We start from the raw sequence: 55,289 nt of genomic DNA on the forward strand, positions 1-55,289 counted from the left end.
TATCGTCAACAAGCGCTCGATGGCCGCCGGCTATGCCGGTCTGGACAACGAGCTGTTCTATATGGACAAGACCATGATGGTGTTCGGCGACGCCAAGAAGGTGGTCGAGGACATGTTCAAGGCGGTCGACTAAGGTCGCACAGCCGCTCCGGCCCGCGCCCCCCGGGGCGCGGGCTGTCGTGGTTCCGGCGCGGTTCACCGCTCTGGCCCGCCGGCCCTGCTGGAACAAGGGCCGGCCCCGTCCCTGCCCCGCCGCAGCCGGCCCCGGCCGCAAGGCGTGCCTTGCAAGGCAGCCACGGCGCGCTATACTGGCCTGCGAATACGCACGCTGGCTTGCCACTTGCGCCACGCCTGTGCCAACCCCTGCCCGCCGCTCCATGACCTTCAATCCGCACGACAGGAATCTGTCGGTCTTCCATCACCCGGTCCTGACTGTCCTTGTGGATGACAGCAAGTCCTTCATCGACAGCCTGGCGTTCCAGATGGATGCCGCGCGCGGGGTGATCACCTTCACCGATCCGCGCGAAGCGCTGCAGTGGATCCGCGAAGCCTACGCCACCCGCTTCCCGGGTTTCCTGCCGGTGCGCGTGACCCACGACGACCTGACCTTCCTGACCGAGCGCCGTACGGTCCAGCTCGACATCGACCGCATCTACCGCCAGATTCACGACGTCAACCGCTTCCTGCAGCCCGGGGTGGTCGTGGTCGACTATTCGATGCCGCAGATGGACGGCCTGGAATTCTGCCAGGCGCTGCAGGACCTGCCGTGCAAGACCATCCTGCTGACCGGCACCGCCGATGAAAGCATCGCGGTGCAGGGCTTCAACCACGGGCTGATCGACCGCTATGTGAAAAAGCACGACAGCAATATGGTGGAGCGCCTCGACCAGGAAATCGAAGCGATGCAGCAGGCGTACTTCGCCACGCTGTCGCGCACGCTGCGCGAGCTGCTGACGCGGCATTCGTTCTCGTTCTTGTCCGATCCGGCCATGACCGAGCGCGTGCGCCAGCTGACCGCGCGCTACGGCTTTGTCGAGTACTACCTGTATCCCAACCCCGCCGGCATCCTGTTGCTGACCGCCCAGGGCCACGCCACCCTGATGGTGATCGAGACCCGCGCCGGGCTGATGACGCAGGTGGAATCGGCCGAGGCCTACGATGCCCCCGCCGCGCTGATCGAAGGCCTGCGCGAAGGCCGGCTGGTGCCCTTCTTCTGGCCCGGCAACGGCATGTACACGCCGGCCTGCGTCGACTGGGAACAATACTGCCTGCCGGCCGAACGCTGCGAAGGCAGGGAAGAATTCTTCTACGCGCTGTTCGACCTGCCGCGCCACCTGCTGCAGGAGCCGGTGGTCAGCCTGCAGAGCTTCCTGGCGGACTTCAGCCGCAACCCGGACGCGCTGACGGGGCGCAAGCGCCCCTGACGCCACGGCACCGGTGCGCAGCCGGTCTCAGTCCGCCTGCGGCGCCCGGTTGGCGCCGCGCACCATGTCGAAACGGAACAGCCGGCACTCGATATTGCCGTTGTAGAGCGGCGTGCGGCGCGATTCCTTCAGCCGCAGCCGGCGCGGGAAGCCCAGGTCGCCGGTGAACATCCACGCCTGCCAGCCCGCGAAATGCTGCTTCAGGGTGGTGGCAAAGGCGCTGGCGAACTGGTTGGCGGCGGCCTCTTCAACCTCGTCGCGCGGCATTTCGTCTTCCGGCGCGCGGCGCTGCCCGCGCACCGCAATGCGCTCGCCGTACGGCGGATTCATCAGCAGCAGGCCCGGCTCGTCATAAGGCGGCTGCACGAAGCGTGCGTCGACCTGCTTGGTGCGCGCCTCGCCCGGCAGGCCGGCGCGTTCCCAGTTGGCGCGCGTGATCGCCAGCATGTCGGTGGAGATGTCCGAACCGACCACCTGCAGTTCATCGGCCGAGGCCAGCATGCGCGCGCGCTGCGCGTCCGCCTTCAGCTTCTGCCACGCCTTGGTATCCATGCCCTTGAGCCATTCGAAGGCAAAGCTGCGGCTGCCGCCGGGCGCGATGCCCAGCGCCACCTGCGCGGCCTCGACCAGGAAGGTGCCACTGCCGCACATCGGGTCGTAGAAGGGCCGGAAAGTCTGGCCCGGCACCCAGCCCGCCAGGCGCAGGATGCCGGCCGCCAGGTTTTCCTTCAGCGGGGCCTCGCCCTTCTCGGTGCGCCAGCCGCGCTTGAACAGCGGCTCGCCGCTGGTGTCGAGATACAGCGTACAGTCGCGCTCGGTCAGGTGGGCGTAGATGCGCACATCCGGGCTCACGGTGTCGACGCTCGGCCGGGCGCCCAGCCGCTCGCGCATGGCATCGCATACGCCATCCTTGACCCGCAGCGCGGTGAAATTGAGGCTGCGCAGCGGCGACTTGTGCGACGTAATATCCACGCGCAGCGACTCGTCGGGCGAGAACCACTGCTCCCAGCGCACCCCCCGCGCCAGCGTGTAGATGTCGTCCTCGTGCCGGTAGCCGCGCGCCGCGACACGCATCAGCACCCGGCTGGCAATGCGCGAATGCAGGTTGACCGCATAGGCGGCAGCCATCTCGCCCGAGAAGTTGACGCCGCCCGGCACTTCCTGGTGCACCGCGAACGGCGCCAGCGCGGCCATGCCCGGCATCGCGGCAATCTCGCGCAGCTCTTCGGCGAGCGCGCTCTCCAGGCCGCGCGGGCAAGGGGCAAAGAAGGCTTGGGTCATGAGAGGGATTCCTGCAAACAAAAACGTCCGCCGTGGCGGACGGGGAAGTAACGGTAGCTTAGGTCAGGCCGCGGCCAGCGCGCGGTCGAGAAAGTCGAGGCGGTCCTGGCCCCAGAACGGCTCGCCGTCGTACACGTACCACGGCGCGCCGAACACGCCGGCCGAGATCGCCTCCTGCGTGTTCTGCGCATAGGCGGCCTGCACCGACTGGGCCTCGCTGGCCTTGAGCAGGCCGGCGCCATCCAGGCCGGCCGCGTCGGCGATCTGCGCCAGCGTGGCGGCATCGGCGATATTGCGCTGCTGCGCCCAAACCGCCGCGCCGATCGCGCCGGTCAGTGCCATCGCGCGCGCGGTGCCGTGCGCCAGTTGGGCGGCAATGATCAGCTTGCTGGCAGCGTCGCCGGACACCGGGAAGAACGTCGGCTCGAGGTTCAGCGGGATGTTCAGGAACGCGCTCCAGCGCCTGAGCTCGACCAGCCGGTAAGCCTGCCGCTGCGGCGGGCGCTGCGCCAGCGGCAGCCCGCCGGAGACCGAGAACACTTTGCCGAGGTCGCACGGTTTCAGGTTCACTTGCGCGCCGTGGCGCGCGGCGATATCGCTGAAACGGGCATGGCCCATGTAGACATACGGCGATTGCGGCGTCAGGTAGTAGTCGACCAGCTTGCTCATGTTGGTATCCGCGACGGAATCAGGCTGCAATATAAAGGCGAAACAAAGGCGAAATGTGGCCAGCCTCAGAACGGCTTGACCACGACCAGGATCACCACCGCCAGCAGCACCAGCACCGGCAGCTCATTGAACCAGCGATAGAACTTGTGCGAGCGCGCGTTGCGCCCCGCCTCGAACTTGCGCAGCAGCACGCCGCAGCCGTGGTGGTAACCGATCAGCACCAGCACCAGCGCCAGCTTGGCATGCATCCAGCCCTGCCCGGGGCCGCGGCCGATGCCGTAGCCCAGGTACAGCCACAGCCCGAATACCAGCGCCGGCACTGCCAGCATGGTCATGAAGCGGAACAGCTTGCGCGCCATCAGCAGCAGGCGCTGCGTGCTGGCGGCGTCGGTTTCCATCGCCAGGTTGACGAAGATGCGCGGCAGGTAGAACAGGCCGGCGAACCACGAAACGACGAAGACGATATGCAGCGCTTTGACCCAGAGCATCGGCGGACAGACGTTGGCTTGCGGTGGTTATTGTTGTTGGCGGGCCAGCATCAGGTCCGGATCTCGCCGTGCCCGAACACCACGTACTTGAGCGAGGTCAGCCCTTCCAGCCCGACCGGCCCGCGCGCATGCAGCTTGTCGTTGGAGATGCCGATCTCCGCGCCCAGCCCGTACTCGAAGCCATCGGCAAAACGGGTCGAGGCATTGATCATCACGCTGGCCGAATCGACCTCGCGGATAAAGCGCATGCCCGCCGAGTAGTTCTCGGTGATGATCGAGTCGGTATGGTGCGAGCCGTACTCGTTGATATGCGCGATGGCTTCATCCAGGCCAGAGACGGTCTTGATCGCCAGGATCGGCGCCAGGTATTCCAGGCGCCAGTCTTCCTCGGTGGCATCGACCAGGCCGCCGAAGCCCGCCGCTTCCAGCGTGGCGCGGGTCGCCGGGCACACGCGCAGTTCGACGCCCTTCTGCTGGTAGATGCGGCACAGCGGCGGCAGCGCGGCGGCGGCGATGTCCCGCGACACCAGCAGCGTCTCCATGGTGTTGCAGGGCGCGTAGCGCTGGGTCTTGGCGTTGTCGCAGACGTGCACCGCCTTGTCCAGGTCGGCCTCGGCATCGATATAGACGTGGCAGATGCCGTCCAGGTGCTTGATCATCGGCACGCGCGCTTCTTCCATCAGCCGCGCGATCAGGCTCTTGCCGCCGCGCGGCACGATCACGTCGACGTACTCGGTCATGGTGATCAGCCGGCCGACCGCGGCGCGATCGGTGGTCTCGATCACCTGTACCGCCTCGGACGGCAGGCCGGTCGCGGACAGGCCCTCGGCCACCAGCGCGGCCAGCGCGGTGTTGGATTCGATCGCCTCGGACCCGCCGCGCAGGATGGTGGCGTTGCCCGACTTCAGGCACAGCGCGGCGGCGTCGATGGTGACGTTGGGGCGCGACTCGTAGATGATGCCGATCACGCCCAGCGGCACGCGCATCTGGCCCACCTGGATGCCGGTCGGGCGGAACTTCATGTTCGAGATCTCGCCGATCGGGTCTGCCAGCGCGGCGATCTGCTCCAGGCCCGCGGCCATGGTGTCGATGGCCTTGTCCGACAGCGTCAGGCGGTCGACGAAGGCGGCGTCCTGGCCGTTGGCGCGGGCGCGCTCGAGGTCGCGTGCGTTGACGGCCTTGAGCTTGTCGGCATCGCGGCGGATCGCCGCGGCGATGGTCAGCAGCGCACGGTTCTTGTCGGCGGTGGAGGCACGCGCCATCGCGCGCGACGCCGCGCGGGCCTGGCGGCCGACGCGGTCCATGTATTGGTTGAGGTCGAGCTCGGTCATGTCAGTGGCCGGGGGTGATGGCCGTCAATGTATGTTTTCTCCCTCTCCCGCTTGCGGGAGAGGGTTGGGGTGAGGGCGGGAGTCGCTACGAAGTACGGCTGTCGGTATGCCACCGCCTGCCCTCACCCCCTGCCCCTCTCCCGCAAGCGGGAGAGGGGAGCAAACCGCCAGGGGAGCAAACCTTCCAGGCTGTCCCCTCAGCGCGCAATCATCAGCGCCAGCTGCTGCAGGCCGTCCCACGGCTCGGCCGGCAGCGGCGCGCTGCCTGGCGGCGGCAGGTCCTGCAGGCCCTTGACCTGGCGGTCCAGCCGCGCGGCCAGCGCCAGCGCCGCTTCCAGCCGGGGCTGCGCCAGGCGCTGCGCGGCCTGCGGCACCAGCCGCTCGCGCGGGCCCCAGACACGCAGCTCGCGCATCAGCACACCCGCCGGCTTGCCGTCCGCCAGCCCTTGCCGGACCTTGGATAATACGCGAATTTCCTCGGTCAGCGCCCACAGCACCAGCACCGTGGCCTCGCCCTCGCCGCGCAGCCCTTCCAGCATCCGCACCAGCCGCGGCACGTCGCCCGAGAGCATCGATTCCGACAGCTTGAACACGTCGTAGCGGGCCACGTTCAGCACCGCATCGTGGACCTGGTCGAAGCTCAGTTCGCCGGGCGGGTACAGCAGGCCCAGCTTCTGGATTTCCTGGTGCGCCGCCAGCAGGTTGCCTTCGACCTTGTCGGCAATGAACTGCAAGGCGCGCCGTCCGGGCTCCCCACCCTGCACGCGCTGCTGCTGCAGCGCCAGCCGCTCGCCGACCCACGCCGGCAAGCGGGTACGGTCCACGGTGTCGACCTTGATCGACACGCCGGCGCCTTCCAGCGCCTGGAACCAGGCCGACTTGGACGCGGCAAAGTCCAGCCGCGGCAGCGTCACCAGCATCACCACGTCGGGCGAAGGCTGCGCGGCCACGGCGCGCAGCGCCTCGCCGCCGTCCTTGCCGGGCTTGCCCGACGGAATGCGCAGCTCGACGATCTTGCGGTCGCCGAACAGCGACATCGACTGCTGCGCCTCCACCAGCCGGCCCCAGTGGAAGCCGCGCTCGGCCACCAGCACCTCGCGTTCGGAAAAGCCGGCTTCGCGCGCCGCCGCGCGCAGGCGGTCGACCGCTTCCAGCACCAGCAGGTGCTCGTCGCCGTGCACCACGTACAGCGGCGCCAGCCCCTTGGCCTTGGCCTGCCGCAGGTGCGCGTCGAGCCCGTCGAGCTTGAGCTGCATGCCGTCAGCCGTGCCCGCTCAGATCGCCTTGACGGCGGCCAGCCGGCGCATCAGCTGCTGCACGATATCGCGCTGCATGTCGCGGTACAGCTGCTGCTCTTCGTAGTCCTTGGCCAGCGTATTGGCTTCGTTGTAGGTCAGGTCGCGCGTCAGCACCAGTTGCGAAGGCGCGATCAGTTCCTTGCCGGCCGGATCGCGCAGGCGGAAGGTAAAGCGCTGGGTCAGGCGGTATTCACGCACCACGCCTTCGGTCGTGATCGACAGGATGGTCTTGGTGCGGGTGTCCTGCAGCACGTCCAGCAACGCGTCGGCCTCTTTCTGGTCGGCCACCACCTGGGTGTCCGAGCCGCCGCGGATGGCGCGGCGCAGGTCCGCGCCCATCAGCGAGTTGGGCGGGATGCCGATATACAGCCGCTTGAAGGCGAAGTCCGAGTTGCCGCGCAGATGGAAGCCGCAGCCGGCCAGCAGGCCGGTGGCCGGCACTGCCAGCAGTGCCGCGAGCAGCTTGCGGCGTCCCAGGTTCAGTCGCTTCATGGTTGGCGATTCCTTTGTCAGATTCCGGCCGGCGGACGGCGCTGTCAAAGCACCACGTTGACCAGGCGGCCAGGCACCACCACGATCTTCTTGGGCGCCTTGCCTTCGGCGAACTTGGCCACGGTGTCGCTGGCGGCGGCAGTGGCCTCGATCGCGGCACGGTCGGCGTCGGCGGGCACGGTGATGCTGCCGCGCACCTTGCCGTTGACCTGCAGCACCAGTTCGATCTCGCTGCGCACCAGCGCGGCTTCATCGACCTGCGGCCACGGGGCGTCGAGCAGGTCGCCGGCCTCGGCGGCATAGCCCAGCTGCTCCCACAGGCCGTGGGTGATGTGCGGCACCACCGGGTACAGCACGCGCAGCAGGATGCCGAAGCACTCGCGGCGCGCCGCCGGCGACGCGGTCTTGGCGTCGTCCAGCGCGTTCAGCATCTTCATGGTGGCGGACACCACGGTGTTGTACTGGATGCGCTGGTAGTCGTAGTTGGCCTGCTTGAGCACGCCGTGGATCTCGCGGCGCAGCTCGGCATCGTCCGCGCCCGGCGCGCCGGCGGCACCGTCGCGGATGGCGGCGGCGTTGGCAAAGCCATAATTCCACACGCGGCGCAGGAAGCGCGACGCGCCCTCCACGCCCGAACCGCTCCACTCCAGCTGCTGCTCGGGCGGCGCGGCAAACATCACGAACAGGCGCGCGGTGTCGGCGCCGTACTGGTCGATCAGCGCCTGCGGGTCGATGCCGTTGTTCTTGGACTTCGACATCTTCTCGATGCCGCCGATCACCACCGGCTGGCCGTCGGCCTTCAGCGTGGCGCCCACCGGGCGGCCGCGCTCGTCGGTCTGCACGTCGACGTCGGCCGGGTTGTACCAGTGCTTCTTGCCCGAGGCGTCTTCGCGGTAGAAGGTCTCGTTCAGCACCATGCCCTGCGTCAGCAGGTTGGTGAACGGCTCGTCGAACTTGACCAGGCCCAGGTCACGCATCACCTTGGTCCAGAAGCGCGCGTACAGCAGGTGCAGGATCGCGTGCTCGATGCCGCCGATGTACTGGTCCATCGGCATCCAGTAGTCGTTGCGGGCATCGACCATGGTGGCCGCGTCCGGGCAGGTATAGCGCATGTAGTACCAGCACGAATCGATGAAGGTATCCATCGTGTCGGTCTCGCGGCGCGCCGGCTTGCCGCACGACGGGCAGGTGCACTGCAGGAAGCGCGGATCCTTGGCCAGCGGGTTGCCGGTGCCGTCCGGCACCAGGTCTTCGGGCAGCACCACCGGCAGGTCCTGCTCGGGCACCGGCACCACGCCGCAGCTGTCGCAGTGGATCAGCGGGATCGGCGTGCCCCAGTAGCGCTGGCGCGAGATGCCCCAGTCGCGCAGGCGCCAGGTGGTCTTCTTCTCGCCGAGGCCCATCGCGCCCAGGTCGGCGGCAATGGCTTCCACCGCGGCCTGGTAGCCGAGGCCGTCGTACTTGCCGCTGTGGATGCAGGTGCCGTTTTCCTTGTCGCCGTACCATTCCTGCCAGGCTTCGGTCGAATACGGCTGGCCCTTCACGTCGATCACTTGCTTGATCGGCAGGCCGTACTTGTTGGCAAAGGCAAAGTCGCGCTCGTCGTGCGCCGGCACGCCCATCACGGCGCCGTCGCCGTAGCTCATCAGCACGTAGTTGCCGACCCACACGTCGACCTTGTCGCCGGTGAGCGGGTGCACCACCTGCAGGCCGGTCGGCATGCCCTTCTTCTCCATGGTCGCCATGTCGGCTTCCATGACCGAGCCGTGCTTGCATTCGTCGATGAAGGCGGCCAGTTCGGGGTTGTTCAGCGCGGCGTGCGTGGCCAGCGGGTGCTCGGCGGCGACCGCGCAGAAGGTCACGCCCATGATGGTATCGGCGCGCGTGGTGAAGACGTACATCTTGCCGTCGTGGATCGGCTTGCCGTCCTCGCCCGGGATATCGTGGGTGAAGGCGAAGCGCACGCCCACGCTCTTGCCGATCCAGTTCTGCTGCATCACCTTGACACGCTCGGGCCAGCCCAGCTGGTCCAGGTCGCCCAGCAGCTCCTGCGCATAGTCGGTGATGCGCAGGTAGTACATCGGGATCTCGCGCTTTTCGACCACCGCGCCCGAGCGCCAGCCACGGCCGTCGATGACCTGCTCGTTGGCCAGCACGGTCTGGTCGACCGGGTCCCAGTTGACGGTGCCGGTCTTGCGGTAGGCGATGCCCTTCTCCAGCATCTTCAGGAACAGCCACTGGTTCCAGCGGTAGTAGTCCGGGCTGCAGGTGGCAACCTCGCGCGACCAGTCGATCGCCAGGCCCATCGACTGCATCTGCTTCTTCATGTAAGCGATGTTGTCGTAGGTCCAGGCGGCCGGCGCGACGCCGTTGTTCAGCGCCGCGTTCTCCGCCGGCATGCCGAACGCGTCCCAGCCCATCGGCATCAGCACGTTGTTGCCGTTCATGCGCAGGTAGCGCGCCATCACGTCGTTGATGGTGTAGTTGCGCACGTGGCCCATGTGCAGCTTGCCCGACGGGTACGGCAGCATCGAGCAGGCGTAGAACTTGGGCTTTTCCTTGCCGTCGGGCCCGGCCGCATGCTCCGACACGCGATAGGCGTCGATGGCTTGCCAGTGCTGCTGGGCGGCTTGTTCAACGGCGGAAGGAAGATATTTGTCTTGCATGGTCGGGACAGCAGTCAGGACAGCGTCTGCACGGCAACTGGCCTGCCGGCATCCGGGAAGATTCGTTCGAAGGTAAGCGGCGGGCGCCAGTCTCGGCGCCCGCCCGGCGTGCAATGCTAAAGCAATCGATTATAACCGTGGCGGCAGCGCTGGCCGCCCCGGGCGCCCTTACTTCAGGCCCAGCACGTCCTGCATGTCGAACAGCCCATTGGGCTTGTCGGCCAGGAAACGGGCCGAGCGCACCGCGCCGTCGGCATACGACTGGCGGCTCGACGACTTGTGGCTGATCTCGATGCGCTCGCCGATGCCGGCGAACATCACGGTGTGGTCGCCGACGATATCGCCCCCGCGGATGGTGGCAAAGCCGATCGAACCGGGATCGCGCTCGCCGGTATGGCCTTCGCGGGCAAAGACGCCGCAGGTCTTCAGGTCGCGGCCCAGCGCATCGGCGATCACTTCGCCCATCTTCAGCGCGGTGCCCGACGGGGCGTCGACCTTGAAGCGGTGGTGGGCCTCGATCACCTCGATGTCATAGCCGGTCGACAGCAGTTTGGCCGCGACTTCCAGCAGCTTGAAGGTGGCATTGACGCCAACGCTGAAGTTGGCGGCAAAGACGATGCCGATCGACTTGGCGGCCTCGGCCAGCGCGGCCTTGCCGGCGTCGTCGAAGCCGGTGGTGCCGACCACCATCTTGACGCCGCGCTTCTTCGCCGCCTCCAGGTGCGCCAGCGTGCCTTCCGGACGGGTGAAGTCGATCAGGCAGTCCGCACCGGCCAGCCCGGCTTCCAGGTCCGCGGTGATTGCCACGCCGGTGTTGCGGCCCAGGAACAGGCCCGCATCCTGGCCCAGCGCCGGCGAGCCCGGAACGTCGAGCGCACCCGACAGCTTCACGCCCTCGGTGTTCAGCACTTGTTCGATCAGCATGCGGCCCATGCGGCCCGATGCGCCTGTGATGGCGATGTTCATGGTGTCTGGCTCTGCGGAATATGCGCGGTGCGCGAAAAGGAAACGAGCCGGCCATGCCTGGCCGGCCCGGAAAACCGGCAGCGCGCCGCGGCCGGCGCGCGTGATGGATCAGTTGGCGGCGGGCTTGGGCGCGTCGGCCGCTGCCGACGCTTCGGCCGCGGGCTGCGCCGGCTGTGCGGGAGCGCCGGACGCTTCCGGCTGCTGCTGCGCCTGCCGCGGCACGAAGTTCTCGACCGTGGTCTGCGGTTCGGCCGGGGCCGGGGCCGCGGCTGCGCTGGTGGAGATCTTGCCCGGCGTCTGCTCCTTGAGCGCCTTCTTCATGCCGTCGATCTCGGCGATCAGCTCATACTCGGACGGCAGTTCGTCGCCGCCAAACTTGACCAGGCGGTCGCCGTCGAAGAACACCGTGTAGCGGCGCTGCTGCACCACCGAGGTATTGCCGCGGCGGAACGAAAACACATAATCCCAGCGGTTGGCGTGGAACACGTCGGTCAGCAGCGGCGTGCCGAGCAGGAACTTGACCTGGTCGCGGGTCATGCCCTCGCGCAGCTGCGAAGCGGCTTCGCGCGAGACGAAATTGCCCTGCACGATGTTGATCCGGTACGGCGTGATGGCGTTGGCTACCTTGCGCGAAGTGGAATCGTAGGCCGAGCAGGCGCCAGCCAGCAGGGCCGCGGCCAGCAGGGAGACAACCAGCGTCGGACGCATGGCGGACGAACGGATAGAACGCATGGATCTCGTTTCCGGAGGGAAAGAAAAGTAATGCGGCAGAGAACGGGCTGCGCGGGCATGAAAACGGCGCAAGATGCGCCGATTGCACCACACGAGCGGATGGCATCTGCCGCCGCAACCACATGGGTCGGCAAGCTTGCCGGGCACACGACGCCGACCTCTGGACATCGTCGGCACGAGCGACTTTTGCTGCCAAAACCCTTATGATTCAACTATCCAGACATTGTACTCTAGGGAGTCACCCACATGCCGAGTCCGGCGGACCTCAAGAATATCGGCCTGAAGGCGACCGTGCCCAGGCTGAAGATTCTTGAAATTTTTCAGACCAGCGAACAGCGTCACCTGAGCGCGGAAGACGTCTACCGCATCCTGCTCAATGAGCATATGGATATCGGCCTGGCCACCGTCTACCGCGTGCTGACCCAGTTCGAGCAGGCCGGCCTGCTGTCGCGCAACAACTTCGAGTCCGGCAAGGCGATCTTCGAGCTCAACGAAGGCAAGCACCACGACCACCTGGTGTGCCTGGATTGCGGCCGGGTCGAGGAATTCTTCGATTCCGAGATCGAGCAGCGCCAGCAAAGCATTGCGCGCGAGCGCGGCTTTACCCTGCAGGAACACGCGTTGTCGCTGTACGGCAACTGCACCAAAACAAACTGTCCCCACAGACCCAAACGATAAGCAACCGCTCGCTCCCTTGCCGGAGCGCAGACGGGCAACAAAAAACCGGCGCCTGGCGCCGGTTTTTTGTTGGTGGCTTGCTGCCGCGGGTCAGCGCGCCTGCAGGTCCTGCAGGTCCTGCTCGCTCACCACCCGGGCCGGGCGCGCCTGCGGCAGGCCGACGAACTCGCCCACCACCTGGCGGAACAGGCCACGCGCCCACACCAGCATCGGGTGGGTGTTGCGGCTGCGGTGCCAGAACATGTTCAGGCCGAGCGTGGTGTTCAGCTCCGCCGGCAGCGGGAAGGCCTTCAGGCCATAGGTTTCGCAGGCCATGTCCTTGGTCAGCGCATTGACGGTGAAGATCATGTCCGTCTGCGAAGCCAGTTCGGCCTGGGCGCGCCACGAATGGACCGTCAGCGAGGCGTTGCGCTTCAGGCCGCGCTGCTGCAGTGCGTAGTCGAGCGGGATCAGCGACGGCGCCGGGCGCCCCGAGCCGCCGGAGTGCGCCATGAAGATATGGCCGCAGTCCAGGTATTGCTCGAGCGTGCAGTGTCCCTTCAGCACCGGATGGTCCTTGCGCGCGCAGACCCACAGGTTCAGCGACGTCACCATTTCCTCGACGATCTCCGGATGGCGGGTCGGGAACGGCGAGAATCCCAGGTCGAGTTCATTGGCGCGCATCGACGCCACATCGGTCTCCCACGAATGGGACTCGACCAGCTTTATATGCAGGTCCGGCGCCAGCGCCTTGATGCGCAGCACGAAACGGTTGAACACCGTATCGCCCAGTTCCGCGGCAAAGCCGATGCTCAGCGTGCCGGTGGCGGTGGCGGGATCGAAGTTGTCCGCGTCGCCCTCGTTGATGGACGACCACAGGTCCAGCATGTCCCGGATCTTGGGCCCCAGCTCGAGCGCGCGCGGCGTCGGCGTCAGCCCGTGCGGGACGCGGATAAAGAGTGGATCGTCAAAGATTTCGCGCAGCCTGCCCAGCGAATGCGAGACCGCCGGCGCGGTCATGTGCATCTTCTCAGCCACGTAGGTGGCATTACGCTTGCTCAGCAGCTCGGTGAAGATCACTAGAAGCTTTGTGTCTACGTTCACCATGATCAGGCCCCCGGTCAGATTTTTCACAGCTAAGATGGCCCCACCACTTGCACTGGCTGCACATCAGATTTCAACAGCGTCTTAATAGTGTAAGAGGAAAAATCAAGCTCGGAAAGCAAATTCGGCATTTCTGAAACGGTCGCCCATCACATAAATCCTAAAAATTGCGCGATTTTGCTGCAATTGATCGCAGATGCGTACATTGGTGGCGACTCAACCGGCACTTCGTCCTACGCATTCCCGTAGCTTTGGCTCCCACTTTTATCATTCTTTTCTGACGCAACTATTTCAGTGGCGCCAGCAGACCAGCATCCTGCCTGAGAAAAGAAAAACGCGCCCGAAGGCGCGTTTTCCTGACTGCGGAAGCCCGGATTACTTGGCCACCACGCGTGCCATTTCCAGGCACTTGTTCGAATAGCCCCACTCGTTGTCGTACCAGCTCACGACCTTGATGAAGGTGCCGTCCAGCGCGATGCCGGCTTCGGCGTCGAAGATCGAGGTGCGGGCATCGCCGCGGAAGTCCGTGGCAACGACCTTGTCTTCGGTATAGCCCAGCACGCCCTTCAGCGCGCCCTGGCTCTGGGCCTTCATTTCGGCGCAGATCTCTTCGTACGACGCCGACTTTTCCAGTTCGACGGTCAGGTCGACCACGGACACGTCCGAGGTCGGCACGCGGAACGACATGCCGGTCAGCTTCTTGTTCAGCTGCGGGATCACCACGCCCACGGCCTTGGCAGCGCCGGTCGACGACGGGATGATGTTTTCCAGGATGCCGCGGCCGCCGCGCCAGTCCTTGTTGGACGGGCCGTCAACGGTCTTCTGGGTGGCGGTGGCAGCGTGCACGGTGGTCATCAGGCCGCGCTTGATGCCCCACTTGTCGTTCAGCACCTTGGCCACCGGGGCCAGGCAGTTGGTGGTGCAGCTGGCGTTCGAGATGATCGCTTCGCCCTTGTACGTTTCGTGGTTCACGCCGTACACGAACATCGGGGTGTCGTCCTTCGACGGGGCCGACATGATCACCTTCTTGGCGCCCGCGTCGATGTGCTTCTGCGCGCCTTCCTTGGTCAGGAAGATGCCGGTCGACTCGATCACCACGTCGGCGCCGACTTCGCCCCACTTCAGCTCGGCCGGATCCTTCACCGCGGTCAGGCGGATCTTCTTGCCGTTGACGACCAGGGTGTTGCCGTCGACCGACACTTCACCGTCAAAGCGGCCATGCACCGAGTCGTACTTCAGCATGTAGGCCAGGTAGTCGGGCTCGAGCAGGTCGTTGATGGCAACGACTTCGATGTCCTTGAAGTTGGCGGCGGCGGCGCGGAACACCATGCGCCCGATGCGGCCGAAGCCGTTGATGCCGATCTTGATGGTCATGACTGTCTCTCCTGAGGATCGATGAAAACCGGTGGGCGCCGCTGCTGCCGCGCGGCGCACCGCGCGGTTACAGCGCCCGGATGCTTAGATAAGGGTGTCTTTCACCGTACGCACGACGTTGTCGACGGTGAAGCCGAAGTGCTTGAACAGCACGCCGGCCGGGGCCGATTCGCCGAAGGTGTCGATGCCCACTACCGCCTGGACCTGGTACTTCCACCAGAAGTCCGTCACGCCCGCCTCGACCGCCACGCGCGGCACGCCGGCCGGCAGCACGCTGGCCTTGTAGGCGGTGTCCTGCTTGTCGAACACGGTGGTCGCCGGGACCGAGACCACGCGCACATGCACGCCTTCCGCGGCCAGTGCGTCTGCGGCGCCAACGGCCAGGCCGACTTCCGAGCCGGTTGCCATGATCACCGCGTCCGGACGGCCGGTCCGGGCGTTGACGCTGTCGCGCAGCACGTAGCCGCCGCGCGCGATATTGGCGCGGGTGGCATCATCGCGCTGCTGGAACGGCAGGTTCTGGCGGCTGAAGATCAGGCAGCTCGGGCCGTTCTCGCGGCGGATCGCCTCGGCCCAGGCCACGGCGGTCTCGGTGGTGTCGGCGGTACGCCAGACGTCCATGTTGGGGATCAGGCGCAGGCTGGCGACGTGCTCGATCGACTGGTGCGTCGGGCCGTCTTCGCCCAGGCCGATCGAGTCATGGGTGAACACGAACAGCGAGCGGATCTTCATCAGCGCCGCCATGCGCAGCGCGTTGCGGCTGTAGTCCGAGAAGGTCAGGAAGGTCGCGCCGTAGGGAATGTAGCCCCCGTGCAGCGTGATGCCGTTCAGGATCGCGCTCATGCCGAACTCGCGCACGCCGTAGTTGATGTGGTTGCCCCAGGCATCGACGCGCACGGCCTTGCTGCCCGACCAGTTGGTCAGGTTCGAGCCGGTCAGGTCGGCCGAGCCGCCGAGGAACTCGGGCAGCACCGGGCCGAAGGCCTCGATGGTGTTCTGGCTGGCCTTGCGGGTGGCGATGGTCTCGGCCTTTTCCTCGCACTTGGCGATGAAGGCTTCGACAGCGGCGTCGAACGCGCCCGGCAGTTCGCCCTTCATGCGGCGGGTGAATTCGCCGGCTTCGTACGGGTGGCGCTCGGCATACGATTCGAACAGCGCATTCCAGGCGCGCTCCAGCGCCTGGCCGTTGGCCTTGGCGTCCCAGGCGTCATAGACCTCGGCCGGCACTTCGAACGGGGCGTGGGCCCAGCCCAGCGCCTCGCGCGTGGCCAGCACTTCGGCGCCGCCCAGCGGCGCGCCGTGCACGTCGTGGCCGCCTTCCTTGTTGGGCGCGCCCTTTCCGATCTTGGTGCGGCAGCAGATCAGGGTGGGCTTGTCGCTGGCCTTGGCCTGCGCGATGGCGTTGTCGACCGCGACCACGTCGTGGCCGTCGATGCCGCGGATCACGTTCCAGCCATAGGCTTCGAAGCGCTTCGGGGTGTCGTCGTTGAACCAGTGCACCACGTCGCCGTCGATCGAGATGCCGTTGTCATCCCACAGCGCAATCAGCTTGTTCAGCTTCAGCGTGCCGGCCAGCGAACAGGCTTCGTGCGAGATGCCTTCCATCAGGCAGCCGTCGCCCAGGAACACATAGGTGTAGTGGTCGACGATGTCGAAGCCCGGGCGATTGAATTCTTCACCCAGCAGACGCTCGGCCAGCGCCATGCCGACCGCGTTGGTGATGCCCTGGCCGAGCGGGCCGGTGGTGGTTTCCACGCCCGGAGTAATGCCGTATTCCGGATGGCCGGCGGTCTTGCTGTGCAGCTGGCGGAAGTTCTTCAGTTCTTCGACCGGCAGGTCATAGCCGGTCAGGTGCAGCAGCGCATAGATCAGCATCGAGCCGTGGCCGTTGGACAGCACGAAGCGGTCGCGGTCTGCCCACTGAGGGTTGCTCGGGTTGTGCTTCAGGTGCCGGCCCCACAGCGCCACGGCGATGTCTGCCATGCCCATCGGCGCACCGGGGTGGCCGGAATTGGCCTGCTGGACGGCGTCCATGGCAAGCACGCGGATGGCGTCGGCCATCAGCTTGGCGGGCTGGGAAGCAAAAGGACTTGTGGCGGGATGGGCAAGGGCGGACATGCGGGCGGATTCGGCGTGAGCCTTGGCGGCAGGAAAACCGCAATTTTAGCAGAAGCTAAGGGCGTTTCCGGACTCCCGGACGCCCCGTGGGCCGAGTCCGGGCGATCGTCGCTGGCCGCCCGCGCCACCGCATGCCGGCAACGGGAACCCATCCGCGCCGCGGCATGCCTGATGCTTCACCCTGCCGCCATGCCGCGCACGGTTGCGCGGCACTTCGACAGCGTAGCGCGGCACGCGTAAGATGCACTCTCGCACCGCGCGGCAGGCGCCGCGCCGGGTTTCCCGCAATCAGGAGACGATCATGACCAGACCGGCCAACACCCCCTGGCTCACCCCCTACCTGACCGTCGCCAACGGCCGCGCCGCCCTGGATTTCTACGGCCGCGCTTTCGGCTTCGCCCCCGGCAACGTGGTCGACGAGAACGGCGTTCCCACCCACGCCGAGATGCACTACCAGGGCCAGCTGGTGGTGATGTTCGCGCCCGAGGGCGCGTGGGGCAGCACTGCGCGCACGCCGCGCTCGCTCGGCGTGGAGTGCCCGCAGACCTTCTACGTCTATTGCGACGATGTCGACGCCATGCACCAGCGCGCGGTCGATGCCGGCGCGGTCAGCCTGATGGCGCCGGCCGACCAGTTCTGGGGCGACCGCTATTGCATGGTCGAGGACCCCGACGGCTACCGCTGGGGCTTCGGCAAGCCGCTGGCCCAGGCCAGCCAGGCAGGCCAGGCAGGCCAGGCAAGCTGATGGCGCCACGATTTTTTGTCGGCGGCGCGGACGCCGTGCTGGCCGCCGAGTCGGATTTCCCGTTGCCCGAACCGGTGGTGCGCCACGCGCAGGTGCTGCGCCTGGCGCCCGGCGACGCCATCACCCTGTTCGACGGCCGCGGCGGCAGCCACGCCGCCACGCTGGTCGAACTGGGCAAGCGCCACGCCCTGGCGCGTATCGGCGCGCATGACGCGGCCGAGGCCGAACCGCCCTTCCGCGTCACGCTGGCGCAGGGCCTGGCTGGCGGCGACAAGATGGACTGGCTGATCGAGAAAGCCGTCGAACTTGGCGTCGCGGCGATCCAGCCGCTGCAGGCCAGCCGCTCGGTGGTACGGCTGTCCGGCGAGCGCGCGCAAAAGCGCCAGGCGCACTGGCAGGCGCTGGTCCAGGCCGCCTGCGAGCAATGCGGCCGAAATCGTTTGCCGGCGGTGGCGGAGGTCACTAACTTGGATACGTGGCTGGCGCGCGTGGTGCAGGCCGGCAACGGCGGCACCAGGCTGCTGGTGTCGCCGCGTGCCGCGCAAGCGCTGCCGGCACTGGTGGCAGAACGGCGCGAGGCCTCGCTGGCCGATGGCGTCACCTTGCTGATCGGCCCGGAAGGCGGGCTGGCCCCCGAAGAAGAACAGGCCGCGCTGCAGGCGGGTTTCACCGGCGTGTCGCTCGGCCCGCGCATCCTGCGCACGGAAACTGCCGGGCTCGCCTGCCTGGCAACCCTGAACGCCTTGCTGGGCGGATTCTGACGACAGGGCCGCTCCGGCCCGGTGTCACCTTGCAACCCTGACTGAAAGGAGTCGACCATGGGACTACTCGATAGCGTGCTGGGCGGTGTGCTCGGACAGCTCGGCGGCGCGCGCGGAGAGAGCGGCCAGGCCGGCGGGCTCGACCCCAAGCTGATGATTGCGCTTGGCCTGCTGGCCACGCTGGCCATGCGCAGCCGCGCGCAAGGCGGCGATGCCGCCGGAGAGGCGCCCGCTTCCGATGATGGCCTGGGCGGGCTGGGCAGCCTCGGCGGGCTGCTGGGCGGCATGCTCGGCGGCGGCGCAGGGACCGCGCCGGGCGGCGCCACCGGCGGACTCGACCTGGGCTCGCTGCTGGGCGGCCTGCTGGGCGGCCAGGGCGGCGCACCGGCCAACAGCCAGGCGCTGGGTGCGGCCGCGGGCGGCATTGGCGCGCTGCAGCAGATCCTGGCGCAGGCCGGGCTCGGCGAACAGGTCGATTCATGGATCGGCAGCGGCGCCAACCAGCCGGTCACGCCATCGGCCCTGAGCGATGCGCTGAACGACACCGGCGCGCTGCAGTCGCTGGCGCAGAGCACCGGCATGTCGCAGGACGACGTCGCGGCACAGTTGAGCGAAGGCCTGCCGGAGTTGATCGACCGGCTCACGCCGCATGGGCACCTGCCGGCGCAGGAATAAGCGCCGCATCTGCCCCAACAAGCAAAAAGCCCGCATCAGCGGGCTTCTTGCTTGTTATGCCGTGGAACGTCAGCCGGCGCGCTCAGGCGAACGAATAGAACACGCGGAACTGCACCTTGCGCTCGCCCCAGAACTCGGCCGCGTCGCGGAACACGTCGAGCAGCACTTCGCGCGCTTCCTTGTCGAACTTCTGTGCGATCGGCAGGCCCTCCAGCACGATCACGAAACCTGGCTGCGGGCCGGCCTTGTAGATCATGTCGGTCAGGCAGTCGGCCAGCGCGTCGAAATTCTTGCCGAAATGCTTGGGGAAGGTGAACGAGGTCGCGATGGTTTCCAGGATCTCCGCCTTGCTCGCGCAATGCGCGCAATTGGCATAGAGGAAATGCTGGCCGAGATCGGCCGCGGCCTGGGCCAGTTCCGGCACGCGGAAGGCGCGGATCGACTGGACGATGTTCGGGCGCACCGTCTTAAACAGGTTCATGGCCCCCTCGCTGGTGCCGTCGTTCCAACCGGGACCGGCGGGCATGGCCACGGGCGCGGTCGCGGGGGGAAGTTTTTGCATGAGCTCCGGGCTCGGCATCATCAGCACGTTGTCGTATAGGTTCTGGGCCTGCTGCTGAGCCCGCTGCCAGCCATCTCCGGCGCCGCGCTCTTCGCGGGCGGCAAGGGCGTCGCCCAGTCCGAAAATGTCAGTCATCATTTGAGTATCCGTTTGAAGCTGTTGTAGTGGTCTTCCGTGTAGTAACAATCGTTGGCAGCGCGCTGTTCCCCGCCGCAGACGATCCGCTTGGCTCCCCGGTTCCGGCTCCTGGCGCTCTTGACCGTGTATTCGCGGTAATAACCGCGTTCTCTTTGCGGCAGGATGCGTTCGTAGTTGCCGAATCGCGAGCCGTCCTTGTCATACAGGAACGGGCCGCCGGCTTCGATGCGCTCCAGGGTCTGCCGCGCTTCGTTGGGCAACTGCTGCACTGCAATGGTTCCCAGCCCTTCGGTCTGCGCCTGGCGTGCCAGTGTCGGCTGCACCAGGGCCAGCACCAGCGCCGCGCCAGTCAGGGACCGGGCCAGCATGCGCGTTGCGTGCCGCATCGGAGAAACTTGGAAACCCACGTTGCTTGTCTTGGTTGAACCGGAAATCGAGCCTGCCGCTGGTTGGGTAGACGATCTGTCCGGGCCACCCTGGCCTGCCCCTCTGCGCTGCGTGAAGCGTCGCGCAAGGAATGCCGGCCGCACCGGGGCGCTCATGGCGAGCGCCTGTATCAAAGGCGTAAGGTTACGCGCATGCACGCAATTAATCAATCCCGGCGCTGTTGCAGCGCAATTTCTTCAATTGTTTCAATATGTTAAGCGTATGTGTGCGCATACTAACTGCGATCGCGAGCGATAAAAAAAGCCGGGCGAACCCGGCTTTTCGTCACCTTGGCCCGCGCCGGGCAAGGAACAAGCGGCTTAGCGCTTGGCGGCGGCGTCGACCACCACCAGCGACGTCATGTTGACGATGCGGCGCACCGTGGCAGACGGAGTCAGGATGTGGACCGGCGCCTTCACGCCCAGCAGGATCGGCCCGATCGCGACGTTGTTGCCCGCGGCAACCTTGAGCAGGTTGTACGAGATGTTGGCCGCGTCGATATTCGGGCACACCAGCAGATTGGCCTCGCCCTTGAGCGTGCCGTCCGGCACCAGCTGGTCACGCAGTTTCTGGTCGAGCGCGCAGTCGCCGTGCATTTCGCCGTCGATCTCCAGCTCCGGTGCCTGCTCGCGCAGAATCGCCAGGGTCTCCCGCATCTTGCGCGCCGACGGCGCCTCGGACGAGCCGAAGTTCGAATGCGACAGCAGGCCGACCTTGGGTTCGATGCCAAAGCGCTTCAGCTCCTCGGCGGCCATCAGCGTGATCGCGGCCAGTTCCTCGGCGCTCGGGTCGACGTTGACGTGGGTGTCGACCAGGAAGATCTGGCGGCCCGGCAGCACCAGGCCGTTCATTGCCGCATACACCTTGTTGGTGCCGCCCAGCACCTGGTCGATATAGCGCAGATGCGCCGCGGTGTTGCTGACAGTGCCGCAGATCATGCCGTCGGCCTCGCCCTTGTGCACCAGCATCGCGCCGATCAGCGTGGTGCGGCGGCGCATTTCCAGCTTGGCGTACTGCGGCGTGATGCCCTGGCGGGCCATCATGCGGTAGTAGGCGTCGGAATAATCGCGGAAGCGCTCGTCGTGTTCCGGGTTGACCACGGTGAAGTCCACGCCGGCGCGCAGGCGCAGGCCGAAGCGCTCGATGCGGTGCTGCAGCACGGCGGGGCGGCCGATCAGGATCGGGTTGGCCAGCTTTTCGTCGACGATCACCTGCACCGCGCGCAGCACGCGTTCTTCCTCGCCCTCGGCGAAGACGATGCGCTTCTTCTCCATCTCGACCTTGCGCGCGGCGGCGTAGATCGGCTTCATCACCGTGCCGGAGTGGTACACGAACTGCTGCAGTTGCAGGCGGTACGCGTCCATGTCCTCGATCGGGCGGGCGGCCACGCCGGACTTCATCGCGGCTTCGGCCACGGCCGGCGCCACCTTGACGATCAGGCGCGGGTCGAACGGCTTGGGGATCAGGTATTCAGGGCCGAACGACAGGTCCTGGATGCCATAGGCGGTGGCGACGATGTCGCTCTGCTCCTGGCGCGCCAGCTCGGCCAGCGCATTGGCCGCGGCAATCTCCATCTCGCGCGTGATGGTGGTGGCGCCGCAGTCCAGCGCACCGCGGAAGATGAACGGGAAGCACAGGACGTTGTTGACCTGGTTCGGGTAGTCGGTACGGCCCGTGGCCATCACCGCGTCCGGGCGCACTTCCTTGACCAGTTCGGGCGCGATTTCCGGATTCGGGTTGGCCAGCGCCAGCACCAGCGGCTTGTCGGCCATGCGCTGGACCATGTCCTGTTTGAGCACGCCCGCGGCGGAAAGACCCAGGAAGATGTCGGCGCCGTCGATGACCTCGCCCAGCTTGCGCTTGTCGGTTTTCTGCGAGAAACGGGCCTTTTCGGGGTCCATCAGCTCGGTACGGCCTTCATAGACCACGCCGGCCAGGTCGGTCACCCAGATGTTCTCGATGGGCAGGCCGATATCGACCAGCAGATCCAGGCAGGCCAGCGCGGCGGCGCCGGCGCCCGAGGCCACCAGCTTGACCTTGCTGATGTCCTTGCCGACCACCTTCAGGCCGTTGATGACGGCCGCGGCCACCACGATGGCGGTGCCGTGCTGGTCGTCATGGAACACGGGAATCTTCATCTTCTCGCGCAGCTTGCGCTCGACGTAGAAGCACTCCGGTGCCTTGATATCTTCCAGGTTGATGCCACCGAAGGTGGGCTCGAGCGCTGCGATGATCTGGACCAGCTTTTCCGGGTCCTTCTCGTCGATTTCGATATCGAACACGTCGATACCGGCAAACTTCTTGAACAGCCCGCCCTTGCCTTCCATCACCGGCTTGGACGCCGCGGCGCCAATGTCGCCGAGGCCCAGCACGGCGGTGCCGTTGGTGATCACCGCGACCAGGTTGCCGCGCGCGGTATAGCGGAACGAGTTGGCCGGATCGGAAACGATTTCTTCACAGGCCGCTGCCACGCCGGGCGAATACGCCAGGGCCAGGTCGCGCTGGTTCGACAGCGGCTTGGTCGGCGTGACCGAGATCTTGCCGGGGGTAGGAAACTCGTGATACTCGAGCGCCGCTTTGCGCAGCGCCTCGCGCTGCTGCTGTTTCAGATCGTCTTGGGACGGGGACTGTGGGCTGGTCATCGGCGCATCTTCCAATCGGTGGAGCCGTCATTGACAAGGCGGGGACGATCGGCGGACCGGCTCCACGCGTCCGCCCTTCTCTTCCTTTGGAACCCCACATTTTATATAGTGAAAAACTATTTCACAATAAGCGTTTTGCTTGGGGCACCTTTGCGATTCGGTACAATATGCCCCATCCTCCCGGGCAACACCAGCAAGCGTAGCGCCCAGCCGGCAAAGCGGCGCAGCGCATGGCGGTCATGGCTGTGATGCGCAGCAGTATCTTGCTGAAACACGCGACGCGCCCCATGCTGTTGCCGCGCGCCGCTGCGGCATTTGCCGGCAAACCCCGCTGATCTCCTGCCCAACCGCGCCGTCACTCCACCGCCCATCCCGGCACGCCGTCGATCCATGCCCAACGCCCAGCCCGCCCAGATTTCCGAATTCGACCTGATCCGCCGCTATTTCACCCGGCCGGTGCGCAAGGCTGCGCTCGGCGTGGGCGATGACTGCGCGCTGGTCGAGGGCCGTCCCGGCCACCATCTCGCCATCAGCACCGACATGCTGGTCAGCGGGCGCCATTTCTTCGCGGACGTGGCCCCGCGCGCGCTCGGCCACAAGGCGCTGGCCGTGAACCTGTCAGACCTGGCGGCCATGGGCGCCGAGCCCCGCGCCTTCACGCTGGCGCTGGCGCTCCCCGCGGCCGAGCCCGACTGGCTCGCCGAACTTGCAGCGGGCATGCTGGCGCTGGCCGACGAGCACGGTTGCGAACTGGTGGGCGGCGACACCACGCGGGGCCCGCTGACGCTGTCGCTGACGGTATTCGGCGACGTGCCGCTGCGCGCGGCGCTACGCCGCGACGCCGCGCGCCCCGGCGACGATATCTGGATCTCCGGCACCCTGGGCGATGCGCGGCTGGCGCTGGGCGACTGCCGCGGCGAATGGCTGCTGCCCGAACCCGAATTCAGCCAGGTCCGGCCGCGCATGGACGCGCCGACGCCGCGGGTGGCGCTGGGCATGGCCTTGCGCGGCGTGGCGCATGCCGCACTGGATATCTCCGACGGCCTGGTGGGCGACCTGGGTCATATCCTGACGCGTTCGCAGGTGGGCGCGCTGGTCGATGTCGATGCCCTGCCCCGCTCGGCAGTGCTGGCTGGCCAGCCCGATGCCATCCAGCGCGAGTGCGTGCTGGCCGGCGGCGACGACTATGAACTGTGCTTCACCGCGCCGGCCGGCCACCGCGACGCCATTGCGGCCATCAGCGATCGGCTGGCGCTGCCGCTGACGCGCGTCGGCGCGATCACGCCCGAGCCGGGCCTGCGGCTGGTCGACCGCGCCGGCAACCCGACCCGCTACGAAGGCGCCAGCTTCGACCACTTCGCTGCCCCCTGACACCGGGTCACAGGCATGTCATGATGCCGGCATCGGCGGCTGCGCGGGCACGGGAGTCCGCACGCATCGCAGCGCAAGCCGGCCATAACCATAAGCCGTATCCGCATCACACGAGCCAACTTTGATGTCCACCTTCCCTCCCGGGGCCGCGCCGCGCGACCCCGCCCTGACTCTGGAAGCCGGCCAGACCGTCAAGGTCACGCGCCCGAGCGCACGCTTCATGCTGGCGCATCCGGCGCACCTGATCGCCTTCGGCTTCGGTTCGGGCCTGTCGCCGGTCGGCCCCGGCACCGTCGGCACGCTCTACGCCTGGCTCTCGTTCGTGGTGATTTCGCTGTGGATCGAGCCTGCTACCTGGCTGTGGATCATCAGCGGCGGCTTCGTGCTGGGCCTGTGGGCATGCGCCCGCACCGCGCGCGACATGGGCGTGCACGACCACGGCAGCATGGTCTGGGATGAGATCGTGGCGTTCTGGCTGGTGCTGGCCTTTGTCATGCCGACCGGCTTCTGGGGCCAGTTCGCCGCCTTCCTGTGGTTCCGGCTGTTCGATATCGCCAAGCCGGCGCCGATCGGCCACTATGACCGTAGCCTGAAAGGCCCGGGCCTGCGCGGCGGCTTCGGCGTGATGTTCGACGACATCTTCGCGGCGTTCTACACGCTGCTGGTGTTTGCCCTGTGGCGCTCGTTCTGAGCGGCCAACGCCAAACTGATTCCTCCAAAACAACCCCTGCACCCATCATGTCCGTCAGCCGCCTGCTCGACCAGCTCGCCATCCAGGCCGGCGTCGCCCTAGCCGACAAATCCCTGATGCTGGCCACCGCCGAATCCTGCACCGGCGGCCTGGTCGCCGCCGCCATTACCGACGTGTCGGGCTCGTCGGGCTGGTTCGAGCGGGGCTTCGTCACGTATTCCAACGAGGCCAAGTCGACCATGCTGGGCGTGCCGGCCAAGCTGATCCGCGATCACGGCGCGGTCAGCGAAGAAGTCGCGCGCGCGATGGCTGAAGGGGCGCTGCTTAACAGCCGCGCGCAGGTTTCCCTGTCGATCACTGGGGTAGCAGGGCCCAACGGCGGCACCCCGGAAAAGCCCGTGGGCATGGTGTGCTTTGGCTGGAGCAACCGCATCACCACCATCGTCGAGACCCAGCGCTTTCCTGGGGACCGCGCACAGATCCGTCGCCAGGCGGCCGAGCACGCGATGCGGGGCCTGGTGGAGTTGCTGCGCAACGAGGCCTGAAGACCTGCCGGCGCAAGCCGCTCAAACGAAAAACCGCGCCAGCAGGCGCGGTTTTTTTTCGTGCCGCGTGCGGCGTTCAGCCGTGGCGGTAGCGATTGATGGTCTCGCGCGTCTGCAGCGCGACGTTGCGCGCCGCCGCGGCGAAGTCTTTCTCGCGGCTGGCGTACAGGATGGCACGCGACGAATTGATCATCATGCCGGTGCCGTCGGCGGTGCGACCAGCCTTCACCGTGGCCTCGATGTCGCCGCCCTGGGCGCCGATGCCGGGAATCAGCAGCGGCATGTCGCCGACGATCTGGCGCACCCGCGCAATCTCGTTGGGGAAGGTCGCGCCGACCACCAGGCCCATCTGACCGGTGGTGTTCCAGCGCTCGCGCGCGGCCTCGGCCACCAGCTGGTACAACGGCTTGCCGTCGACCTGCAGGAACTGGACGTCCGACCCGCCCGGGTTGGAGGTCCGGCACAGCACGATCACGCCGCGGCCCGGATAGGCGAGATACGGCTGCATCGAGTCGAAGCCCATGTACGGGCTGACCGTGACCGCATCGGCCTTGTAGCGCTCGAAGGCTTCCAGCGCATAGTGCTCGGCGGTCGAGCCGATGTCGCCGCGCTTGGCGTCCAGGATCACCGGAATGCCGGGGTGGGCGTCGTGGATATAGTGGATCAGTTGCTCGAGCTGGTCTTCGGCGCGCTGCGAATGGAAGTACGCGATCTGCGGCTTGAAGGCGCAGACCAGGTCGGCGGTGGCGTCGACGATCTCGCGGCAGAACGAGAAGATGGCGCCGCCGGCCCCGGTCAGGGACAGGGGAAGCTTGTGCGGGTCAGGATCGAGCCCGACGCACAGGAGGGAATCGTTGCGCTGCCAGGCGGCAGCAAGCTGCTCGGTGAAGGTCATGGGTACTCGGAATGTCCTGGTGGCGCCGGCGTCTCATCGTGAGGCCGATCCTGGTCGATCTTGGCCGATGGACTCGGCCGGCGCGGTTGGCCGCAGTGGCGTGAAAACCTTTCATCCCTGCAGCATATGTCGCTTTCGGCAATTTTACCCGCTGCGTGCTATCGTTTTGCGCTTCGTCTCAAAACAATGCGTGGCATCCCGCACAGCCGCGTCCCGTCATGTCTCTCGATCGCCGTGGTCTCTTCCTGCTTGTGGTGCTGACGCTCGCCTGGGGCATCAACTGGCCCATCATGAAAGTCGGCGTGGCGCATTTCCCGGCCCTGGGTTTCCGCCTGCTGTGCATGGCCGGCGGGCTGCTGGCACTGGGGCTGGCGCTGCGGCTGCGGGGCGATTCGCTGACGGTGCCGCGGCGCGAATGGGGCACGGTATTCCGGCTGGCGCTGCCAAACATGGTGATCTGGCACCTGTTCGCGATCTGCGCGGTCAAGCTGCTGTCGTCGGGCCGCGCCGCCATCCTGGGCTACACCATGCCGATCTGGGCGGTGGTCTGGGGCCTGGTGTTCTTCCGCGAGCGCATCGGCGCGTGGGCCTGGCTGGGCATCGGCTGCGCGCTGGCGGGCACGGTGCTGCTGCTGTCGGGCGAGCTCGCCGCGCTGACCGGCAGCCCCGCCGGCACGCTGCTGATGCTGCTGGCCGCGGCTGGCTGGGGCTTCGGCACCCAGCTGATGAAACGCACCCAGACCGACGTGCCGATCGGCGCCATGACCTTCTGGATGCTGGCGGTGACCCTGCCCTTCCTGGCGCTCGGTACGCTGCTGCTGGAAGACGGCTGGCGCATGCCCACCGCCATCGAATGGGCCGCGATCGCCTACAACGCGGTGGTGGTCTTCGCCTTCTGCCACCTGGTCTGGTTCGGGCTGGCGCGCAGCCTGCCGCCGGTGGTGTCGAGCCTGTCGATCATGTTTATCCCGGTGGTCGGCGTGTTCTCCGGGATGTGGCTGCTGGGCGAGCAGCCGCACTGGCAGGATTACGCCGCGATCGTGCTGATGTTCCTGGCGCTGTCCTCGGTGATGCTGGCGCCGCTGCTGTGGCGGCGTCTGCGGGGCGCTCTCGGCTAAGACCGGGGGGCACGTCCGGGAGCACACCACCGGTCGCGAGCCGGCAACGGCGCGCGCCCGTCGCGGAGATTTCACTTAACAAGCCACCCTCCGTTGGGCTACACTCGCGGCCATCACAATCCCGGAGAAATTACGTGGGCAGTAGCATCGGGTGTTCGAGTTGGCGCGGCAACGCTGCGACCTCTGCGAATGCCATGTCACTGCGGGCTGCGTAACGACGACCCGCCCGGAGCACCCGGCTCCGCGCTTCGTCGGCCTTGCCCGCAGTCAGAACTGCGGGCGAGTGTCTTTCCGTGCCACGGCGGCGCCTCCATGCGCGCCCACCGTGGCGGATCTTCCCTCTCCCGGCTAGCCAGCCAACCCAGGCAAACGCCATCGCCTTGTCCGCCTGCCGCGCGCAGCCACAGGACAGCGCGATCACGCTTGCCCGTGGCCCGGCCTCGCGCGGCATGCCGCGGGGCCATGACGGGGCATGACGCAATACCTGGGAATGCGGCGAGCCGCCTGCGCTTGTCTTCGCGCTTGTCTTTGTTTTTCGTCGCAATCAGCAATAAGGAATCCCGGGGATGATCAACCTGTTCGTCCTGCAAAAAGGCCGGCTTGCCCAGGAGCAGGTCGACGAGCGCAATGAGCTGCTGCAGCACAAGCCGATCTGGATCGATGTCGTCAATCCCGACGACGAGGAACTGAACTGGATCAAGGAAGCCTATGGCGTCGCCCTTCCTGAACTGGAAGACCTGGGCGACCTGGAAGCGTCCGCGCGTTATTTCGAGGGCGAGGACGAGAACATCCATATCCGCACCGACTTCCTGCTCGACGAGGAAGAGGTGTCGCGCAACGTGCGCGTCGCCTTCGTGCTGACCAAGGACGTGCTGTTCTCCATCCACGACGAAGACCTGCCGGTGTTCCGCCTGGTGCGGCTGCGCGCGCGCATGCGCCCGGGTTCGGTGCGCAACGCCAAGGACGTGCTGATGGACCTGTACGCGACCGATGCGGAATACTCGGCCGACTCGATCGAGGAAATCTACGAGCGCCTGGAAGAAGCCAGCCGCCGCGTGCTGGCCGAGAACGTGACCGATGCCGCCGCGGCCGACGTGCTGGAAACCATCGCGCGCGAGGAAGACCTGAATGGCCGCATCCGCCGCAACGTGATGGACACGCGCCGCGCGGTGTCCTTCCTGATGCGCAGCCAGCTGCTGTCGGCCGAGCAGCAGGACGAGGCGCGCCAGATCCTGCGCGACATCGACTCGATCGAGAACCACACCGCGTTCCTGTTCGACAAGATCAACTTCCTGATGGACGCCACCGTCGGTTTCATCAACATCAACCAGAACAAGATCATCAAACTGTTCTCGGTGGTGTCGGTGGCGCTGATGCCGCCCACGCTGATCGCCAGCATCTACGGCATGAACTTCAAGTTCATGCCGGAACTGGACTGGGGTGCCGGCTATCCGTGGGCGATTGCGCTGATGGCGGTGTCGGCGGCGATCCCGCTGGTGTATTTCCGCCGCAAGGGGTGGCTGAGCTGAGGCCGGCGGCTTCAGTCGGGCAGCGTCGCTGCCCCCATCCGCCGCGCGATGATGCCCGCCTTGGCGCGGAAGTTCACGCGCACGTTGGCGCAATACTCTTTCTTGTCGAAGCACTTGGGCGCGGGCAGCGCCGCCGCCAGGCGCGCTGACTGGCCCACGCTGAGCTTGTCTGCGCTGGTGCGGAAGTAGTGCTGCGCCGCGGCCTGCGCGCCGAACACGCCCTCGCCCCACTCCACCGAATTCAGATAGATCTCGTAGATGCGCTGCTTGTCCAGCCAGAACTCGAGCATCCACGTAATCGCTAGCTCCTGGCCCTTGCGCAGGTAATGTTGCTCCGACGACAGGAACAGGTTCTTGGCCAGCTGCTGCGTGATGGTGGAGCCGCCGCGCACGATGCGCCCGCGCTTCTTGTTGCGCTCCCAGGCATCGAGCATGGCATCGAGCTCATAGCCGGGATGGTTGACGAAGTCCGCATCCTCGCTGGCGATCACCGCGCGCTTGAGGTTGCGCGAGATGCGGTCGTACGGCACCCACTGCCGGTCGAGGCCGCAGCTCCACACGTTGATGCCGCACAGGCGCCAGCGCTCGGCGCGCATGAAGGTGGTGGTGGTGGGATCGAGGTACTGCCAGCTGGCGATCTGCACGAAGAAATACAGCTGCATCGCCGCCACGCCGGCGACCACGCAACCCAGCAGATAGCCGAGCCAGCGCACCGGATTCAAGACGGCGCGCGCCGGCGCCGCGTGGGTGCGGGCGGCACTGGCCGTGCGGTTGCGGTTGGCCACGGCTGGCGGGGGCCCGATCAGCCCTTGCGTTCGGCCTGCAGCGCGGCGCGCAGCTCGGCCAGCACGGGCGCGGTGCGGGGCCGCACGCCGCGCCAGATATAGAAGGCCTCGGCGGCCTGCTCGACCAGCATGCCGAGGCCGTCGCTGACGCGCGCGCCGCAGCGCGCGGCGAACTGCAGGAACACGGTGGGCTCGGCGCCGTACATCATGTCGTAGGCCAGCACGCCTTGGCCGAGCAGGAACTCCGGCACCGGCGGCACCTCGCCCTGCAGGCTGCTGGACGAGGCATTGATCACCACGTCGACGGCCTCGTCCTCGGACAGGCCCTCGAGCGCATCGAGGCCGCCGCCCCACAGCTCGACGCCATACTGGTCGGCCGCCTCGACAAACTCTTCGAGCATGTCGCTGGCGCGCGACGCGGTGCGGTTGGCCACCACGATGCGCGAAGGCCGGCATTCGATCAGCGGCAGCATCGCGCCCATGGCGGCGCCGCCGGCGCCGAGCAGCAGCACGCGCCTGCCTTCGATCAGGGTGTCGAGGTTGTCCTGGATATCGCGCACCAGGCCGATGCCGTCGGTGTTGTCGCCATGGATCAAGCCCTCCTCGATCCACAGCGTATTGACCGCGCCGGCGGCCTCGGCGCGCTCGGTCAGGCGGTCGGCCAGGTCATAGGCTTCCAGCTTGAACGGCACGGTGACGTTGCAGCCGAAGCCGCCGTCGGCGAAGAACTGGCGCACGGTGTCGGCAAACCCGTCCAGCGGCGCCTCCAGCCGGTCATATTGCACGGCCTCGCCGGTCTGGCGCGCGAAGGCGGCGTGGATGGCCGGCGAGCGGCTGTGCGCGACCGGATTGCCGATCACCACATAGCGGTCGGCGCTGGCTTGGGAAGGGTCAGTGGATGTCATCAGCGTGCCTGCAAGCGGGTTTCCAGCCCGCTGCGCGAAAACTTGAAAGTGGATATGACTTCGAGAATGTCCTGGCGCGCCGACATCTCCGCGGTAAAGGCGCCGAACGGCGCGGCCGCGCGCACGATCGCCACCGCCTGACGGTCCAGCGCGGGATCGCCCGAGCTCTTGACCACGTCGATGGCGTCGACGTTGTAGCCATCGCGGTTGTAGCCGAGCTTGCCCAGCCGGTTGACGTTGATCACCAGGATCAGCTGGCCGTAGAGCGGCTTGCCGTTACGTTGCGGGAAATCCGTGGTGCCGCGCGCCTCGATCTTGCGGCGCAGCCGGTCGTAATACTGCGCGTAGTCGACCGCCTGCGCGCTGGTGGCGGTCAGCTGGAAGCGCTTGGGCCGCTTGGCGTAGTGCTCCAGGTTGCGGCCGATCTCGGCTTCCAGCTTCGCCATCTCGTCGGCCGAGGTGCGCTCGTCCTGGCCGCGCTGCGGCGTGTCCTGGCGTTTCTCGCCGGGCTTGAGCGTCTGGTTGCGCACCGCCGGCGCGGCCTCGCGCGCCTGGGTCAGCAGGCGCTGCTGCTCCTGTTCGAGCTGCTCGACCCGGCGCTGCACCTGGCGCACCAGGTCGCCCTCCTGCGTCAGGGTCTGCGCCGGCAGCGGCGTGGTGGCGCGCTGCCGGTCATGGTCGCCGCCGCCGTCCAGGTTGGCCTGCGCCAAAGCGGTCGGGTTGCGCGGCTTCTGCGCCGACTTGGCATTGACCAGCACCACGTCCAGCGCGGCGTCGCTGCGCTTGATCTCGAACACTTCCGGCGCGGCCACCCGCACCATCAGCAGCAGCGCGTGCACGGCCACGGAAATGGCCAGCGCCCGGGCCAGCATACTGCTGTTGTGCCACCTGGCATGCCACCAGGGGCGGGAAGCGGCGAGAGTGGCGTTCACGATGGATGGATGAGGACTCGGGAGACAACCGCGGCGGCACCGGCCGGTGCCGGCTGGCAGAGCGGACCGGCGGGCCCGCGGGTCCGGCCTGGACCCGACCCGCATTGTAAGGGAGCCCCGCGGATTTCCGAAGGCTTCAGCTGGCCGCCGGGGTGCCGGTGTCGCGCTCGCCCGACGCCTTGCCGGCGGCGTCGCCATCGGCTTCGGCCGGCTCCTGATCCGGCACGCCCGCGGCGTGCTCGGCGGCTTCCTCGGCCGCCGCCTCGGCTGCGGCTTCGGCGGACATTTCAGCGGCTTCCTCGTCGCTTTCCAGTTCTTCTTCGGGGACTTCGCCTTCACCGGCGAAGATCTCGAGCACCCGGCAGGAGACCTCCAGCGTGATCTCGTCGGTCTCGCCGATCTCCAGCAGCACCTGGGTGCCGCGCTGCGCCTGCACCAGCTCGGGCACGCGCGTGACCAGCGGGATCTCGGTGAAGCGCACCGCCCCTTCCTTGAGCACCGAGGCCACCATGCGCTCGCGGTTTTCCTGCTTGAGCCAGCGCAGGCACCAGTAGCGCTCCATGGTCGACTGGTGGTCGGCGTAGGCGGCGTAGGTGCCTTCGAAGTCGGCCACCGCGGCCAGCAGGTCGGCGTCCTTGGGCTTGAACGGTGCCACCAGCTTGGCGGTCACGCCGTGCTGGGCCACCGCCAGGATCTGCCACTGGTTGACTAGGTCGACATAGCGGCGCAGCGGCGAGGTGCTCCACGCGTACTGCGCCACACCCAGGCCTTCGTGCGGCGCCGGATAGGTCTGCATGCGCGTGCGGTGCATGCCCCATGCCTTTTGCGTGCGGTAGATGCCGGGCACGCCATGGTCGGCCAGCAGCTTGCCCCAGGTGCTGTTGGCCAGGATCATCATCTCGGCCACGATCTTGTCCAGCGGCGAGCCGCGCTTGCGCTGCTCGATGCGCACGCGCTGGCTGCCGTCGGCCTGGTCGTCCAGGTAGAAATTGAAATCCGCGCGGTTGTGGGTCTCGGGACGCAGGCCGCTGGCCAGGCGCGCCCGCTGGCGCTCGTCGTACAGGTAGCCGGCAAAGTGCCACAGCCGGGTCAGCTCCTCGCGGAACGGGTAGTCGCCGGTGCCCTGGGCGAGCGAGGCCTCGGTGATGACATCGTCGAGCAGGTTGTGGCGCAGGTTGGCGGCGATCGGCACCATCTCGGCGCGGGTCTCGCTGCCGGTGATCAGCCACACCGACGGGTCCACCGTCACGTACAGCGACAGCGCCGGGCAAACCCGGCCTTCCTGCAGCGTGTAGCGCTCGACCACCGGGTCCGGCAGCATGGTGATCTTGTCGCCCGGAAAATAGACCGTCGACAGGCGCTGGCGCGCGATCGCGTCGAGCGGCTCGCCGCGGCGGATGCCCAGCGCCGGCGCGGCGATATGGATGCCGATGCGCAGCTTGCCGTCGGGCAGCTGCGTTACCGACAGCGCGTCGTCGATCTCGGTGGTGGTGACGTCGTCGATCGAGAACGCCTCGACCTCGGCCAGCGGCAGGTCGGCCGGCGGCTCGGGCACGTCGGTATCGGCAAAGCCGGTGCCCTTGGGGAAGCACTCGGCGAGGAACTTGGCCTCGTGCAGCGCGCGCGCGCTGGCAACTCCGCCGGCGGCCACCATCAGCCGCATCGGCGACATGCCGAGAGCGCTGCAGGCGGCGTCCATGGCCTTGTATTCCAGACTGTTCTTGTCGGGCTTGAACAGCAACTGCAGCACCTTGTTGCGGAACGATTCCGGCAACGTCAGCGCCTTCAGCTGTTCCTCATACTCGGCCTGCACCAGCGCCTGCTGGCGCTTGCGCTCGAGCGCGGCCAGCGCGGCCTTGAGCTGGTCTTCGGGCGCGCGCTGGTAGCGACCGCGGCCCTTGCGGCGGAAGTACACCGGATTGCCGTGCAGCGCCATCGCCAGCGCCGCCTGCTGCACCGCGCCGGGCTCCGCCCCGTAGTATTCGGCGGCCAGCTCGGCAAAGCCGAATTCGGCCTCGGGCGCGCATTCCCACAGGAAGTCCAGGTCGATCTCGGCCACCATGTCGCCGGTCTGGCGCACCAGCTCGGGCGCCGACGGCTGCGCGAACTGCAGCAGCACGTCGCGCGACTTGACCTTGGTGCGCTTGCCGGCCGGCAGCTCCACCTGGTAAGCCTCGCCCTGCTGGTTCAGCACGGTGCCGGCGCGGATCTCGCCGCCTTCTTCGAACAGCAACTGCATCGATCGGTACTTTCAACTATGCGCGGAACCGCGCCGGGCGGCCCTGTGGCCAGCGCTGGAGCGGATTCCTGTGGGAGAAATGGTGCCACCGCACGCACCCGCCATCGACGCGTGCGACCGGCAACGGCTGGGGGGCGCGTGTGCCTGCCGGTGGCCTGCCGGTGACTGGCAAAGACCCGGCCTGAGACCTGGCATGATACCGCACCACGGTGCGGCCGCCCTCCGGGCTCAGAGCGACATGCCGCCGCTGGCCTCGATCGCCACGCCGTTGACGTAGCTGGCGTCGTCGCTGGCCAGGAAGGCGTAGATGCTGGCGATCTCGGCCGGCTCGGCCAGCCGGCGCAGCCAGCACGACGACTTCATGCCGTCCAGCACCTTGTCCGGCACGGTCTGCAGGATCTCGGTGTTGACGAAGCCCGGGCACACCGCGTTCACGCGCACGCCCTTGGGGCCCAGCTCGCGCGCCCAGGTCTTGGTGAAGCCGATCACGCCGAACTTGCTGGCCGCGTAGTTGGTCTGGCCGAAATTGCCGTACAGGCCGACCACGCTGGAGGCATTCAGGATCACGCCCTTGCCCTGCTCGGCCATCAGCCCGGCCACGGCCTGCGCGCAGTTGAATACGCCTTTCAGGTTGACGTCGATGACGGCATCGAACTGGGCCTCGGTCATCTTGGCCAGGCGCGCGTCCTTGGTGATGCCGGCGTTGTTGACGAGGATATCGACCCGCTCGTGGGCCGCCAGCACGGCCGCCACCATGGCATCGACCTCGTCGCGGCGCGTCACGTCGACGCGGTAGGCCGATACGGTGGCGCCGGTGGCCGCCAGCCTGGCGGCGGCCTCGCGCACGCGCGCTTCCTGTACATCGCACAGCACGACGATGGCGCCGTCTTCGGCAAAGCGCTGCGCGGTGGCAAAGCCGATGCCGGCGGCGGCACCAGTGATGATGGCAACCCGACCCTGCAGTTTCATCTCGTGGTCTCTTTCTTGATTTCGGTAGTGTGTGTCGAAACAGGGCTTCGGTCTGTCGTCCGCATATATTTGGGATGCGGTACCGCCTCGGTCCCCGGGGACGGCCGCGACAGCAGGTCCGGCAGGAACACTTCTGTCACGAGCATGACGCCACCGCCGCGCCGGAACACCGAGCGCCGCGCGGTCAGCATGGGCACTGACGCCATGGCCGGCAGCACGCGGTGCAGGGCCTGGCGCAGCGGGTGGTGCGGCAGCAGCCGCGCAAACTGGAACGGCTCGCGCCGCACCGCCGGATCGACGAACAGGCGTCCGCCCAGCGGACGCTCGCCCAGCCCGCGCAGGAACGGCCAGTCGCGGCGCGCATGGCGCAGGCGCACCACGGTGTGGGCGAATACGGCGGGAATGTCGTCGCAGATCAGCAGCACCTCGCGCGTCAGCGCGGGCGTGCGGTCGGACTGGCCCAGCGCCTGCCATTCGTCGGCCAGCGGGCGCTGCGGCGCCTGCAGCAGCCGCGCCACGCGAAATCGCGCCGACGCGGCCACCAGCCGCGCCGTCAGCGAGCCGTCATCGCCGGTGACCCAGCGCCGCAGGTTGGGCGGGATGGCCGCGTCGAAGGCAAGGTGCGGGCTCCAGCCGCAGCGGCGCACGGACTGCGCGCTCATGCCGCGCCGGTGCCGGCCGGCGTCTTGCCGCCGGGACCATAGCCGCAGAAGGCGAGGACATCGTCGACGTAGTCGGCAAACTCGCTGATGCCGTGGTCGCTGCCCTCGATTACGCGGATCTTCGCGCCGGGGCAGGCATCGACCATTTCGCGGTAATCCAGCACCTCGTCGCCGGTGGCCGCGATCAGGTAGTAGCGCTCGGGCCGGGTGAGGGTGTCCACGCGCAGGTCCAGCACTTCCTGCAGGTGGCGGCGCTCGACCGTGACCGAGCCGCCGCCGTGCCACAGCGGCTGCTCGCCAAGGTAGCTCTCCAGATCGGTCCAGGGATGGATGGCGGGGTTGAGCAATACGGTCTTGCAGCCGTGCCGCTCGCCGAGCCAGCGCGCATAGAAGCCGCCCAGCGACGAGCCGACGATGGCGATTTCCTGGTCGCCGCCCGCCCGCGCGGCCTGGATCGCCGCCTCGGCCTGGGCCATCGCCAGCGCCGGCGAGACATTGAGCGTGGGACAGGCGTAGTAGCGGCCCACGCCCCACTCGCGCATGCGCGCCTGCACCAGCTGGGCCTTGAACGACTGGGGTGAAGAGCGGAATCCGTGCAGATACAGCAGCATGGCGAGTCCGGTCAGCCCGCGGCGCCCTGGGCCAGCGCGTCGAGCAGCTTCTGGTGCACGCCGCCGAAGCCGCCGTTGCTCATCACCAGCACATGGTCGCCCGGCCGCGCCGCGGCGCGCACCGCCCGCACCAGCGTGCCCAGGTCCTGGAACGCGGTGGCGGTGCTGCCCAGCGGCGCCAGCGCTTCGGCCAGGTCCCAGCCCAGCGCGTCCTTGCCGGCGGGAGCGCCGTAGCCGAACACCAGGTCGGCCTGCTCCAGGCTGGCCGGCAGCTGCGCCTTCATCACGCCCAGCTTCATGGTGTTGGAACGCGGCTCCAGCACCGCCAGGATGCGGGCATTGCCGACGCGGCGGCGCAGCCCGTCCAGCGTGGTCTGGATCGCGGTGGGATGGTGGGCGAAGTCGTCGTAGACCGTGACGCCGCCGGCCACGCCGCGCACTTCCATGCGGCGCTTGACGTTGGCGAAGCGCGACAGCGACGCGATCGCCTGCGCCGCCGGCACGCCGACATGGCGCGCGGCAGCGATTGCGGCCAGCGCGTTCATGCGGTTGTGGGTGCCCTGCAGGTCCCACACCACCGTGCCCTCGACGGCGTCGCCGAACCAGACATCGAACGCGTCCTTGCCCGGCGCCGCCTCGCTGCCGGCGGCGTCGCTCTCGCGCCAGTCGCCCACGCCGAACTGCTCGACTTCACTCCAGCAGCCACGCTCCAGCACTCGCGCCAGGCTTTCCTCCACGCCATTGACGACGATCCGGCCCTGGCCCGGCACAGTGCGCACCAGGTGATGGAACTGGGTCTCGATCGCGGCCAGATCCGGGAAGATGTCGGCGTGATCGTATTCCAGGTTGTTCAGGATGGCGGTGCGCGGGCGATAGTGGACGAACTTGCTGCGCTTGTCGAAAAACGCCGTGTCGTACTCGTCGGCCTCGATCACGAAGAAGTCCGACTCGGTCACGCGCGCCGAGATGCCGAAGTTCTGCGGCACCCCGCCCACCAGGAAGCCAGGGTTGTAGCCGGCGTCCTCCAGGACCCAGGCCAGCATCGAGGTGGTGGTGGTCTTGCCGTGGGTGCCGGCCACCGCCAGCACCCACTTGCGCGCCAGCACGTGCTCGCCCAGCCATTGCGGGCCCGACACATAGGGAAGGTTGCGGTCGAGGATGGCCTCCATCAGCGGATTGCCGCGCGAGACCACGTTGCCGATCACGAACAGGTCCGGCTCCAGCGACAGCTGGGCGGGGTCGAAGCCCTCGATCAGTTCGATTCCCTGGGCTTCGAGCTGGGTGCTCATCGGCGGGTAGACGTTGGCATCGCAGCCGGTGACGCGGTGGCCAGCCTGCTTGGCCAGCACCGCCAGGCCGCCCATGAAGGTGCCGCAGATGCCAAGGATATGAATATGCATGGGTTCCCGGAAAGACTTGAAGCCCGCAGGCGTGGGGATTCGGGCCCGGCGGCGCGGCGGCTGGGTTGGAGCCTTGTGATGCGGCGGGGCCGGGCAGGAAGCCTTCGATTGTACCCGAGCGCCAGCGCCCTTCCCTGCACTGCGGCAGCGCGCCCACCGCGCGTGCGGACGCCTCCGGTATCATGGGGCATGAACCGACGTACCGCCCCAGACCCCACCCGCCTGCGCGAGGAAATCGCCCAGGCAGCCGCCCGCATGATTGCCGAGGACGGTGCCGACTACGCTACCGCCAAGCGCAAGGCCGCGCGCCAGGTGCTGGGCGAACAGCGCGTGCCGGGTGAATGGCTGCCCGACAATGAACAGGTCGAGGCCGAAGTGCGCGCCTACCAGGCGCTGTTCCACGCCGACAGCCAGCCGCGCGTGCTGGCGCTGCTGCGCCGGCTGGCGGTGATGGCGATGCAAGACCTGGCGCCGTTCCGGCCCTATCTGGCCGGCGCGGTGCTCAACGGCACCGCCACCGAACACTCCGATGTCTACCTGCAGTGCTTCTGTGACAGCGCCAAGGACGTCGCGCTGCACCTGATCAACGCTGGGGTCGACTTCGAAACCAGCGAAAGCCGCCACTTTGGCGGCCGCGGCGAGGTCGAGACCCTGAGTTTCCTGTGGAAGGGCCAGTGGCCCGACCGCCGCGAGGCGCGCCTGCTGGCGGGCGAGGTCCGCGCGGAACTGGGTGCGCCAGTCGGCATCCATATAGCACTGTATGATGCCGTCGATGAACGCGGCGCAGTGCGCACTGATGCCTCCGGGCGCACCGCTCGCGCCGATGTGCAGGCCGTGCAGGCCCTGTTGGATGCCGCTGACGCCGCCGGCAACGCCTGATACCGCCGTCTTATCTTCTACTGGTCAAGCCATGACTGAAACCGTTGCCCCGCCCGTCCGCCGTTCGCGTCTCTGGCTGTGGATCGCTGTCGCCGTGATCGCCTGTGCCGCCGGGGCGCTGGCCGGACATTTCGTGTTCTCGCCAAAGCCCGCCAACGATCAGGCCGTCGAAACCTTGTTCCAGTCGCGCCTGCCGGATCCTGCAGGAACGGAACTGGACCTCGGCAAGCTTCGCGGCAAGACCGTGGTGGTCAACTTCTGGGCGCCGTGGTGTGGCCCGTGTGTCGAGGAAATGCCCGAGCTCACCGCCCTGCATGAAGAGTTCAAGCACCGTCAGGTTGAATTTGTCGGCATCGGTATCGATTCGGCGGCGAACATCCAGCAGTTCACCCAGAAGGTGCCGGTTGCGTATCCGCTGGCCGTGGCAGGCTTCGCCGGCACCGAGCTGTCCCGCAATTTCGGCAACAGCGCCGGCGGGCTGCCCTATACCGTCGTTATCAATCCGGATGGATCGGTGAAGTATCGCAAGATGGGGCGGGTCTCCGCGGACGAACTGCGTGCCGTTCTGCCGCGCACCTAATTCGTTTCTACTGCCAACATCCCAGAATTTCGGCGTTCTTCATGTATTTGCGTCATTGGCGGAGCGCGCCGGTGCGAAAGTGCTCAAAAGGCCGCCAACAGCGTATGGAGGGTCGCCCAGCCCTGTATCCCGTGCTAGACAAATCCCTCTAAGCTACGGTAATCTCCGCGCAATTTCGTTGATCTGGTCGAGCCGCCGTGACTGCATCCCGCTCTATCCGTCGCTCACCCCGCTACCACAAGGTGCTGGTCCTGCATGGGCCGAACCTTAACCTGCTGGGGACGCGCGAGCCGGAGACCTACGGGCACACCACGCTGGCCGATATCGACGCGGCCCTGGCAGAACGCGCGGCGAAAGCCGGGGCGTCGCTGCAGACGTTCCAGTCCAACCACGAGGGGGCACTGGTGGACCGCATCCATGCCGCCCGCGCGGAAGGGGTCGAGTTCATCATCATCAACCCGGCTGCCTATACGCATACCAGCGTGGCACTGCGCGATGCGCTGGCTGGCGTGGCGATCCCGTTCGTCGAGGTGCACCTGTCGAACGTGCACCGGCGCGAAAGCTTCCGGCACCACTCCTACTTCTCGGACGTGGCGGTCGGGGTGGTCTGCGGGCTTGGCTGGCAGGGTTACCTGCTGGCGCTGGACTATGTATTGGGCCAGGAGCAGCCCCCGGGGAGCTGAACCCCCACAAGGATTATTTCGACAACCTGCGCGCGCCGCCCGGCGGCCTGCGCCCGTTGGCGTGCCTCGGCACGGCGGGCGCGGATTTCCGGTGGCCGGCACAACGATTGTTCCGCCGCGGCCCGTCCCGGACCGCGGCGGAAAACCCGATTCAGGAGGATAAAAAGATGGACCTGCGCAAGCTGAAGACGCTTATCGACCTGGTGGCCGAATCCGGCATCTCCGAGCTGGAAGTCACCGAAGGCGACGGCAAGGTACGCATCGTCAAGCAACCGCCGCAAGTCATCGCCGCGCCGATGGCCATGCCCCAGATGCAGGCCCTGCCCGCCGCCGCGCAGCCCGCGGCCGCCCCTGCTGGCGCCGCAGCACCGGCTGCCGAGCCGGTTGCGCAGCTTCCCGCCGGCCATGTGGTGACTTCGCCGATGGTGGGCACGTTCTACCGTGCCCCGTCGCCGGGCGCCGCGCCCTTCGTCAACGTCGGCGACACGGTCAAGGAAGGCCAGACCGTCTGCATCATCGAAGCCATGAAGCTGCTCAACGAGATCGAGTGCGACAAGGCCGGCGTCATCAAGGAAATCCTGGTCGAGAACGGCCAGGCGGTGGAATACGGCCAGCCGCTGTTCGTCATCGGCTGATCCTGGCCGGCATGCCGGGCCCCGATGCTGCAGCCTGCCGCGCCCGCGGTCCACTGCGGCCTTGCCCGCGCGGCATGCCAGGGCGCTTCCCGCGCCACGGACGTTGTGGGCTTAGCGGCCCGTTCCGTGCAGTTCCATGCAGTTCCCGCAGTCTCGCCGCCCGGGTGGCCACCGGCCATCGCGGAGCGCGCCCGGCGCGCCATGGCGCCACGCAGCGGGACCGCTACTGTTCTCGCAGAGAGAGACCATGTTTGAAAAAATTCTGATCGCGAACCGCGGCGAAATCGCTCTTCGCATCCAGCGCGCCTGCCGCGAACTGGGCATCAAGACGGTCGTGGTGTACTCCGAGGCCGACAAGGAGGCCAAGTACGTGCGCCTGGCAGACGAAGCCGTCTGCATCGGCCCGGCCCCGTCGCCGCTGTCGTATCTGAACATGCCCGCCATCATCTCGGCCGCCGAGGTGACCGATGCGCAGGCCATCCACCCCGGCTACGGCTTCCTGTCCGAGAACGCGGACTTCGCCGAGCGCGTGGAAAAGTCCGGCTTCGTCTTCATCGGCCCGACCGCCGACAGCATCCGCCTGATGGGCGACAAGGTCTCGGCAAAGCAGGCCATGATCAAGGCCGGCGTGCCGTGCGTGCCCGGCTCGGACGGCGCCCTGCCCGACGATCCCAAGGAGATCCTGGCGACCGCGCGCCGCGTCGGCTACCCGGTGATCATCAAGGCCGCCGGCGGCGGTGGTGGCCGTGGCATGCGCGTGGTGCATACCGAAGCCGCGCTGATCAACGCCGTCAACATGACGCGCGAAGAAGCCGGCCGCGCCTTCGGCAATCCCGAGGTCTACATGGAGAAGTTCCTCGAGAACCCGCGCCATGTGGAAATCCAGATCCTGGCCGACCAGCACAAGCAGGCCATCTGGCTGGGCGAGCGCGACTGCTCGATGCAGCGCCGCCACCAGAAGGTGATCGAGGAAGCGCCCGCACCGCATATTCCGCGCCGCCTGATCGAGCGCATTGGCGACCGCTGCGCCGAGGCCTGCAAGAAGATGGGCTATCGCGGCGCCGGCACGTTCGAGTTCCTGTACGAGAACAACGAGTTCTACTTCATCGAGATGAACACGCGCGTGCAGGTCGAGCACCCGGTCACCGAGATGATCACCGGCATCGACATCGTGCAGGAACAGATCCGCATCGCCTTTGGCGAGAAGCTGCGCTTCCGCCAGAAGGACGTGCAGTTCCGCGGCCACGCGATCGAATGCCGTATCAACGCCGAGGACCCGTTCAAGTTCATTCCGTCGCCGGGGCGCATCACCGCCTGGCACATGCCCGGCGGCCCGGGTGTGCGGGTCGACTCGCACGCGTATGATGGTTACTTCGTCCCGCCCAACTACGATTCGATGATCGGCAAGATCATCACCTACGGCGCCACGCGCGAGCAGGCCATCGCCCGCATGCGCATCGCGCTGTCGGAAATGGTGGTGGACGGCATCCTGACCAACGTGCCGCTGCACCGCGAGCTGATGATGGACGCCAACTTCGTTGAAGGGGGCACCAGCATCCATTATCTCGAGCATCGCCTGGCAGAGCGCGCGAAGGCCTGAGCACCGGTCAAAGCAACCCGCAGCAACAGAAGGAAGCCCGTGGCATTTCAGGAATGTGTGATCGAAGTGGCGCAGGACCAGGCCGAAGCCTGGTCTGACGCCCTGTTCGACCTCGGCGCGCTGTCGGTTTCGGTGGAAGACGCCGACGCCGATACGCCCGATGAGCAGCCGCTGTTTGGCGAGCCCGGGCTGGAACCGAAGCAACTCGCGTGGAACCGCTCGCGCGTGGTCGCGCTGTTCGGCGACGACGCCGATCCGGCCGTGGTGGTTGCAGCCGCCGCCAACCAACTCGGCATCGACCCGGTGCCGCCGTACCAGCTGCGCGCGGTCGAGGACCAGGACTGGGTGCGGCTGACGCAATCGCAGTTCGAGCCGATCCGCGTGGGCGAGCGCATCTGGGTGGTGCCGTCGTGGCACGACGCGCCCGAACCCGACGCCGTGGTGCTGGAGCTCGACCCGGGCCTGGCCTTCGGCACCGGCAGCCACCCCACCACGCGGCTGTGCATGCAGTGGCTGGAGCAAAACCTGAAGCCGGGCGAAACCGTGCTCGACTACGGCTGCGGCTCCGGCATCCTGGCGATCGTGGCGCGCAAGCTGGGCGCGGGCGACACGGTCGGCATCGACATCGACCCCAACGCCGTGGAAGCGTCGCGCTACAACGCCGAACGCAACCGAGTCGAAGCGTCGTTCGCGCTGCCGGAATCGGTGTCCGAAGCCAGCTACGACCTGGTGGTCGCCAATATCCTTTCCAACCCGCTCAAGCTGATGGCGGCCATGCTGAGCGCGCGGGTGCGCGCAGGTGGGCGGCTGGTGCTGTCCGGCGTGCTCGAGCGCCAGGCCGAGGAAGTCGCCGCGGCCTACGCGCCCTGGCTGCCGCTGACGGTATGGCGCAGCGAGGAAGGCTGGGTCTGCCTGCACGGCACCCGCCCCTGATTCCGCCCGATGGCCGCCGTCAAGCTAGTCACGCGCTGCCCGGCCTGCCGCACCGCCTTCCGGCTGGTCGCCGACCAGTTGCGGCTGCGCCAGGGGCTGGTGCGGTGCGGCCAGTGCGAAACGGTGTTCGACGCGCGCGAGCACCTGATCGAAATTCCGCTGCCGGCGGGCACCACCGCGGGCAGTGCCCCGGCACAGAAGCCGGCAGCGTCTGCCGCGCCTGCCCCGGCTGCCGCCGAACCCGGCGCGCCGCCCGCCTCGTCACCAGCGGCACCCGCGCCATCGCCCGCCCCGACTCCCGCTTTCACCCCGACCATCGACCCCGGCTACGACGTGCCGGCGCTGGATGCGCCGACCATGCTGATGTCGTCGCCCGAGGACATGGCCGTGCCCCCGCAGGCCGGCATGGACGATGCCGAGATCGAGCGCGCGCTGCGCGAAGCCAATGCGGCCGTCGCCGACCGCGATGCGCGCGACGCGCAGCGCCAGGCGCCAGGCCCGGTCGCCGAAGCGGCCCCGGCAACAGCACCAGCACCGGCGGCACAGCCGCCCGCGCCGGCAGCCGCCTGGCCGGCGCTGGATCACGGCGCGCTCGATAGCCCGGCCGAGAAACCCGCGGCGCCGGCCGCCGGCGCCATCCCCAGCGCAGGCGAATTCCTGCGCGCGGCATCGGCCGATCAGGCATTCGAGCCGGCGCCGTGGCCGGATCACACGCAGCGCCCGGCCGATGAGACTGCGGCCGCCACGCCGCCGAACGCATTGCCCGCCGTCGGCGAGCAGGACGAAGCGCGCTCCGCCGGCCCCGACACCATTGGCAGCGTCACCGGCGGCGCGGTCGCGCGCGAGCAGGCGACGCGCCGCTGGGTCCGCGCCGAAGCACCGGCCGGCCCGGTGTTCGCCCCTGACTTCCTGCGGCAGGCGCGCGAGCGCGAGCGTGAACGCGAGCCGCGCCGGCCCCTTGCCGTGCCCCGCGCCGCGTGGCGCGTGGCAGCCGTGGCACTCGCCATCGCCGCGCTGTTGCAGCTTGCCTACCTGGGACGCAGCCAGCTCGCCGGGCACTTTCCGATGCTGCGCCCGGCACTCGAGGCGGCATGCGCGCCGCTGGGCTGCACCGTGCCGCCGTGGCGCGACATCGATGCGCTGCGCATCGAGACCTCGCAACTGCAGCGCCAGGATGAAGGCGGCGACACCTACTTGCTGGCCGTGACCCTGCGCAACCTTGGCCGCGCCAGCGCCGCGCTGCCCGCGATCGAACTGGTCATGACCGACCTGCAGGACCAGTTGCTGCTGCGCCGGGTGCTGCAGCCCGCGGAATACCTGGAGTCGTCGCAGCAGGCCTTTGCCGCGCAAGGGCTGCGCGCGGGCATGGAGCTGCCGGTTCGGGTACGATTCCGGACGCAGCAGGCGCCAGCCAACTATCGCGTGCTGATTTTTTATCCCTGAATTCCTGGCCCGCCGCCGGACCGAATCCGAGTCTTGCAGCGAGCCTTGCCCCCGCTCCGGACTGCAGCCGGAAACCCATCAGATATCAAGGAGTAGACATGAGCAACGTCACCCTCGGCGGCAACGCCATCGAAGTCGCAGGCAAGTTCCCGCAAGCCGGCGACAAGGCCCCCGCCTTCTCGCTGGTCGGCAAGGACCTGAAGGACGTCACGCTGGCCGACTTCGCCGGCAAGCGCAAGGTGCTGAACATCGTCCCTAGCCTGGATACGCCGGTGTGCCAGGCGTCCGCGCGCAAGTTCAACGAAGCCGCCAGCGGCCTGGCCAACACCGTGGTGCTGACCATCTCCGCCGACCTGCCGTTCGCCATGGGCCGCTTCTGCAGCGCCGAAGGCCTGGCCAACGTGGTGCCGCTGTCGACCATGCGCGGCGCCGAGTTCAAGGGCAACTACGGCGTCGACATCAAGACCGGCCCGCTCGCCGGCGTGACCGCCCGCGCCGTGGTGGTGCTGGACGAAAACGACACCGTCAAGTACAGCCAGCTGGTGCCCGAGATCAAGTCCGAGCCCGACTACGACGCCGCCCTGGCCGCGCTGAAGTAACAGGCGGCGCGCCTGCGATGTCAGCGGCCGCCCGCGACCACGGGGCGGCCGCTTCTGTTTTGTGCGTTACCGCTGCTGCCCGCAAAGGGCGCCGATCCACCCGAACCCAACCCCGACACCTGGAGAGAGCATGGCCAGCCTGATCTGCGGCTCCGTCGCCTACGACACCATCATGACGTTCGACGGACGCTTCCGCGAACACATCCTGCCGGACCAGATCCACATGCTGAACGTCTCGTTCCTGGTGCCCGGCATGCGCCGCGAGTTTGGCGGCTGCGCCGGCAACATCGCCTACACGCTCAAGATGCTGGGCGGCGATCCGGTGGTGATGGCCACCGTCGGCATCGATGCCGAACCCTACCTGGAATACCTGCGCAAGCTGGCGATCCCCACCGGCCACATCCGCGTGCTGCCGGAGACCTTCACCGCGCAGGCCATGATCACCACCGACCTGGACAACAACCAGATCACCGCCTTCCACCCTGGCGCAATGAGCCAGTCGCAACTGAACCACGTCAAGGACGCGCTGGGCGGGGACGAGGCGCCCAGCCTGGGGATCGTCGCGCCCGACAGCCGCGAAGGGATGCTGCACCACGCGCGCCAGTTCGCCGAAGCCGGGGTGCCGTTCATCTTCGACCTGGGCCAGGCCATGCCGCTGTTCAACGGCGACGACCTGCGGGAGTTCGTTGAACTCGCCAGTTACGTGACAGTCAATGACTACGAGGCGCAGGTCCTGCTGTCGCGCACCGCGTGGACCAGCGCCGAGGTTGCCGCCAAGGTTCGTGCCTTCATCGTCACGCACGGCGAGCGCGGCGCCAGCATCTATGCCGATGGCCGCCAGTACGCGATCCCGGCCGTTGCCGCCGAGCGCATCGTCGACCCGACCGGCTGTGGCGACGCCTTCCGCGGCGGCCTGCTCTTCGGCATTGAAAACGGATTAGACTGGGAAACGACCGGCCGCCTCGCATCGCTGATGGGGTCGGTCAAGATCGCGCAGCAGGGTCCGCAGAACCACTGGTTGTCGTGCGACGAAATCGGCAACCGGTTCCAGTCTGCATTCGGGTACCGCTACGCCTGAGCTGCGGCCGGCGCGTGGCGAAATTTTCGGGAACTGACATGAACAACAAGCTACGCGGCGGCGCGCTTGCCGTTCTTGGGGCGGCCCTGGTTGCCACGCTGGCGGCCGGCTGCGCCACGCAATCCAATTCCAACAGTGTCTACGGCACCGGCCAGGCGCAGCGCGAGCAGACCGTGCGCTACGGCGTGGTCGAAGGCATCCGCGAGGTCACCATCCAGGGGGGCCAGAGCGGCGCCGGCACGCTGGCCGGCACCGCCATCGGCGGCGTAGCGGCCGGCAGCACCATCGGCGGCGGCAACGGCGCGGTGGCGGCCGGCATCCTCGGCGCGGTACTGGGCGGCATCGCCGGCAGCGCGGCCGAGAACAAGATCAACCAGCGCCGCGCGCTGGAAATCACCGTGCGCCTGGACAACGGCGAGATGCGCGCGATCACGCAGGAGGCCGACGAAGCCTTCCGCCCTGGCGAACGGGTGCGGCTGCTGTCCTCCGGCGGCGTGACCCGCGTCACGCACTGACGGCCACGCAGGCCTTCACCAAAGGCGCACCCCGGGCGCCGTACCCGCAAGGGTACGGCGCTTTTTCTTTGGCCGCTCTGGCGGACGCGGCCCGCGCGCGCCCATGAAAAAACCCGCCGGGCGGTTGCCATCGGCGGGTCGGCAAGACCAGGTGTCTTGCGGACCGGATACGCGGTATCCGGTCATGCAGGCACGACTTGCGTGCCGTTGTGGTTCCTTGCGGAACGGGTAGGGTCCACGCCGTGGCGGCGCAGCTTACGGACGGTTGCCCGTCGGGAACGGCCAGGCAGCAGCCGGGTTCAGCGCGGTCTTGGCAGCCGAAGCGGGAGCAACCGCAGGGGCCGCGGCAGGCTTGCCGGCAGCCTTCTTGGCAGCCGGCTTCTTGGCAGCGGCCTTCTTGGCAGCCGGCTTCTTGGCGGCAGCCTTCTTGGCCGGTGCAGCCTTCTTGGCAGCAGCCTTCTTGGCGGGCGCCTTCTTGGCAGCAGCCTTCTTGGCCGGTGCAGCCTTCTTGGCGGCGACCTTCTTCACCGCGGCCTTCTTGGCCGGTGCCTTCTTGGCAGCAGCCTTCTTGGCCGGTGCGGCCTTCTTGGCGGCGACCTTCTTCACCGCGGCCTTCTTGGCCGGCGCCTTCTTGGCAGCAGCCTTCTTGGCCGGTGCGGCCTTCTTGGCAGCGACCTTCTTCACCGCGGCCTTCTTGGCCGGTGCCTTCTTGGCGGCTGCCTTCTTGGCGGCCGGTGCAGCCTTCTTGGCGGCGACCTTCTTCACAGCAGCCTTCTTGGCGGCCGGCTTGGCGGCCTTCTTAGCCGCCGGCTTTTTCTTTGCAGCAGTTGCCATGGATAACTCCTTCACTAGAGAGTGAATATCGAATGACCTAAGTTGGCGACCCGACCGACCCGAGGCGCGCCGCAGCAGCGCGACCCCAGTCGAGCGAGCGATTCATCGGCGTGCGGCCCGACCACTGCTGCACGCTAATGAATTCGGTTGCAGGGGCACCGCCCATGGCGGTGACTTGGCGGCCGGCGCGAGCCCGCAAGCGGGTCTCGGGCACATGCCGCGCCCTGGAATATTCGATCAGCCCGCACCGCCCGTTGAGCCGGCGCGCGGCCAGAAATGAGGAGATATCGGACAGCATGCCTGCGGTGCGGGCTTGGCCTCGCGCACGGCAGGCGGCATTCATTCGGTGGTAGCGGGTCCAACCCGTTAATGGACCAAGGGAGACTGCACGCGTTTTATGAAGCCGGTCGGGCCTAGTCTGCGTCAAAGTTCTCGTGCTCCTCAGCTACTACCTTCGTCATTGCATCGAAGCGCGCATCGCGCTTTTCGGTTCCATCTTGCTTCCTGCTTCGCTGCAATGAAGTGAGACTCTTGTCAAGGCGAATCATAATTCGTTTGCACGATGATGTTAAGAAAAAAGTGCAAAAAAACTTGCCTGCATGCATCGCTCCAACTAGTTCTCGCGCGCCTCGTCACGAAGACGTTGCCGACGACATCGAAACGCGTCGCGCGCATGCCCGTGTCGAGACCCGCTACGCGCGCTCGCGCACGCTGCGCGATGTCCTTCGCTGACTGCGCGCGCCGCAGCTTTTACACACCGTCGCGCGTAGCGATGACAAGCCGCGCAGCATGCGCGCGACCACCATGAACAGCGCTACCGCGTGTCCTCGCACTTTCCGAAAAGCCGCATGGACAAAGGCTTTGCGGGCGATGCACCAAGGCGCGAGCGGCGCGCGCCGAGCTCTGCGGCGGCACGCTTCGACACGTGCGAGACGCAAACACCCGCGCGCGCTCTGCATGCTTTACACACTCGACCCGGCACGCACGTGCCGCGCCGCGCTCGATGCTCGGCGACACCGGCGTCGGTCGCTGTGCGACACCATCGCCGAGCGCGCGCGCGAGTGATGCGTGCACGCAACGGTTTGCATCGACGCAACATCGCGAAGGCATCGCAAGGACATGGCGGCGGCATCGAAGCGTTGCGCTCGAGCCAAGCCGCGACGACAGCGAAGCATCGCGGCAACACTCCGGCAATCGCTCCAGTGAGGTCGCGTCGTGCCGATCGATCCGGCGCACGCGCGCCGCGCTTTGCGGATGCGTTCGCGCCGTCGCGAAGGTCGCGGCAAGGTGCCGCGCGGTGCGTCGTACGTCCGCTTAGAGGATTGCTTCAGCGGCTATGCGCAGGCGCGTTTTGCTGCGCCACAAAAACCCGCAAACGCCCGCTGCGTGCGGGCTGGCGGGAAACGAACAAGCGCCGCGGAAGGGCGCGCGCCGGTCCGCGCCGGATTGCGGCGCGGCGGCTGCGCCAGTAGATTGGCGTGGCTACGGACCTCAAAGGAGACATCATGCGCAGCCCTTCCCTCATCGCCTGCACCATGCGCGCCGCGGTGCTTGCCGCCACCCTGCTCGGCAGCGCCGCGGCGCTGGCGCAGGCCACGCCCACCGGCACGTGGAAGACCATCGACGACAACACCGGCAAGCCGCGCGGGCTGGTGGAGATCACCGAGAAGAACGGCGTCTACAGCGGGCGCCTGCTCAAGAGCTTCGTCGACAGCGACGGCAAGCCGCGGGTGTGCGACAAGTGCACCGACGCACGCAAGGACCAGCCGCTGATCGGCATGACCATCCTGTCCGGCCTGCGCAAGACCGGCGACAACGAGTGGAGCGGCGGCGAAATCCTGGACCCCGAGAACGGCAAGGTCTACAAGAGCAAGATGTCGCTCACCGAGGATGGCAACAAGCTCAACGTGCGCGGCTTCATCGGCATCAGCCTGATTGGACGCACCCAGACCTGGGAGCGCGAGCACTGATCGCTGCCGGGACTCAGGGTTTCTCCGGGGCATGCCGTTGCCTGCCTCCCTGGTGAAGAAACAGCAGGCAAAAAAAAAACCGGGCGGTGATGAACCGCCCGGTTTCTTTTTGTCCCCGATGCTGCGCTTTACATGCGGTAGCGCAGGGTGGCCATGACGCTGCGCGGAGCGCCCGGCATGTTCAGGTTGGCGTTGGTGCCGTGCGCCGAGACGATGTAGCCCTTGTCGAACAGGTTGTACACGTTTAGCTGGGCCTCGAAGGCGCCGCGACGGTACCAGGCCATCGCGTCGGCGGTGACATAGCCGGGCAGGGTCACGGTGTTCTGCGGGTCGGCATAGCGCGCACCGACCAGGTTAGCGCCGAGGCCGACACCGAAGCCGTGGCCCAGGTCCTTGGTCACCCACAGGTTGCCGGAGTGGCGCGGCGTGATGGTGGCGCGCTTGCCTTGCAGCGCGGCGCTGGACTTAGTGATGGTGGCATCCAGATAGGCGTAGCCAGCCAGCATGCGCCAGCCGCTACCCAGCTCGGCCGCGCCGGAGAGTTCCACGCCGTCGGTGCGCTGTTCGCCGATCGGCAGCAGCGCCGTATTGGTGGCGTTGGCGACCTTGATATTGCTGCGCTCCAGGCGGAACAGCGAGATCGTGGTGCTGGCCTTGCCGTTCAGCCAGTCGTACTTGGCGCCCACTTCGGTGTTGTTGGTAGTCTCGGGCGCCAGATCAGCATTGTTATTCGCGAGGGCAAAGGTTTCCCCCGAGGGCTGGAAGGACTTGCTCCATGAAACGTAATACGACTGCGCCTTGGACGGTTGCCACACCAGGCCAGCACGTGGGCTCCACGCATTGTCGGTGCGCGACAGGTCCCTCTGCCCCGCCAGGCGTTGATTCGTATCCTGTTGGAAGTTGTCATACCGCAGACCGACCAGTGCTTTCCACTGCTCAGTCAACTTGATCATGTCCTGCGCGTAGAACGCCAGTGTCTTGACAGCTGCGAGGTTGCTCGTGGCCGGCGTGCCGCCGATGAGCAGGGGAAGCGTAGGTAGGACAGGGTTGAACAAATTAACGGTAGCCACGCCATTCTTGGAATAGCTCACCAGATCCTTGTTCTGCTGCCCAATTTCCATGCCGTACAGCAACTCATGCTGAGTTCCGAAAATTGTCGCCTTCTGAGTGAGGTCAGTCTGGTTGAACCAACCATGCTCCTCCCGATAGACGTTCGAGCGGTTCAGCACCACAGTCTGAGCGACCTCGTTGACCGGGCCAGAAGGCAACGTGTTGTTTCGGTCGAGCGAGTAATGGTAGTAGCGAGTGGCATTCCGGATCGACCAGCTTTCATTGAAGCGGTGGTTGATTGTGGCCGTGCCCGAGTACACGCGAGATTGGGAGTAGTCCGCGTCGCGGGCGTTCGCCGCGCCATAGTAAGTGGACGCGGGCACGTCCACCGGCCGCCCGCGGTACGCCGGGATGCCGAAGTCGGTCACGCGGCGGTCTTCCAGGTAGTCGGCCTGGAACAGCACGGTGGTCTCGGGCGCGACGCGCAGCTCCAGCGACGGCGCGATCGCCGCGCGGTCCAGGAACTGCTGCGAGCGGTAGCTGTTGGCCTTCTGCACCGCACCGGTGACGCGGAACGCCGCGGCGCCGTCCCCGAACACGCGGCCGACGTCAGCCTCGGCACGGCGGTCGGCCCACATGCCGTAGCTGAGCGCGAAGTCGGTGACGTCGATGCCCGGCTTCTTGGTCACGCGGTTGATCAGGCCACCCGACGAGCCACGCCCGTACAGCACCGCGGCCGGTCCCTTGATGACCTCGACGCGGTCGACGTTGGACATGTCGCGGAAGTACAGCGCGTCGTCGCGGATGCCGTCGACAAACTGGTCGGCGATGGCGGTGAAGCCGCGGATCGAGACCTGGTCGCGCTGGCCGTCGCCGTGCGAGAACGACACGCCCGGCACGTTCTTCAGCGCGTCCTGCATCGAGGTGGCGTGCTGGTCGCGCATGACCTCGGCGGTGACCACGTTGACGGTTTGCGGCACGTCGCGCAGCGGCGCCTCGGTCTTGGTCGCGCTGACCGCATTGGGCGGGTTGTAGCCTGCGCCCAGCTCACGGCTGACGTCCGCCTTGACGGTGACCTCCGGCAACTGCGCCGGCGTCGCCGGTGCGGACTGTGCCCACACCAGCATTGGTTGAAAAACGAAGCTCCCCGCCACCGCGGCACATATCGGGTGAAGTTTTATTCTCATGGCCTGTAATCGACTGTAATAACTTGAAAAAGCCCGCGAATTATCGATTACGGGATTGTCATGGTCAACGAGATTGCGAATTATTCCTATTCCCAATCCCGATATGTTGCTTTCACCACAACCGCACGCAGTGGTGTCGGCCGATTTGTGATCTTTTCTGACTGGGAGCGGCCCCGCTAGGCCAGTTGTGCTGCCAGCGCCTCGCGCGCTTGCGCAATGAAGGCCGACTCCCCGCGCCGCGCTGGCAGCAGGAAGAACTCCGCTTCCGGCAGCCGCGGCAGCCCTAGCCGCGCGACGGTGGCGGCGTCGAGCGGCGCGACGCCCGGCCCGATCGCCGACGCGTTCAGGCACGACACGCCCAGCCCCGCCGCCAGCGCCAGGTGCAGCCCCGCCACGCCGGACGCGGAGTGCGCGATCTCGAACGGCACCCGCTTGCGTAGCAGCCGCTGCACCACGTACTGGTGCAGGGAGCAGGTATCGGGCAGCAGCACCAGCGGCAGGGTCGCAGGCAGGCTGTCGGCCTCGGCCGGTGCGGCGACCCAGGCGAGGGGCTCGCGCCGCAGCACCGTGCCGCGCGCGGCCGGCCCGCGCGTGCCGGGCAGGCGCATGCTGAGGCCGATGTCGAAGGTGTCGCGCTCGGCGGCGGCATCGATCGCCGCGCTCTTCATCACCGTCACGTGCAGGCGCAGGTACGGATAGCGCTCGCGCAGGCGCCGCAGCATGCCGGCAATCTCGCCGGGGCGGAAATAGTCGGTCACCGCCAGGCGCAACTCGCCTTCCAGCGCGTGGCCACGCAACTCCTGCAAGGCCAGTTCGTTCAGGTCCAGGATGCGCCGCGCGTGCGCCAGCAGCCGCTGCCCGGCCGGTGTCGGCTGCGCGCCGTGGCGGCCGCGCGTCAGCAGCGGCACGCCGGCGCGCTCTTCCAGCTTGCGCAGCTGCTCGCTGACCGACGACTGCGACAGGAACAGCCGGGGCGCCGCGGCCGACATGCTGCCGCTGTCGGCAACCGTCACGAAGGTGCGCAACTGGTCGGTGTCGAAGCCACGCACGGCAAGCCTCCGGGCAGGGTTGGAATGATTTCGGCAGATCCGATGGATGGTATCGGTTATTCCCGCTTTTCCGATACCACACCACACCCTACCATGGCTTCACCACCCCCGCTCAAACCCAAGGAGCCCGCCATGCCCCACATCGTCCTGCACCTGTCCGGCCAACCCGATGCCGACCTCACCCGCCGCAGCGCCAGGGCTATCGCCGACCTGACCGAGCGCGTGCTCGGCAAGCAGCGCGATGTCATCGCCGTGACGGTCCAGTACATCCCGCACGACAGCTGGATCATCGCCGACACGCCGCTGTCCGAGCAGGGCCGCAACGCCTTCCACCTGGACATCAGCGTGACCGATGAAACCAACACCAAGGCGGAAAAATCCCAGTTCATCGCGGCCGTGTTCGAGACCATGTCGGGCCTGCTCGGCAACCTCCATCCGGTCTCTTACGTCCATGTGATCGACGCCCGCGCCGCGGCCTATGGCTACGGCGGGCGCACGCAGGAGTATCGCCACCAGCACCGGTGAACGTGACCAGCTCCTTCATGCCGGCCGCCGCCACTGCCATCGCCGCGGCCGGCGGCGCGCCGCGAGGTTTCGCCGCCGGCCAAGCTGTGGCACAGTCGCCGGCTGATCCCTTTTCCTGACGCACAGAAAGAGACAACGCGCCACAAGCGCAGGCCCCCGCGCGGCAACGGACCGCACCTCAGGAGAAGGCAACCCTGAAGGAGATCCGATGTCGTTCCTGATCGTACTGGCAGCCCTTGCCTTCCTGACGTTCGCCGCTTACCGCGGCTACAGCGTGATCCTGTTCGCACCGATCGCCGCGCTGGCGGCGGTGCTGCTGACCGACCCGTCGGCGGTGGCGCCGGTGTTCACCGGCATCTTCATGGAGAAGATGGTCGGCTTCGTGAAGCTGTATTTCCCTGTCTTCTTATTAGGCGCGGTGTTCGGCAAGGTGGTCGAACTGTCGGGCTTTTCCGAGTCCATCGTCGCCGCGGCGATCCGCTATATCGGACGAACGCGCGCCAATGCGGTGATCGTCACGGTGTGCGCGCTGCTGACCTACGGCGGCGTTTCGCTGTTCGTGGTGGTGTTCGCGGTCTACCCGTTCGCCGCCGAGTTGTATCGCCAGAGCAACATCGCGAAGCGGCTGATGCCGGGCGCGATCGCGCTGGGCGCGTTCTCGTTCACGATGGATTCGCTGCCGGGCACACCACAGATCCAGAACATCATCCCCACCAACTTCTTCAACACCACCTCGTGGGCTGCGCCGGTGCTGGGCGTCGCCGGCTCGCTGTTTATCCTGGTGGTGGGCCTGAGCTACCTGGAATGGCGCCGGCGCGGCGCCGCCGCGCGCGGCGAAGGCTATGGCACCAACCTGCGCAACGAGCCCGAGCGCAGCCAGGCCGGCAAGCTGCCGCACCCGCTGCTGGCGCTGCTGCCGCTGGTGTTGGTGGGCGTGGCCAACTTCTGGCTGACGCGGATGATCCCGCTGTGGTACGGCGAAACCAATAGCGTGGCGCTGCCCGGCCTTGCCAAACCGGTCGAAACCAAGATCGCCAGCGTCACCGCGATCTGGGCAGTGGAAGGCGCGCTGCTGCTGGGCATCGCCGTGGTGCTGGTGACCGCCTTCGGCGCCCTGCGCGAGCGCTTTGCCGAGGGTACCAAGGGCGCCGTCGGCGGCGCGCTGCTGGCGTCGATGAACACCGCGTCGGAATACGGCTTCGGTGGTGTTATCGCCGCGCTGCCCGGTTTCCTGTTGGTCAGCGATGCGCTGCGCGCCATCCCCAACCCGCTGGTCAATGCCGCGGTCTCGGTCAGCACGCTGGCCGGCATCACCGGCTCGGCCTCGGGTGGCATGAGCATTGCGCTGGCGGCGATGTCGCAGACCTTCATCGCGGGCGCGCAGGCCATGCAGATTCCGCTGGAAGTGCTGCACCGCGTGGTGTCGATGGCCAGCGGCGGCATGGACACCCTGCCGCACAACGGCGCCGTGATCACGCTGCTGGCGGTGACCGGCCTGACCCACCGCGAGTCCTACCGCGATATCTTCGCGGTCACGCTGATCAAGACCGGCGCGGTGTTCTTCGTCATCGCGCTGTATTTTCTGACCGGACTGGTTTGAAGCATTCCCGGCGCGCGCGGGTTGTACATTGCCGGTGTTGTTAACTAGTGTGGTTGGGTGCCGCCGGGCGCCCGAGCCCGGCCAACCTGGAAGCCAAGCGATGAAGCAAGTCACCCTGCCCGACGGCGAGCGCATCCCGGCGCTCGGCATGGGCACATGGAATATGGGCGAGTCGCCCGCCGCGCGCGCGGAAGAAATTGCCACGCTGCGCCTGGGGCTGGACCTGGGCCTGCGCCTGATCGATACCGCCGAGATGTACGGCGAAGGCCAGTCCGAGGACATGATCGGCGAGGCCATCGCCGGCCGGCGCGACCAGGCCTTCCTGGTCAGCAAGGTCTACCCGTTCAACGCCAGCCGGCGCGGCACCGTGCAGGCCTGCGAGCGCAGCCTGAAGCGGCTGCGCACCGACCGCATCGACTTGTACCTGCTGCACTGGCGCGGCGGCGTGCCGCTGGAAGAGACCGTGCAAGCCATGGAGGCGCTGCAGCGCGACGGCAAGATCCGCCACTGGGGCGTCAGCAACCTGGACCTGTCCGATATGCAGGAATTGTGGGACGCGCCGGGCGGCAGCCGGGTGGCCACCAACCAGCTGCTGTACAACCTGGGGCGGCGCGGCATCGAGTGGGACCTGCTGCCCTGGCTGCGCCAGCGCGGCGTGCCGGTGATGGCCTATTCCCCGATCGAGCAGTCGCGCCTGCTGGCGCATCCCGGGCTGAAGCGCTTTGCGCGCGACCACGGCATGACCGCGGCACAGGCGGCGCTGAGCTGGCTGCTGGCGCAGGACGGCGTCATCGCCATCCCCAAGACCAGCCGGCGCGAGCGCCTGCAGGAAAACCTGGAGGCCCTGTCGAAAACGCTGTCGCCGGCGCAGCTGGCCGAGATCGACCGCATCTTCCCGCCGCCCGACGCCCCGGGGCCGCTGGAAATG

General features: G+C 67.3%; 53 protein-coding genes (1 of these 53 running past the window's edge). 25 read left to right on the forward strand and 28 right to left on the reverse strand.

Annotated features, from left to right (window positions below; genetic code table 11):
* On the forward strand, positions 1 to 133 hold a 133-nt coding region (locus MKD50_RS22295; RefSeq protein WP_252668807.1), incomplete at its 5' end, for an NAD(P)(+) transhydrogenase (Re/Si-specific) subunit beta.
* A gap of 244 nt (positions 134 to 377) precedes the next feature.
* Positions 378 to 1,424, forward strand: coding sequence for a response regulator (locus MKD50_RS22300; protein ID WP_018006347.1), 1,047 nt, complete (start codon positions 378 to 380; stop codon positions 1,422 to 1,424).
* 27 nt (positions 1,425 to 1,451) lie between these two features.
* On the opposite strand, the gene MKD50_RS22305 is transcribed toward MKD50_RS22300, so the two are convergent.
* The 9 genes from MKD50_RS22305 to MKD50_RS22345 all read right to left on the reverse strand — a co-directional run bounded on the left by MKD50_RS22305 (position 1,452) and on the right by MKD50_RS22345 (position 11,347).
* Positions 1,452 to 2,705, reverse strand: coding sequence for a THUMP domain-containing class I SAM-dependent RNA methyltransferase (locus tag MKD50_RS22305; protein ID WP_252668690.1), 1,254 nt, complete (start codon positions 2,703 to 2,705; stop codon positions 1,452 to 1,454).
* 63 nt (positions 2,706 to 2,768) lie between these two features.
* On the reverse strand, positions 2,769 to 3,374 hold the full coding sequence (locus MKD50_RS22310; protein ID WP_115704720.1) for a 2-hydroxychromene-2-carboxylate isomerase: 606 nt from the start codon (positions 3,372 to 3,374) through the stop codon (positions 2,769 to 2,771).
* Positions 3,375 to 3,439: 65 nt separating this feature from the next.
* Positions 3,440 to 3,862, reverse strand: a complete 423-nt coding sequence (locus tag MKD50_RS22315) for a CopD family protein (protein WP_115704722.1) — start codon at positions 3,860 to 3,862, stop codon at positions 3,440 to 3,442.
* A gap of 50 nt (positions 3,863 to 3,912) precedes the next feature.
* Entirely contained in the window at positions 3,913 to 5,193 is a 1,281-nt protein-coding gene (locus MKD50_RS22320; protein ID WP_252668691.1) for a glutamate-5-semialdehyde dehydrogenase, read from the reverse strand.
* A 197-nt stretch (positions 5,194 to 5,390) separates the two neighbouring features.
* Positions 5,391 to 6,449 (reverse strand): DNA polymerase III subunit delta, encoded by a 1,059-nt coding sequence (holA, locus tag MKD50_RS22325; RefSeq protein ID WP_115704726.1) that lies wholly within the window; start codon positions 6,447 to 6,449, stop codon positions 5,391 to 5,393.
* Between the two features lie 18 nt (positions 6,450 to 6,467).
* Positions 6,468 to 6,983, reverse strand: a complete 516-nt coding sequence (locus MKD50_RS22330; protein WP_115681108.1) for an LPS-assembly lipoprotein LptE — start codon at positions 6,981 to 6,983, stop codon at positions 6,468 to 6,470.
* A gap of 44 nt (positions 6,984 to 7,027) precedes the next feature.
* Positions 7,028 to 9,649: a leucine--tRNA ligase gene (gene leuS, locus MKD50_RS22335; protein ID WP_252668692.1), complete on the reverse strand. Its 2,622-nt coding sequence runs from the start codon at positions 9,647 to 9,649 to the stop codon at positions 7,028 to 7,030.
* Between the two features lie 168 nt (positions 9,650 to 9,817).
* Positions 9,818 to 10,615 carry a 4-hydroxy-tetrahydrodipicolinate reductase gene (dapB, locus tag MKD50_RS22340; protein ID WP_252668694.1) on the reverse strand — a complete coding sequence of 266 codons (798 nt, stop codon included), beginning with the start codon at positions 10,613 to 10,615 and terminating at the stop codon, positions 9,818 to 9,820.
* Between the two features lie 108 nt (positions 10,616 to 10,723).
* Positions 10,724 to 11,347 carry an outer membrane protein assembly factor BamE gene (locus MKD50_RS22345; RefSeq protein ID WP_115704732.1) on the reverse strand — a complete coding sequence of 208 codons (624 nt, stop codon included), beginning with the start codon at positions 11,345 to 11,347 and terminating at the stop codon, positions 10,724 to 10,726.
* Between the two features lie 246 nt (positions 11,348 to 11,593).
* Between MKD50_RS22345 and fur the strand changes: the two genes are divergently transcribed.
* Complete coding sequence (gene fur / locus MKD50_RS22350) at positions 11,594 to 12,025, forward strand: ferric iron uptake transcriptional regulator (protein WP_012353845.1); 432 nt, start codon at positions 11,594 to 11,596, stop codon at positions 12,023 to 12,025.
* 90 nt (positions 12,026 to 12,115) lie between these two features.
* On the opposite strand, the gene MKD50_RS22355 is transcribed toward fur, so the two are convergent.
* From MKD50_RS22355 to tkt, 3 genes are all read right to left on the reverse strand, one after another.
* Positions 12,116 to 13,111: a LysR family transcriptional regulator gene (locus MKD50_RS22355; protein WP_115681497.1), complete on the reverse strand. Its 996-nt coding sequence runs from the start codon at positions 13,109 to 13,111 to the stop codon at positions 12,116 to 12,118.
* Between the two features lie 372 nt (positions 13,112 to 13,483).
* A complete protein-coding gene (gene gap / locus MKD50_RS22360) occupies positions 13,484 to 14,482 on the reverse strand; it encodes a type I glyceraldehyde-3-phosphate dehydrogenase (protein ID WP_011298986.1) in 999 nt (332 codons plus the stop codon).
* Between the two features lie 84 nt (positions 14,483 to 14,566).
* Positions 14,567 to 16,600: a transketolase gene (tkt, locus tag MKD50_RS22365; protein WP_172582554.1), complete on the reverse strand. Its 2,034-nt coding sequence runs from the start codon at positions 16,598 to 16,600 to the stop codon at positions 14,567 to 14,569.
* Between the two features lie 301 nt (positions 16,601 to 16,901).
* Between tkt and MKD50_RS22370 the strand changes: the two genes are divergently transcribed.
* Genes MKD50_RS22370 through MKD50_RS22380 form a run of 3 tightly spaced genes read left to right on the forward strand, consistent with a single transcriptional unit; the run spans position 16,902 to position 18,781 of the window.
* Positions 16,902 to 17,345: a VOC family protein gene (locus MKD50_RS22370; protein WP_252668696.1), complete on the forward strand. Its 444-nt coding sequence runs from the start codon at positions 16,902 to 16,904 to the stop codon at positions 17,343 to 17,345.
* Positions 17,345 to 18,106, forward strand: coding sequence for a 16S rRNA (uracil(1498)-N(3))-methyltransferase (locus tag MKD50_RS22375; RefSeq protein ID WP_252668698.1), 762 nt, complete (start codon positions 17,345 to 17,347; stop codon positions 18,104 to 18,106). The genes MKD50_RS22370 and MKD50_RS22375 overlap by 1 nt, the downstream gene beginning before the upstream one ends.
* A gap of 57 nt (positions 18,107 to 18,163) precedes the next feature.
* Positions 18,164 to 18,781: a YidB family protein gene (locus tag MKD50_RS22380; protein ID WP_240072605.1), complete on the forward strand. Its 618-nt coding sequence runs from the start codon at positions 18,164 to 18,166 to the stop codon at positions 18,779 to 18,781.
* Between the two features lie 82 nt (positions 18,782 to 18,863).
* On the opposite strand, the gene MKD50_RS22385 is transcribed toward MKD50_RS22380, so the two are convergent.
* The 3 genes from MKD50_RS22385 to MKD50_RS22395 form a co-directional block, all read right to left on the reverse strand.
* Positions 18,864 to 19,481, reverse strand: a complete 618-nt coding sequence (locus tag MKD50_RS22385; protein ID WP_115704742.1) for a barstar family protein — start codon at positions 19,479 to 19,481, stop codon at positions 18,864 to 18,866.
* Entirely contained in the window at positions 19,478 to 19,849 is a 372-nt protein-coding gene (locus tag MKD50_RS22390; protein ID WP_115704744.1) for a guanyl-specific ribonuclease, read from the reverse strand. The genes MKD50_RS22385 and MKD50_RS22390 overlap by 4 nt, the downstream gene beginning before the upstream one ends.
* A gap of 378 nt (positions 19,850 to 20,227) precedes the next feature.
* Positions 20,228 to 22,549, reverse strand: a complete 2,322-nt coding sequence (locus MKD50_RS22395) for an NADP-dependent malic enzyme (protein ID WP_115704745.1) — start codon at positions 22,547 to 22,549, stop codon at positions 20,228 to 20,230.
* A gap of 390 nt (positions 22,550 to 22,939) precedes the next feature.
* Here MKD50_RS22395 and thiL point away from each other — a divergent pair, with 390 nt between their 5' ends.
* From thiL to MKD50_RS22410, 3 genes are all read left to right on the forward strand, one after another.
* A complete protein-coding gene (gene thiL / locus MKD50_RS22400) occupies positions 22,940 to 23,920 on the forward strand; it encodes a thiamine-phosphate kinase (RefSeq protein WP_252668700.1) in 981 nt (326 codons plus the stop codon).
* A gap of 124 nt (positions 23,921 to 24,044) precedes the next feature.
* Entirely contained in the window at positions 24,045 to 24,611 is a 567-nt protein-coding gene (locus MKD50_RS22405) for a phosphatidylglycerophosphatase A family protein (RefSeq protein WP_062801719.1), read from the forward strand.
* Between the two features lie 47 nt (positions 24,612 to 24,658).
* Positions 24,659 to 25,156 (forward strand): CinA family protein, encoded by a 498-nt coding sequence (locus tag MKD50_RS22410; protein ID WP_012353857.1) that lies wholly within the window; start codon positions 24,659 to 24,661, stop codon positions 25,154 to 25,156.
* Positions 25,157 to 25,232: 76 nt separating this feature from the next.
* On the opposite strand, the gene pyrF is transcribed toward MKD50_RS22410, so the two are convergent.
* Positions 25,233 to 26,051 (reverse strand): orotidine-5'-phosphate decarboxylase, encoded by an 819-nt coding sequence (pyrF, locus tag MKD50_RS22415; protein WP_018006326.1) that lies wholly within the window; start codon positions 26,049 to 26,051, stop codon positions 25,233 to 25,235.
* Positions 26,052 to 26,269: 218 nt separating this feature from the next.
* Between pyrF and MKD50_RS22420 the strand changes: the two genes are divergently transcribed.
* Positions 26,270 to 27,169 (forward strand): DMT family transporter, encoded by a 900-nt coding sequence (locus tag MKD50_RS22420; RefSeq protein ID WP_240072607.1) that lies wholly within the window; start codon positions 26,270 to 26,272, stop codon positions 27,167 to 27,169.
* Positions 27,170 to 27,735: 566 nt separating this feature from the next.
* Complete coding sequence (corA, locus tag MKD50_RS22425) at positions 27,736 to 28,698, forward strand: magnesium/cobalt transporter CorA (RefSeq protein ID WP_018006324.1); 963 nt, start codon at positions 27,736 to 27,738, stop codon at positions 28,696 to 28,698.
* An 11-nt stretch (positions 28,699 to 28,709) separates the two neighbouring features.
* Here corA and mtgA read toward each other — a convergent pair whose 3' ends face one another.
* The 8 genes from mtgA to mpl form a co-directional block, all read right to left on the reverse strand.
* Entirely contained in the window at positions 28,710 to 29,411 is a 702-nt protein-coding gene (mtgA, locus tag MKD50_RS22430) for a monofunctional biosynthetic peptidoglycan transglycosylase (protein WP_115704944.1), read from the reverse strand.
* A gap of 89 nt (positions 29,412 to 29,500) precedes the next feature.
* A complete protein-coding gene (aroE, locus tag MKD50_RS22435) occupies positions 29,501 to 30,388 on the reverse strand; it encodes a shikimate dehydrogenase (protein ID WP_240072608.1) in 888 nt (295 codons plus the stop codon).
* Positions 30,388 to 31,320, reverse strand: a complete 933-nt coding sequence (locus MKD50_RS22440; RefSeq protein ID WP_252668702.1) for an energy transducer TonB — start codon at positions 31,318 to 31,320, stop codon at positions 30,388 to 30,390. The genes aroE and MKD50_RS22440 overlap by 1 nt, the downstream gene beginning before the upstream one ends.
* 136 nt (positions 31,321 to 31,456) lie before the next feature.
* Positions 31,457 to 33,559: a ribonuclease catalytic domain-containing protein gene (locus MKD50_RS22445; RefSeq protein WP_252668704.1), complete on the reverse strand. Its 2,103-nt coding sequence runs from the start codon at positions 33,557 to 33,559 to the stop codon at positions 31,457 to 31,459.
* A gap of 228 nt (positions 33,560 to 33,787) precedes the next feature.
* Positions 33,788 to 34,528 carry a 3-oxoacyl-ACP reductase FabG gene (fabG, locus tag MKD50_RS22450; protein ID WP_115704758.1) on the reverse strand — a complete coding sequence of 247 codons (741 nt, stop codon included), beginning with the start codon at positions 34,526 to 34,528 and terminating at the stop codon, positions 33,788 to 33,790.
* The gene (locus tag MKD50_RS22455) at positions 34,525 to 35,190 is read right to left on the reverse strand and encodes a chorismate--pyruvate lyase family protein (protein ID WP_115704759.1); all 666 of its coding nucleotides are present in this window, start codon (positions 35,188 to 35,190) and stop codon (positions 34,525 to 34,527) included. Before MKD50_RS22455 ends, fabG begins: the two co-directional genes overlap by 4 nt.
* Positions 35,187 to 35,801: a YqiA/YcfP family alpha/beta fold hydrolase gene (locus MKD50_RS22460; protein WP_252668706.1), complete on the reverse strand. Its 615-nt coding sequence runs from the start codon at positions 35,799 to 35,801 to the stop codon at positions 35,187 to 35,189. Before MKD50_RS22460 ends, MKD50_RS22455 begins: the two co-directional genes overlap by 4 nt.
* Before the next feature lie 11 nt (positions 35,802 to 35,812).
* Complete coding sequence (gene mpl, locus MKD50_RS22465; protein WP_240072613.1) at positions 35,813 to 37,201, reverse strand: UDP-N-acetylmuramate:L-alanyl-gamma-D-glutamyl-meso-diaminopimelate ligase; 1,389 nt, start codon at positions 37,199 to 37,201, stop codon at positions 35,813 to 35,815.
* 189 nt (positions 37,202 to 37,390) lie between these two features.
* Here mpl and MKD50_RS22470 point away from each other — a divergent pair, with 189 nt between their 5' ends.
* The 10 genes from MKD50_RS22470 to MKD50_RS22515 all read left to right on the forward strand — a co-directional run bounded on the left by MKD50_RS22470 (position 37,391) and on the right by MKD50_RS22515 (position 46,146).
* Positions 37,391 to 38,080 (forward strand): UDP-N-acetylmuramate--alanine ligase, encoded by a 690-nt coding sequence (locus tag MKD50_RS22470; protein WP_252668708.1) that lies wholly within the window; start codon positions 37,391 to 37,393, stop codon positions 38,078 to 38,080.
* Between the two features lie 31 nt (positions 38,081 to 38,111).
* A complete protein-coding gene (locus MKD50_RS22475; protein WP_252668710.1) occupies positions 38,112 to 38,660 on the forward strand; it encodes a TlpA family protein disulfide reductase in 549 nt (182 codons plus the stop codon).
* 197 nt (positions 38,661 to 38,857) lie between these two features.
* Positions 38,858 to 39,343 (forward strand): type II 3-dehydroquinate dehydratase, encoded by a 486-nt coding sequence (gene aroQ / locus MKD50_RS22480; RefSeq protein ID WP_115704764.1) that lies wholly within the window; start codon positions 38,858 to 38,860, stop codon positions 39,341 to 39,343.
* 167 nt (positions 39,344 to 39,510) lie between these two features.
* The gene (gene accB, locus MKD50_RS22485; RefSeq protein WP_115704765.1) at positions 39,511 to 39,978 is read left to right on the forward strand and encodes an acetyl-CoA carboxylase biotin carboxyl carrier protein; all 468 of its coding nucleotides are present in this window, start codon (positions 39,511 to 39,513) and stop codon (positions 39,976 to 39,978) included.
* 247 nt (positions 39,979 to 40,225) lie between these two features.
* Entirely contained in the window at positions 40,226 to 41,578 is a 1,353-nt protein-coding gene (gene accC / locus MKD50_RS22490; protein WP_115704767.1) for an acetyl-CoA carboxylase biotin carboxylase subunit, read from the forward strand.
* Between the two features lie 39 nt (positions 41,579 to 41,617).
* Positions 41,618 to 42,511 carry a 50S ribosomal protein L11 methyltransferase gene (prmA, locus tag MKD50_RS22495; protein ID WP_115704769.1) on the forward strand — a complete coding sequence of 298 codons (894 nt, stop codon included), beginning with the start codon at positions 41,618 to 41,620 and terminating at the stop codon, positions 42,509 to 42,511.
* Between the two features lie 9 nt (positions 42,512 to 42,520).
* Complete coding sequence (locus tag MKD50_RS22500; RefSeq protein ID WP_252668712.1) at positions 42,521 to 43,954, forward strand: DUF3426 domain-containing protein; 1,434 nt, start codon at positions 42,521 to 42,523, stop codon at positions 43,952 to 43,954.
* A gap of 98 nt (positions 43,955 to 44,052) precedes the next feature.
* A complete protein-coding gene (tpx, locus tag MKD50_RS22505; protein WP_115681133.1) occupies positions 44,053 to 44,553 on the forward strand; it encodes a thiol peroxidase in 501 nt (166 codons plus the stop codon).
* Positions 44,554 to 44,683: 130 nt separating this feature from the next.
* Positions 44,684 to 45,631, forward strand: a complete 948-nt coding sequence (locus tag MKD50_RS22510; RefSeq protein ID WP_252668714.1) for a carbohydrate kinase family protein — start codon at positions 44,684 to 44,686, stop codon at positions 45,629 to 45,631.
* A 38-nt stretch (positions 45,632 to 45,669) separates the two neighbouring features.
* Positions 45,670 to 46,146 (forward strand): outer membrane lipoprotein, encoded by a 477-nt coding sequence (locus MKD50_RS22515; protein ID WP_115704775.1) that lies wholly within the window; start codon positions 45,670 to 45,672, stop codon positions 46,144 to 46,146.
* A gap of 255 nt (positions 46,147 to 46,401) precedes the next feature.
* Here the strand turns inward: MKD50_RS22515 and MKD50_RS22520 are convergent, their stop codons facing one another.
* A complete protein-coding gene (locus tag MKD50_RS22520) occupies positions 46,402 to 46,980 on the reverse strand; it encodes a histone H1-like DNA-binding protein (protein ID WP_115704777.1) in 579 nt (192 codons plus the stop codon).
* 37 nt (positions 46,981 to 47,017) lie between these two features.
* Positions 47,018 to 47,278, reverse strand: a complete 261-nt coding sequence (locus MKD50_RS22525) for a hypothetical protein (RefSeq protein ID WP_240072619.1) — start codon at positions 47,276 to 47,278, stop codon at positions 47,018 to 47,020.
* 1,207 nt (positions 47,279 to 48,485) lie between these two features.
* On the opposite strand from MKD50_RS22525, the gene MKD50_RS22530 reads away from it, so the two are divergent.
* Positions 48,486 to 48,950 (forward strand): DUF2147 domain-containing protein, encoded by a 465-nt coding sequence (locus MKD50_RS22530; protein ID WP_115704781.1) that lies wholly within the window; start codon positions 48,486 to 48,488, stop codon positions 48,948 to 48,950.
* Between the two features lie 128 nt (positions 48,951 to 49,078).
* On the opposite strand, the gene MKD50_RS22535 is transcribed toward MKD50_RS22530, so the two are convergent.
* Positions 49,079 to 51,187, reverse strand: coding sequence for a TonB-dependent receptor (locus tag MKD50_RS22535; protein ID WP_252668716.1), 2,109 nt, complete (start codon positions 51,185 to 51,187; stop codon positions 49,079 to 49,081).
* 176 nt (positions 51,188 to 51,363) lie between these two features.
* Positions 51,364 to 52,236 (reverse strand): LysR family transcriptional regulator, encoded by an 873-nt coding sequence (locus tag MKD50_RS22540; RefSeq protein ID WP_252668718.1) that lies wholly within the window; start codon positions 52,234 to 52,236, stop codon positions 51,364 to 51,366.
* Positions 52,237 to 52,368: 132 nt separating this feature from the next.
* On the opposite strand from MKD50_RS22540, the gene MKD50_RS22545 reads away from it, so the two are divergent.
* The 3 genes from MKD50_RS22545 to MKD50_RS22555 form a co-directional block, all read left to right on the forward strand.
* A complete protein-coding gene (locus tag MKD50_RS22545; RefSeq protein WP_115704787.1) occupies positions 52,369 to 52,761 on the forward strand; it encodes a tautomerase family protein in 393 nt (130 codons plus the stop codon).
* Between the two features lie 208 nt (positions 52,762 to 52,969).
* Positions 52,970 to 54,361, forward strand: coding sequence for a GntP family permease (locus MKD50_RS22550; RefSeq protein ID WP_252668720.1), 1,392 nt, complete (start codon positions 52,970 to 52,972; stop codon positions 54,359 to 54,361).
* A 100-nt stretch (positions 54,362 to 54,461) separates the two neighbouring features.
* Positions 54,462 to 55,289, forward strand: partial view of an aldo/keto reductase gene (locus MKD50_RS22555; protein ID WP_252668722.1) — the 5' portion only. Its footprint extends 6 nt past the window's final position; 828 of the gene's 834 nt are visible here — the first part of the coding sequence; its start codon is at positions 54,462 to 54,464; its stop codon lies off the right edge, out of view.

This window comes from Cupriavidus mimosae (assembly GCF_023952485.1).
GTDB classification, from domain to species: Bacteria; Pseudomonadota; Gammaproteobacteria; order Burkholderiales; family Burkholderiaceae; genus Cupriavidus; species Cupriavidus taiwanensis_C.

What these genes read in the sequence shown, in the direction of transcription:
- accB (WP_115704765.1), top strand. Translation starts at nt 39,511, where the DNA reads ATGGACCTGCGCAAGCTGAAGACGCTTATCGACCTGGTGGCCGAATCC.
- MKD50_RS22455 (WP_115704759.1), bottom strand. Translation starts at nt 35,190, where the DNA reads ATGAGCGCGCAGTCCGTGCGCCGCTGCGGCTGGAGCCCGCACCTTGCC.
- MKD50_RS22510 (WP_252668714.1), top strand. Translation starts at nt 44,684, where the DNA reads ATGGCCAGCCTGATCTGCGGCTCCGTCGCCTACGACACCATCATGACG.
- MKD50_RS22445 (WP_252668704.1), bottom strand. Translation starts at nt 33,559, where the DNA reads ATGCAGTTGCTGTTCGAAGAAGGCGGCGAGATCCGCGCCGGCACCGTG.
- MKD50_RS22395 (WP_115704745.1), bottom strand. Translation starts at nt 22,549, where the DNA reads ATGACCAGCCCACAGTCCCCGTCCCAAGACGATCTGAAACAGCAGCAG.
- MKD50_RS22320 (WP_252668691.1), bottom strand. Translation starts at nt 5,193, where the DNA reads ATGACCGAGCTCGACCTCAACCAATACATGGACCGCGTCGGCCGCCAG.
- MKD50_RS22385 (WP_115704742.1), bottom strand. Translation starts at nt 19,481, where the DNA reads ATGATGACTGACATTTTCGGACTGGGCGACGCCCTTGCCGCCCGCGAA.
- MKD50_RS22305 (WP_252668690.1), bottom strand. Translation starts at nt 2,705, where the DNA reads ATGACCCAAGCCTTCTTTGCCCCTTGCCCGCGCGGCCTGGAGAGCGCG.
- aroE (WP_240072608.1), bottom strand. Translation starts at nt 30,388, where the DNA reads ATGACATCCACTGACCCTTCCCAAGCCAGCGCCGACCGCTATGTGGTG.
- corA (WP_018006324.1), top strand. Translation starts at nt 27,736, where the DNA reads ATGATCAACCTGTTCGTCCTGCAAAAAGGCCGGCTTGCCCAGGAGCAG.
- MKD50_RS22470 (WP_252668708.1), top strand. Translation starts at nt 37,391, where the DNA reads ATGAACCGACGTACCGCCCCAGACCCCACCCGCCTGCGCGAGGAAATC.
- MKD50_RS22355 (WP_115681497.1), bottom strand. Translation starts at nt 13,111, where the DNA reads ATGGTGAACGTAGACACAAAGCTTCTAGTGATCTTCACCGAGCTGCTG.
- MKD50_RS22500 (WP_252668712.1), top strand. Translation starts at nt 42,521, where the DNA reads ATGGCCGCCGTCAAGCTAGTCACGCGCTGCCCGGCCTGCCGCACCGCC.
- mpl (WP_240072613.1), bottom strand. Translation starts at nt 37,201, where the DNA reads ATGCATATTCATATCCTTGGCATCTGCGGCACCTTCATGGGCGGCCTG.
- gap (WP_011298986.1), bottom strand. Translation starts at nt 14,482, where the DNA reads ATGACCATCAAGATCGGCATCAACGGCTTCGGCCGCATCGGGCGCATG.
- MKD50_RS22405 (WP_062801719.1), top strand. Translation starts at nt 24,045, where the DNA reads ATGTCCACCTTCCCTCCCGGGGCCGCGCCGCGCGACCCCGCCCTGACT.
- tpx (WP_115681133.1), top strand. Translation starts at nt 44,053, where the DNA reads ATGAGCAACGTCACCCTCGGCGGCAACGCCATCGAAGTCGCAGGCAAG.
- MKD50_RS22475 (WP_252668710.1), top strand. Translation starts at nt 38,112, where the DNA reads ATGACTGAAACCGTTGCCCCGCCCGTCCGCCGTTCGCGTCTCTGGCTG.
- MKD50_RS22410 (WP_012353857.1), top strand. Translation starts at nt 24,659, where the DNA reads ATGTCCGTCAGCCGCCTGCTCGACCAGCTCGCCATCCAGGCCGGCGTC.
- MKD50_RS22315 (WP_115704722.1), bottom strand. Translation starts at nt 3,862, where the DNA reads ATGCTCTGGGTCAAAGCGCTGCATATCGTCTTCGTCGTTTCGTGGTTC.
- leuS (WP_252668692.1), bottom strand. Translation starts at nt 9,649, where the DNA reads ATGCAAGACAAATATCTTCCTTCCGCCGTTGAACAAGCCGCCCAGCAG.
- MKD50_RS22525 (WP_240072619.1), bottom strand. Translation starts at nt 47,278, where the DNA reads ATGCTGTCCGATATCTCCTCATTTCTGGCCGCGCGCCGGCTCAACGGG.
- fur (WP_012353845.1), top strand. Translation starts at nt 11,594, where the DNA reads ATGCCGAGTCCGGCGGACCTCAAGAATATCGGCCTGAAGGCGACCGTG.
- MKD50_RS22545 (WP_115704787.1), top strand. Translation starts at nt 52,369, where the DNA reads ATGCCCCACATCGTCCTGCACCTGTCCGGCCAACCCGATGCCGACCTC.
- MKD50_RS22300 (WP_018006347.1), top strand. Translation starts at nt 378, where the DNA reads ATGACCTTCAATCCGCACGACAGGAATCTGTCGGTCTTCCATCACCCG.
- MKD50_RS22375 (WP_252668698.1), top strand. Translation starts at nt 17,345, where the DNA reads ATGGCGCCACGATTTTTTGTCGGCGGCGCGGACGCCGTGCTGGCCGCC.
- MKD50_RS22535 (WP_252668716.1), bottom strand. Translation starts at nt 51,187, where the DNA reads ATGAGAATAAAACTTCACCCGATATGTGCCGCGGTGGCGGGGAGCTTC.
- fabG (WP_115704758.1), bottom strand. Translation starts at nt 34,528, where the DNA reads ATGAAACTGCAGGGTCGGGTTGCCATCATCACTGGTGCCGCCGCCGGC.
- dapB (WP_252668694.1), bottom strand. Translation starts at nt 10,615, where the DNA reads ATGAACATCGCCATCACAGGCGCATCGGGCCGCATGGGCCGCATGCTG.
- MKD50_RS22345 (WP_115704732.1), bottom strand. Translation starts at nt 11,347, where the DNA reads ATGCGTTCTATCCGTTCGTCCGCCATGCGTCCGACGCTGGTTGTCTCC.
- MKD50_RS22520 (WP_115704777.1), bottom strand. Translation starts at nt 46,980, where the DNA reads ATGGCAACTGCTGCAAAGAAAAAGCCGGCGGCTAAGAAGGCCGCCAAG.
- accC (WP_115704767.1), top strand. Translation starts at nt 40,226, where the DNA reads ATGTTTGAAAAAATTCTGATCGCGAACCGCGGCGAAATCGCTCTTCGC.
- MKD50_RS22460 (WP_252668706.1), bottom strand. Translation starts at nt 35,801, where the DNA reads ATGCTGCTGTATCTGCACGGATTCCGCTCTTCACCCCAGTCGTTCAAG.
- MKD50_RS22420 (WP_240072607.1), top strand. Translation starts at nt 26,270, where the DNA reads ATGTCTCTCGATCGCCGTGGTCTCTTCCTGCTTGTGGTGCTGACGCTC.
- tkt (WP_172582554.1), bottom strand. Translation starts at nt 16,600, where the DNA reads ATGTCCGCCCTTGCCCATCCCGCCACAAGTCCTTTTGCTTCCCAGCCC.
- thiL (WP_252668700.1), top strand. Translation starts at nt 22,940, where the DNA reads ATGCCCAACGCCCAGCCCGCCCAGATTTCCGAATTCGACCTGATCCGC.
- MKD50_RS22390 (WP_115704744.1), bottom strand. Translation starts at nt 19,849, where the DNA reads ATGCTGGCCCGGTCCCTGACTGGCGCGGCGCTGGTGCTGGCCCTGGTG.
- MKD50_RS22530 (WP_115704781.1), top strand. Translation starts at nt 48,486, where the DNA reads ATGCGCAGCCCTTCCCTCATCGCCTGCACCATGCGCGCCGCGGTGCTT.
- MKD50_RS22330 (WP_115681108.1), bottom strand. Translation starts at nt 6,983, where the DNA reads ATGAAGCGACTGAACCTGGGACGCCGCAAGCTGCTCGCGGCACTGCTG.
- MKD50_RS22550 (WP_252668720.1), top strand. Translation starts at nt 52,970, where the DNA reads ATGTCGTTCCTGATCGTACTGGCAGCCCTTGCCTTCCTGACGTTCGCC.
- pyrF (WP_018006326.1), bottom strand. Translation starts at nt 26,051, where the DNA reads ATGACCTTCACCGAGCAGCTTGCTGCCGCCTGGCAGCGCAACGATTCC.
- MKD50_RS22515 (WP_115704775.1), top strand. Translation starts at nt 45,670, where the DNA reads ATGAACAACAAGCTACGCGGCGGCGCGCTTGCCGTTCTTGGGGCGGCC.
- MKD50_RS22380 (WP_240072605.1), top strand. Translation starts at nt 18,164, where the DNA reads ATGGGACTACTCGATAGCGTGCTGGGCGGTGTGCTCGGACAGCTCGGC.
- MKD50_RS22310 (WP_115704720.1), bottom strand. Translation starts at nt 3,374, where the DNA reads ATGAGCAAGCTGGTCGACTACTACCTGACGCCGCAATCGCCGTATGTC.
- MKD50_RS22370 (WP_252668696.1), top strand. Translation starts at nt 16,902, where the DNA reads ATGACCAGACCGGCCAACACCCCCTGGCTCACCCCCTACCTGACCGTC.
- holA (WP_115704726.1), bottom strand. Translation starts at nt 6,449, where the DNA reads ATGCAGCTCAAGCTCGACGGGCTCGACGCGCACCTGCGGCAGGCCAAG.